Here is a 57,671-nt window from a genome sequence, read left to right on the forward strand (position 1 = left end):
ATTTTAGTAACAAACAACATCGCACCGCACACAATTGTAGATCCAGTACATTTAAACTCAAACATTATGAAAGAACATGGACGTGTAAGTGACCATGACCCAGTACTTGCTCAAATTGATTTGAAGAAAGCTTCTTAAAGTAGGGGACGCTTAGGTCACTAAGCGTTCTTTTATTTTATAAAAAGAGATAAGGATAGTGTATAAGCGATTTTTTAGAATGATATAGATTAGTCTTCTGTAGTTTTACGGTAAAATTAATTGAATGTTTAGTTTTCTGAAGGAGGTCAATGATGCAAGCACGACCAAATGGAAGATTAATGAATCAGCTTGCGATTTTTTTCAGTACGATCGTCATGCTACAATTTTTAGCTGATGTAACAGGACTTACTCAAAACTTGGACATTACGTATAACTTAATCAATACAGCAGCTTCTTATATAACGTTTAGTTTGGCAGTCATTTTTACTTTAATAGGTGCAAGAAGAGAACTAAGTAAATATGCAATTATTTTATTATGTTCAGTTGTAGGTATTAAAGCGATTTATTTTGCGGTGTTCGTTATTTTATGGGGGTTGGCAGGTACGCCGTAAAGAGGAGGGGGATTATATGAGCAATGAGAATAAGAGCGTAATTCCCTAAGCTGACTTAGGGAATTACGCTCTTATTCGTTCAATGATTTAGTCTGAAATTGCTTGAAATGCTTTTCTGCACCGATCTCTTTTTTGCAGTCTTCTTCTATATTTTTTTCTATCCCGCTTTACTCCTTGTATATACATAAATAAGCTAACGAGAAGGAAGAAAGCACATTGCATCGTTAAAATGTACGGTGACATGCCTTGCAATGGTTGTTTCGGATCATATAAATGAATAGGTGCTCCGCCTATTGAAGGAAATATTGTATTTAGCAGGACGTAAGGAATGGAGGCAACTGCAAATGGAAAGAGAATTGCCATATAGTCCTTTTGTGACCATACAGATGCAGCAAGTCCTAAAAGAGCCATTAGACCTGCAAATAAAAAATTAATTCCGATATATACAGTAATGTAAGTGAGAGGCGCATCGAAATATAGGTTTGCGAACATTCCATCAGCATTTATGATGCTTGAACCAATCGTAGGTGTTCCGTCTGGAATGGTTAATTTGCAAAATAATAACGATAAGATGAATGGAAGCGTATAAAGAAATCCTCCGCAAAAAAATGTAACGATATATTTCGTTACTGAATAAGGAAATATAGAAATCCCCTTACTCACGAACGGTTTAAAACCATCTGACTTATCCGAATTGTAACTTGTACTAAAGGGGAAACTCGCAATAACTGGCATTAATAATAAATAAACATCCATTTCATTGTCGCGAAATCCGATCCATTTTATATCTGTTGATATAGGTCCGCTCGCAGCGTCTCCTAAATAACGAATTACATAATAATAATGATAAATACAAATAAGAACGAATCCACTAAACATAATAATTAAAGAAACACGATTACAAAAAGCTTGCTTTATATTTAAACGAAGCGCACGCATCATGACTGAAAAAGCCTCCACTATTTTGATAAACTTGTCTATTTTCTATATTACTATTAAATGTAAAGATTTTCTTGTTTTTTTATTTGATTATTTGAAAAAAGGAAAATTTGTTGTTGTGAAGTAAGGTTTAATCGTATATCTTAAGAACGCCTTTTCCTTTTCTCTTTTCTTCTGATAAACTATGGACAGTATGGTATACACTGACTGGAATTTTTTATGTTGGAAATAATAAAAAAGAGAACTTGTATAGAATGTAAGCGTGTGGTAATATCAAAGATGTACTGATTGACTATATTATCCAATTGGTCATTTTTGGAGGTGATGATGTGGCGATAGATCGAAAACGTTCTATTATTGAAGCTGCAACAAAGTCTTTTTCAGCGTTCGGTTATAAAGCAACAACGATGGATCAAGTAGCGAAGTTAGCGAATGTAGGAAAAGGAACGATTTATACTTTTTTCAAGAATAAAGAAGAGCTATTTGGTGAAATTATTTCTAATTTAATTACAGAAATGAAGCAAGTTGCAGAAAATGCAATTCGTTCAGATGTTTCATTTTTTGAAAATGTACATAGAGCATTATATAGCATATTAGAATTCAGAAAAGAACATCAGCTCATGATTAAATTAATTCAAGAAGAGCGCGATATGGGAACGAAAGAAGTACAAGAAGTGATGCAACAAGTAGATGTGGAAATCGTTTCTGTTATTCAATCGTATTTGAAGATTGCGATTGATAAAGGTGAAATTAGCAAATGTGATCCAGAAATTACAGCATTTATTATGCTTCGCTTATACGTATCGCTTATTTTTGATTGGGAAAAAAATCATGAACCGCTAGAAAAAGAAAAAATTGCAGAATTATTTGAACTTTATTTATTAAAAGGATTGTCAAACTAAGATAATCCTTTTATTATTATAAAAAATGACCAATTGAACAAAGTGGTCATATGTTAATTTTAGGAGGGATAATAGAAAGATTCACTTCATAGTAAGGAACAGTTGCATAGTATAAATTCGGGGATAAGGCATATGTATGAATAAGTATAGCCTTTTTGTTTGGGAAAAAATGACCAAATGAACATTTTGGTCATTTTAATAAAGGGGGAGAAATGATGAAATGGAATCAGTTACTTCGTAAAGAGTTTACTGAAATTATAAAAAGTAAAAAAATATTAATTCCAATTATCGCGGTTTTATTCGTACCAATTTTATATGCAGGTATGTTTTTATGGGCCTTTTGGGATCCGTATAAACAGTTAGATGATTTACCCGTTGCGGTAGTCAATTTAGATAAAGGTGCAGTATTTGATGGGAAACCAATTGAGGTCGGAAAAGGGCTCGTTGACAACTTAAAAGATAATACAAGTTTTAAATGGGAATTTGTAAGTGAAAAAGAAGCGAAAAAAGGAATGGAAGGTAGAAAGTATTACATGTTAGTACGCATTCCAGATGACTTCTCAAGTAACGCTACAACGTTATTAAAAGATGATCCAAAACCATTAAACTTAGAATACATTCCAAACGAAAGCTTGAACTTCTTATCTTCACAAATTGGCGGAACAGCCATTGAAAAAATTAAAGGTGAAGTATCAAGTACGTTAACGAAAACATATGCAGAGAAAATGTTTGATTCCATTCAAGACGTCTCAAAAGGATTAGCAGATGGGGCGGAAGGAGCAAATAAACTCCACGACGGATCAAGTGAGCTGCATGATGGTTCAAGTAAAGTGACGGACGGCCTTCATACACTTCAAGGGAAGTCTGGAGAGATGAAGGATGGAGTTGGGAAATTGGCAGATGGATCTAATAAATTAGTAGATGGGTCAGGGAAAGTGACAGTAGGTTTAAATACGCTAAATAACAAAACCGGTGAAATGCAGGTAGGTATCGGGAAATTAGTAGATGGGTCAGGCAAAGTAACAGACGGTTTAAATACGTTAAATAGTAAAGCGGGTGAATTGCGTGATGGATCTGAGAAAGTGACCGGTGGCTTGAACCAATTAGTAAGTAAATCCGGGGAATTAAAAACAGGAACAACTGACCTATCAAATGGTATGGGAAAACTTGTTGAAGGGAAAAGTCAATTAGAGAAAGGTTCTCAAGCGATTCAAAAGGGATTGCAAGATTTAAATAGTAACGTACAAAATTCAGCTGCAGGCTTAGAGGAAATGCAGTCGAAAGTTCCTTCTATATTGAATACAGTAAATGAGAAAGTAGATAGAGCTGGGGCGAATGTAAATCAGTTAAATGAACTTACGCAATCAACAGCAGGAGATGCAAAAAATGCAGCACAAGAGGTAGCGAATTTACAAAAGCAAATTGAAAGTTTACCAAAAGAATATCAAGAGCAGTTACAACCATTCATAACAAGTGCTGTAAAAAGTACAGCGACAGTTCAGCAAAAAGCTGCCGGAGTAGCAGGTGGAACAAATAAATTAAATGAAGAAGTAAAACAAGTAAAAGGCGAAATACATCAAACAACAAATGGATTGCAAAACAAATTACCAAATCCAGCAGGGATAAAAACCCTGGCAGGTGGTATTGAGAAACTAACGAACGCACAAAATGAATTTGTTAGTAAGTTTCATGGATTTGGTGAGGGATTAGATAATGCAAAAATAGGTGCCGATAAATTAAAAGATGGATCAGTTCAATTAATTGATGGAGTAACGCAATTACAAAGTGGCTCTGGAAAAGTGACAGCAGGATTAGGTCAATTATCTGTAGGAGTAAATCAATTAGCAGATGGGTCTGGTCAAGTAACAGGTGGTTTAGGAACATTATCTGCAGGAGCAAACCAAATGGCAGGTGGAGTAAATCAATTAGCAGATGGATCTAATCAAGTAACAAATGGCTTAGGTACTCTAAATGGTGATCTAAATAAAATGTCAACAGGCTCAACCCAGCTAATCGACGGCATAAATAAACTAGCAGACGGATCTGGAAAAGTAACAGATGGTCTTGTAAAAGTAAACGATGGTTCAGGTGAACTTGCTGAGAAACTTGGCGAAGGGGCTGAGAAAACTGGTGAAGTAAAAGGGACGGATAAAACGTATGATATGTTTGCAAGTCCTGTAAAAGTGAAGACAGAGAAAATGGCGGAAGTTCCAAACTACGGAACTGGATTTACACCGTATTTCTTATCACTCGGGTTATTTGTTGGGGCATTACTATTATCTATCGTATATCCATTACGTGACACAGTTGGTGTTCCGAAATCAGGATTTAGTTGGTTTATTAGTAAGTTCGGCGTGTTACTATCAGTCGGTATTATTCAAGCGATAGTAGCAGATATCATATTACTATTCGGATTAGGTGTAGAAGTACAAAGCATTCCGTACTTCATACTATTTAGCATTGTTACAAGTTTAGCGTTTATCGCATTAATTCAATGTTTAGTAACAGCATTCGGTGATGCAGGGCGTTTCATCGCCATCATCACATTAATTATTCAGCTTACAACAAGTGCTGGAACATTCCCACTAGAATTGATTCCGAAGTTTTTACAACCATTCAATGCTTGGTTACCGATGACGTACTCTGTATCAGGATTGAAAGCAGTCGTATCAAGTGGAGACTTTAATTTCATGTGGAAAAATGTAGGAATACTCATGATTTTCATCGTGGTATTATCACTTGGAACAATTGCATCATTAACTTGGATGCACAAACGACAATTTAGAAATATTGCGGAAAATCAATCGATTGAAGCATAGAAAAAAGCACCTTTTTGGTGCTTTTTTTATTGTAATCCAGGGTATCTGTTCTGTAGTTCGGATATGAATCTTTCAGGATCTTTCGGTGAGATTTTTACACTTCCTAAAGTTCCTGACGTATAAAAGATTTCATAACAATCTTTTGAAGAGAGAATCCGGTATCCAATTAAAATGTTATCTGTTTTCGAGATATTCGTTATATGGCCGTACGGAATCTTACTTCGAAATGGGCCACCTTTCACGAACAAGTAATCTTCATAGAATGTATATGTAATAGAAAAGGAGCACCATAATAGGAAGCCAGAAGATATAAAGAAAATAGATAGTAGAATGTATGCATCTGTCATAGTAGCTTCATCATCAAATATGAGAGGAAGTATTGTTACAGCACCAGTGGTGAAAATAGCGAAACTGATGATAGATAAGAAGAATGTATCCATTTTAGAGTGGAATGTCATTTGTAGTCCTCCTTTTTCTTGATTTTACCATATTCCATGTGTAGCCTAAATAAAAGAACAGGGATTGCAACAATTTGAATAGAAGTATATTACATGGGAGCTGATATGATGAAAGGAAATCTTACTTACTATTTTATCTTGTATCCGCTAATCTTCTTTCTTATTTTCACCCTTTCACCTATCTTGTTTCATAAAGAGGAATATACAAGTATAAAAGATACACTAGGGATACTTTTATTCTACTATGTGTTAATTAGTGGATATTACGTTATGGACGTTATAAGTGAAAGAATGAAGAAGAATAGTAAGGGCAAACAATAAAAATGTATAATATAAAAACTGATGGGGGCAATAAAATGACTGAAAGTGAAATGAAATTCAGGGATACGACGATTCGTAACTTTTTCGATAAAGAAGACCGCCTAAAATCGATTCCAGGTCAAAAGAAGAAAAAGCTAGTATTGTTAGAGCATTTAATTAGCAAATTAAACGCTGAAAATCAATATACGGAAAAAGCAATGAATACATTCATAAAACAATATCACGATGACTTTTGTACAATTAGACGGGAGTTTATTGTGCATGGGTTTATGGATCGCGAGGATAATATGTACCATATAAATGGGAGAGAAGTTTGGGTGAAGTGGGAGGAGTTATAAATGTAATGAGGAAGGGGAATTTTCTTGCAAGCTAGTAGTCTTATACATGAAGAGATTTCGGGTAAACCATCAATTTTTGGGATATTCATTTCGCCAACACTACAATTCAAAAGGATGAAGAATCAACGGAATATACTTTTACCACTCGCTCTTTTAATAGTATTCATTATAATTTCAAGTGCGTTAATGTCTTGGAATACTTTAAACAATCCTGCGTTTAGTATGTTTCATGATAAAACGGGATTTACTGTACCAAAATACATAACTTTCTTTACCACATTTGGGGTTTCTACAGTCAGTGGAATCGTAGCCTTATTTTTTGCGCCTATATTCTATAAAAATATTATGATTTTTTTCGGGGTGGATATTACCTATAAAGAAACCTTTCCTATCATTATTTATGCTTCGTTTGTATTACGAATAGGGATGATGTTAAATGGATTCATTGCATTGTCTCTAAATGGATATGAGATATCCTATACAAGTTTAGGGGCAATAGCAACGGATAATATGGTTTTACATACAATCGCTCAAAGAATAGATATATTTAATATTTGGTATTACATTTTATTAGGTATAGGTTTAAAAACGATTACGAATTTAAATAAAGATAAACTTATTCCTCTTATTATTGTACTTTTCGTTTTCACTAGTTTATTAGCGAGTATGGCTGGATTTATGCAGGAAATATCAAAGCCGTAAAAATATATGAGAAGCAGAACTATAAAGGGGGGATTGGATATAGACCAATCCCCTTTTATAATTTTTTACACTAAAACTTTTGTCTCCAATCTTTCTTTCTGACGAAGATGATGTGCAAAATGCATAGAAATAAGTTGAAACCATTCTGCTGCATGTAAGTAACCAAACCCAGGATGTTCTACTTTACAATCACCTGGAATAGAAGAAAGTGTTGGCTCAATGTCTTTAACAACTGTAATTAATTCCACAATACGCTTTTGTATTTCTTCTTTATTAGAGGGATTTTTAGGTGTATATCCAGGATGATTTGGTACTTTGATTTGTATATCCAGGAAAGCACCAAGCTTATATACTTTTTCCCCCATATCCGTTTTTTTGTTAGTTGCAGAAGGCACTACAGTTCTACATTTCGCGATTGCATCTAACTGCATATATGTCGAGGCAATTAAATGATTATACATTTGACCGAGAGACCATTCCTCACTAGAAGGCTTCATCTTAAATTGCTCTATTGAGTACTTTTCTAATTCCTCCATGTAATACGTTGCTAACTCCTCAAATTTCTTCATATTGTTAACTCCTTTTTATGAAAATGTATTTGTTAATACCTACTATAAAGGAGGGATGCTGACAACATTATGTCAGTAGTGAAATGAAAAAATTAAAGATGTAACATTTTTTTTGCTTCATCACGGATTTTCTCAGAAAGAATTTGTGGCTCAAGTACTTGCACTTGGCTTCCCCAGCTCAATACCCATTGAAATACTTCGTCTATGTTTCTTGATTTCAAAAAGACGTGAAAACCGTTATCTCTATGTTCATATGAATCTATAAAAAAATATCGTGATTCAATAATTTTATGTGCAATATGAGATAGAAACAATAAATGGATTGTAACAGTACGATTGCTTTCAGGCTTGTAGTTTTGTAAAGAAAAGTCTTTCGGTTTCGTAAAGAATTCTTGCTCTTGTTGTAATTTCTCCATACGATCTAAACGAAAATTACGTATTTGTTTTCGAAGTAAACAATGGGCAACGATGTACCAAATTCCTGAAATATTGACTAAACCGTAAGGCTGAACGATTCGCTTTATTTTTGTAGTTTCTCTCGGTTTACGATAAGAAAAAGAGATAGCTTGTTCTTTTTGAATAGATTCTTGCAATAGGAGAAGTTGATTTTCTAGTTTTTCTTGTTCAGATTGCTGATGCGAAAATATGGGAGAAAGGAAACGAAAAGTTCCTCGTAATTCCCGGGCTTTCTTTTGTTGATCAGCAGGGAGGACAACCTCAAGTTTCTCTTTTGCTGATTGCGCATGTAAAGAAAAAGAGGAAGTGAAAGTTTTCTCGATATAATCACCGCCTAGTAAAAGAGTCACAGCCTCTTCAGGCGTAAGTTGAATGGGGGGCAAGAAATAACCATCCATTAATGAATAACCGTGACCAGGCATTGAATAAATAGGAACACCCGATTCGTTAAGTGCATCCATATCTCGATAAATAGTCCTTATACTTGTTTCGAATTTTTCAGCTAAGCTTTTTGCTGTTACAGTTTGTCTTCTTTGTAATTCAATTAATATAGCTAATAAACGATCTGTCCGATTCATGAAATATCACCTTCAAATTTTTATAAATATGCCTACTATAAACTTCTAAAAGCAGTATGTTTTCCCCTCCCATTAACAGACTTTTCCCTATGTATAATATTAATATAGTAAAATCATAACAACCCATATTGCAGTTTCCAATAATATACTATATAATCAATTTAAGAAAACGTTTTCATGCAAAGGGGGAAAATTTCGTGTCGACTATAGAGGACGTGGCGAAATTAGCGGGGTTATCAAGGACAACGGTTTCTAGGGTGATCAATAATCATCCATATGTTTCAGATGAGAAGAAGAAAAGGGTTCAATTAGCAATGAAGCATTTAGGCTTCGTTCCTAATTCTGCGGCGAGAAGGCTTCGTAAACAAAAAACAGAAACAATTGCGGTGCTAGTTCCAAGGATTACAAATCCTTTCTTCAGTAGATTTATTGAAGCAATCGAGATTGCTGCTTCTGAACATAAATATAAACTGATTATTTGTCAAACAAGATATTTACCGGAAAAAGAGATGGAGTATTTACAATTATTATCTACGAAGCAAGTAGATGGGATTATTCTATGTTCACTAGAAAATCCGTGGGAAGAAGTAGAGCCATACTTACAGCACGGTCCAATCGTGTTATGTAATGAATATATTGAGGAAGCAAATGTTCCAACAGTGAAGTTCGACCATGCGCAAGGAGCATACATAGCTGCTAAGCATGTGTTAGAACAAGGATATCGTAATCTTATTTTTTGTCGTGGTAACGAAACCAAAGTGGTTAGCCAACAGCGAAAAATGGGCTTTTTACGTGCCATAACGGAGAAGAGCCGCCAAGTAGAAGCGATCGATTTTCTTGAAAACGCTTTCTCCTGGGACGATGGAAAGAGAATATTCCATGAAGTATTAAAGGACAAAAAAAATCCTACCGCGATTTTGGCAGGAGGCGATGAGGTAGCAGCTGGAATCATTTCAGAGGCAAAACGCCATGACTGGAGCATTCCAGATGATCTCGCTGTTATCGGTTTTGATAATCAAATATTATCACAGATTACAGAGCCAGGTATTACGACAATTGAACAGCCAATCGATGAGATGGCCCGAAAAGTTGTCGACCTGATGATGGATAAAATCCATACGAAAAATTATCGACAAAAAGAATTGTATGAGTTTGAACTGGAGCTCTTGGTGAAAGGTTCAACGATGAAGAAGGATACGATGTTATTAGCCTAGTAGACTATGTCTGCTAGGTTTTTTTCTGTTCATAAACTACTATTCTTCGTGAACGCAGTCATCACATTTGTTATGGTATGCTTCATGCTGCTCATCAATTTCTTTCCCACAGTGCGCACAAGTTTTCGTCGGTAAATTTCTGAAAAACTCCATTGGTTGATCGATCATGTCAATCCCTCCATTTCCATTTCTTACTATCATTGTATTAGTACAAAAAATAAAAGTCAACAACTGTTTTATAACAAAGTTGAAAAATAATGAAAAAGTTTAGGAAATGGATTATAGTTAACAATGTAGAATGTAAGTGAAACATGCATTGCTACTCGGTTTTAGAAAGGATGGATACATATGAAAATGACTGTTGTCGGCTTTTGGGGCGGCTTTCCAGAAGCGGGAGAAGCAACGTCGGGGTATTTGTTTGAACACGATGGTTTTCGTTTACTTGTAGACTGTGGTAGTGGTGTACTAGCACAGCTTCAAAAATATATAACACCGTCTGATATAGATGCAGTTGTACTTTCGCATTATCATCACGATCATGTTGCAGACATTGGGGTATTGCAATATGCGAGATTAATTACGAGTGCGACAACAAGGCAACTACCGGAACTACCAATATACGGTCATACGTTTGACGAGAATGGATTCAACTCTTTAACGCATGAACCGCATACGAAAGGAATCGCGTACAATCCAGAAGAAACACTTCAAATTGGACCGTTTTCAATTTCATTCTTAAAAACTGTTCATCCTGTTACATGTTTTGCAATGCGCATTACAGCTGGTAGTGACGCTGTAGTATATAGCGCTGATTCCAGTTATATTCCTGAATTTATTCCGTTCACGAAAGATGCTGATCTTTTCATTTGTGAGTGTAATATGTATGCACATCAAGAAGCTGCAAAAGCAGGGCATATGAATAGTACAGAAGTAGCAAGTATTGCGAAAGATGCGAATGTAAAAGAACTTTTATTAACGCATTTACCGCATACAGGTAACCCATCTGATTTAGTAACAGAAGCAAAACAAATTTTCAGTGGCCATATTACGTTAGCGCATAGTGGCTACGTATGGAACTCATGAGGTGATATGATGTTATTTATTGATAATAAAGGGATTACAGACCCTAGAATAAACTTAGCAATTGAAGAATATTGTGTGAAAAATTTAGATATTAACGAAACTTATTTACTGTTCTACATTAACGAACCTTCCATTATCATTGGTAAAAACCAAAACACAGTAGAAGAAATTAATGCTGATTACGTAAAAGAAAAAGGTATTCATGTCGTTCGTCGTCTATCAGGCGGAGGCGCAGTGTATCACGATTTAGGAAACTTAAACTTCAGCTTTATTACGAAAGATGATGGAGACAGTTTCAGCAACTTCAAAAAATTCACAGAGCCTGTAACGAAAGCACTTGGTAAATTAGGCGTAAATGCAGAACTAAGTGGTCGTAACGACATTTTAGCTGAAGGCAGAAAAATTTCAGGTAACGCGCAGTTCTCAACGAAAGGTCGTATGTTCAGTCACGGTACGCTACTATTTGACTCTGAAATCGATCACGTCGTATCAGCACTGAAAGTAAAAATGGATAAAATTCAATCAAAAGGAATTAAATCAATCCGTAGCCGCGTTGCGAACATTACAGAATTCCTAAATGAAAAAATGACGACAGAAGAGTTTAGACAACTTCTTCTAGAAACAATTTTTGAAGGGGAAACAGAAATTCCAACGTACGAACTAACAGAAGAAGATTGGAAAGAAATCCACAAACTTTCTGAAGAACGTTACCAAAATTGGGACTGGAACTACGGAAAATCACCGAAATTCAACTTACAACATTCACACCGCTTCCCAGTTGGACAAGTTGACGTTCGCCTTGAAGTGAAAAAAGGAACAGTAACAGAATGTAAAATTTACGGTGACTTCTTCGGATCACTAGATGTGCATGACATTGAAGAGCGTCTAACAGGCGTACAATTCGATAAAGATGCATTCACTGTAGCTTTAGAAGGCGTAGATATCGCACGTTACTTCGGTAATATTACAACAGAAGATTTCTTACATTTATTCTTCTAAAAATGAGGGAGGCTGCCGTAACAGGCAGCCTCTTTCTTTTTGCGTAGATTGTCACGTTTTGTCGGTAAGTCGATATAATTTCACTTACCATAAAATCACTGGACATCTGCCTCTTATAAAGGAATATATATATTCAAAAGGAGGCGGTTCGAAATGAAAAGGGTAATGTACGTTGTATTATTACTCAGCTTCGTCATCGGAATGACAGCCTGTAACGATGAAACGCCCTCAAGTCGCACACTTTTATCCCACTTTAATGGGCAGTAAGACCCCCACCTCAAAATTTAGCAAAAGCAAAGAAGTTAGGTGGGATCAACTGCCCATAAAAGTCCGATTGGTTCAACTAATAATCAGTGGGGGATGAAGAAAACCCCCACTGATTAAAGTTTCGCTTTATCTATTGGAAAGCCAGCGAAAGATAATGTTATATATTTTACGCATACAGATAACAGACGAAAGATACAGGAAATACAAGACATGTTTCAAGATAAGAAGTGGAAAAGAAATGAAACATTCAGCACTGTTAATAAAACACCAGATGTCGTCTTTTCGATAGATGAAGACAATACAGGGTTACCGACATTATATGTGACGTTGTATTTTCATGAAGATGGAGCGGACGCGATTAACTTGTTTGGAGAGCATACGACGTTAAATAAAGAGGAACTTACTAAAATTAGAGAAAAGATGAGTGCATATTATCCTAAAATGATTTTTGGTCTAGTTTCATAAATTACTTGCAAACAAAATCCCCTTATCCTTCCAAAGTAAACTAAGAGGAGGGGATCTGTGTATATGCAATTAATAGAATATCACTTGCTACTTTAATTTTCTTTTAATATAATTAATTTAGAATTTTTAAATATTCTAAATTTTATAAAGGTGGGGTTTGTGTGAATCTCGTTCAATCTTTGGCTGAAACGGCGAAAAAGAAGGGGGATAAACCGGCTTATATATTTATGGATCAGTCGGTCTCGTATGACCAATTAAACAAAATGGTCACAAGGTTTTCTGGCAATTTAGCAGCAATGGGCATTGGAAAAGGGGACAATGTCGCATTAGTTGTTGGAAACTCACCACATTTTTTGGTCGGTTTATATGGAACAATGAAAGCTGGAGCAACTGTCATTCCAGTTAATCCAATTTATACAGCAGACGAAATGCATTACATTTTACAAAATGGAGATGTAAAAACAATCATCGTACTCGACGTCCTTCTACCTGTTATACAATCTCTTACAACAAGACTTCCTTCATTAGAAAACATCATCATATGCGAAACCTCATCAGATTTTAACCATACAGAAACCGAAAAAATGAAAACGTTTACTAGTTTTGTAGGAACTGGAGATACAACTTACGAAGGTCCTGAACTAGATGAAGAAGATGTAGCCGTTATCCTATACACTTCAGGGACAACTGGAAAACCGAAAGGCGCTATGTTAACACATAAAAATTTATATAGTAATGCGAGCGATGTGGCGTCGTACTTACAATATACTGCCGATGATCGCGTCGTTGCGGCACTGCCAATGTTCCATGTATTTTGCTTAACGGTGGCGGTAAATGCGCCGATTGTGAACGGGGCAACGATTTTAATGTTACCAAAATTTAGTCCGAAAGAAGTATTCCGTATTTGTCGTACGTACGAACCAACGATTTTTGCTGGTGTACCGACGATGTACAATTACTTATATTTATTTGAAGAAGCGAGCGCCGAAGATGTGAAGACACTTCGCCTTTGTATTTCAGGTGGTGCGTCGATGCCTGTTGCGCTTCTGCAAAACTTTGAAAAACGTTTTGACGTTATCGTTTCAGAAGGATACGGTTTATCAGAAGCATCACCAGTTACTTGTTTCAATCCGTTAGATCGTCCTCGTAAACCAGGATCAATTGGTACAAATATTTGGCATGTAGAAAATAAAATTGTGAACGAACTTGGGGAAGAAGTACCTGTTGGCGCAGTCGGAGAATTAATTGTTCGCGGGCCTAACGTTATGAAAGGATACTATAACGCGCCAGAAGATACAGCAGCGACATTAAAGGACGGCTGGTTGTATACAGGAGACTTAGCGAAGATGGATGAAGAAGGTTACTTCTATATCGTTGATCGTAAAAAGGATATCGTCCTAGTTGGCGGTTATAACGTATACCCTCGTGAAGTAGAGGAAGTGTTATATACACACGAATCCGTAGCAGAAGTTGTCGTAATTGGTGTTCCTGATGAAAACTTAGGAGAAGCAGTGCGAGCTTACGTCGTTCTGAAACAAGCTAACGTAACAGAAGAAGAACTTATGCATTACTGCACGTTACATTTAGCAAAATATAAAGTGCCAATGAGTATTGAGTTTTTAACAGAATTGCCGAAGAATACGACAGGCAAGTTGCTGAGAAGAGCTTTGAGAGAAAAAGCGATGCAAGTTTAAAAATAGGGGCAACCATCTTTGTGAAGATGGTTGCCTTTGTATTTTTTAGCATTGGTTAAGCTATGGTGCCATATATTTAAACCGTAATATGACTAATAAGGAGGAGATATACGTGGAGCAGAAGGAATTACGTTTGCGGCGAGTACAATATCTTATTTGTGACATTATGGATGAAATGAATGCTGAAAATGAGAAGAAAAACTTAGAGATTTTGCAGCAAGTCATTGATCACCTTTCAGGAGCGATAGGTGATTTAGTTGATCCATCAAGCTCGTATTCTATCGATTATTTAGAACGGAAAGTTCATACAGCACATTATTTACTATTTAAAAATGAGCGAAAGGCGTATTTGTGTAGGAAATGATATTTTTTATTTGACATTGATAATCATTATCAATATGATGGTTATGTTAGGTATATTCATATAAAAGGAGATGTCATGTTGATAATGATTAAGAAAAAATATGTTAATGCATTCGTTATAGCAGCAACTTTAGCAGTTCCATTTAGTGGTATTATGGCACCGATTGCGAAAGCAGAAGCGGCAGTAGAAATGAAAGCAAATAGCAAACTAGCAGATGGCACATATGACGTTATTTTAAAGACTTATAAAGATCAAACGAATGATACATCGGTTGCGTCTACATATTTAAAAAATCCAAAAGTAACCATTCAAGGTGATAAAAAAATCGTTACATTAACAGTTCAAGATAGTAGCTATTTTCAGTATCTTAGAGTAGAAGATCCAAATAAAGTAGGAACATTTCATGATGTAAAAGTAATCTCCGAAGATAAAGCGAATAACGGTACGAAAGTTGTTCAATTTGAAATAGGTGAGTTCTCAAAAAAATATAATATGCAAATGCATATATTAATTCCAGCAATTAAATATGATCATAAATATCAACTGCAGTTTGAAATCGATGCAAGTGCAATTGAACAGAAGCCTAAATTCTCTGACGTACCAACTTGGGCACAAGAGTCTGTTCAATATTTAGTAGATAAAGAAGCAGTGCACGGTAAGCCAGATGGTACGTTTGCACCAGCTGAAAATATTGATCGTAGTTCCGCTGCAAAAATATTAGCAACTGTTTTAGGATTAGAAATTAATAAAGATGCGAAGCCATCATTCCCTGATGCACAAAACCACTGGGCAACTCCATATATTGCTGCTGTTGAAAAAGCAGGTATTGTAAAAGGTGATGAGAAGGGTAACTTTAATCCAAACGGAATCATTAACCGTGCATCAATGGCTACGATGTTAGTAAATGCATATAAATTAGAAAGAAATGAAAATATGAAACTACCAAAAGAATTTGCTGACTTAAACAATCATTGGGGGGCGAAGTATGCCAATATTTTAATCCAAGAAAACATTTCAGTTGGAACAGATAATGGTTGGGCTCCAGATAAAGCGGTAAGCCGTGCGGAAGCAGCACAATTTATTGCGAAGACGGATAAGTTGAAGAAATAAATTGAAACTGTAATCAGTGAGGGACTATCCTCACTGATTTTTATTTAGGAAAAAAAATAAATTCCAAGTTGACACATGTGAATTGCAGAATTAAAATGAAAAGAAATCGAATAGAATACATTAGAAGCTAATCAGATAAACTGAAGGCGCACAATGTTCACGTTTGTGAATATATTGTGTGCCTTTTTCTATTGTATAACTAAGGGGGCTTAACGATGAAAAAGTGGGGTAAGACAGCGTTTATGAAAAGTACAGGTGTTTTATTATCAGCGGTTGTGCTTTTATCAGGGTGTGGTTCGGCAACGTCCACTAATAATTCTGAAGGAAGTGGAGATACAAAAACAGTTGAGCTTTTAAATGTTTCCTACGATCCAACACGTGAGTTATATCAAGATTTTAATAAAGATTTTGCGAAGTACTGGAAAGAGAAGCATGGGCAAACAGTAAATGTAAAACAATCACACGGGGGATCTGGAAGTCAGGCGCGCTCTGTAATTGACGGCTTAGAAGCAGACGTTGTTACGTTAGCGCTCGCTTATGATATTGATGCGATCAGTAAGAAAAAACAACTAGCGGAAGATTGGCAGAAGCGACTTGCGGATAATTCTACTCCGTACACATCAACAATTGTATTTCTTGTGCGAAAAGGAAACCCGAAAGGAATTAAAGACTGGGATGATTTAACGAAAAAAGGTGTATCTGTCATTACGCCCAATCCGAAAACATCCGGGGGAGCACGTTGGAACTATTTAGGGGCATGGGGATATGCACTGAAGAAGTATAACAATAGTGAAGATAAAGCGAAAGAGTTTGTCGGCCAAATTTATAAAAATGTAGAAGTACTAGATTCAGGGGCACGCGGAGCAACGACAACTTTCGTTGAAAAAGGAATTGGTGACGTATTAATCGCGTGGGAAAATGAAGCATTACTATCACAAAAAGAGCTCGGAAAAGATAAATTTGAAATTGTAACACCCCCAATTAGTATACTAGCAGAACCACCAGTAGCTGTTGTAGATAAAGTCGTTGATAAAAAAGGAACGAGGAAAGTAGCAGAAGGGTATCTTGAATATTTGTATTCAGAAAAAGGGCAAGAAATTGCGGCGAAAAATTTTTATCGCCCGCGTAACGAAAAAGTAGCAGAAAAATATGCATCTCAATTTCCGAAAGTTCAATTATTTACAGTGGATGAACTATTTGGCGGATGGAAAAAAGCACAAGAGAAACATTTTAATGACGGCGGCGTATTCGATAAAATTTATCAAAAATAATACGCGCTGCTAAAGGGGGATGAGGTGAAAGAGGATGAGGAAGAAACGTGTTTTACCAGGGTTTGGATTATCGCTTGGATTTACAATGCTGTACATGAGTTTATTCGTACTTATACCACTTTCTATCGTATTTATTCAAACTTCACAGTTAGGTTGGAAGAAGTTTGCTGAGGTTGTAACGAGCGAGCGTGTACTGCATTCTTATCAAGTGAGTTTAACGACTTCACTTGCAGCAGCAGTTGTAAATGCCATTTTTGGCTTATTAATTGCTTGGGTACTCGTTCGTTATACATTTCCAGGGAAACGATTATTAGATGGACTCATTGATTTACCGTTTGCCCTTCCGACAGCTGTAGCTGGTATTACACTTACAACGCTTTATGCGGAAAATGGATGGATTGGGAAAATATTTAGTCTGTTTCATATAAAAGTAGCTTTTACGCCGCTCGGAATAATCGTTGCGCTTACTTTTATCGGTTTACCGTTTGTCGTTCGAATGGTGCAACCGGTACTTCAAAATATTGATAAAGAAGTAGAAGAGGCGGCTTCTAGCTTAGGGGCGTCACGCTTCCAAATATTTGTGAAAATCATTTTGCCAGAAATATTCCCGGCTTTACTTGCTGGCTTTTCACTCGCATTTGCGCGGGCATTAGGAGAATACGGATCTGTCGTTTTTATCGCAGGTAATATGCCGATGAAAACAGAAATCGCACCGCTTATGATTATGACGAAACTAGAACAATATGATTATGCAGGAGCAACAGCTGTAGCGACCGTGATGCTTATTATTTCACTTCTTTTCCTTCTTCTTATTAATATGATTCAAAGCTGGAGTAGAAGGCATGAATTAAAAAGTGAATAGGAGGAGAGAAAGTGGAACCAACATTATTAGAAAAGAAGATAGTAAAAAGTGTGTCAGCTACAAAAGAATCTAAACTTGTACCGAGTATATTAATTACAATTACAGTTTTATTTTTATCTCTCTTTCTATTACTCCCGCTTGTAACAATTTTTTTGAAAGCTTTTGAAAAAGGATTTGATGTATACCTTGCCGCTATCACAGATCAAGAAGCATTTTCGGCAATCAGGTTAACACTTCTCGTTGCGTTAATCGTTGTGCCGCTTAATACGATATTCGGAGTAGCGGCTGCGTGGCTTATTACAAAGTTTCAGTTTAAAGGAAAACAAGTATTACTTTCTCTTATTGAACTGCCGTTTGCTGTGTCACCAGTGATCGCGGGATTAGTGTTCGTTTTACTTTTCACACCGCGGGGGGCTCTTGGCGAATGGTTACTCGAACATGGAGTGAAACTCATTTTCTCTGTTCCAGGCATTATTATCGCAACAATCTTTGTAACTTTCCCGTTCGTTGCCCGTGAATTAATTCCGATTATGCAGGCACAAGGGAAAAGTGAAGAAGAAGCAGCTTTATCACTTGGCGCAAGTGGCTGGAAAATGTTTTGGCGCGTTACGCTCCCAAACATAAAATGGGGTCTTTTATATGGCATGATTCTATGTAATGCCCGTGCTATCGGTGAGTTTGGAGCAGTTTCTGTCGTATCAGGTCACGTGCGCGGCGTTACGAATACGATGCCGCTGCATATTGAAATTTTGTACAATGAGTATCAATTTTCAGCAGCGTTCGCTGTGGCGACTTTAATGTCACTCATCGCTGTTCTTACGCTCGTTATAAAAAACTGGATTGAATGGAGAATGGAAAAACGACAATAAGGAGGGATTATGGTGAGTATTCAAATTCAAAATGTATCAAAGCAGTATGGTACATTTCAGGCGCTAACAGACATTCATTTGGATATTCCAAAAGGCGAACTTGTCGCCTTATTAGGCCCGTCAGGTTCTGGGAAAACGACGTTATTACGAATTATTGCAGGATTAGAAGAAGCGGATGACGGCTCTATATCATTTGATGGGGAAGACTTAACAAGCATTCATGTGAAAAATCGGCAAGTCGGTTTCGTCTTCCAGCATTATGCGCTCTTTAAACATATGAATGTATTTGAAAATGTCGCTTTCGGCTTAAAGGTAAGAAAGAAAAGCTTAAGACCGTCAGCAGAAGTGATAGAAGAAAAAGTAATAGAATTATTAAAGCTTGTAAAAATGGATGGTTTCGCCAAACGTTACCCAGCGCAATTATCTGGCGGACAACGACAGCGTATCGCACTAGCCCGGGCACTTGCAGTCGAACCGAAAATTTTATTACTTGATGAACCGTTCGGTGCACTTGATGCAAAAGTGAGAAAAGAATTACGAAGATGGCTCCGGAAACTACATGACGAATTTCAAATTACGAGCGTATTTGTAACACATGACCAAGAAGAAGCGTTAGACGTTGCGGACCGCATCGTTGTAATGAATGAAGGTCGCATTGAACAAATGGGAACGCCGGAAGAAGTATATGAAAACCCAGCAAGCCCGTTCGTGTATGACTTTTTAGGAAATGTAAATTTATTTCACGGCCGCGTCCATAAAGGTAAGCTAAATGTAGGATCAGTGGAACTAGAAGCACCAGAGCATAAGCACGTTTCAAACGTAGCCGGAGTAGCTTACGTAAGGCCGCATCACTTATCAATCTCTCGTACGAAACAAAGTGTAGATGTAATCCCTGCAAAAGTATCATACTCTCACGCAGTTGGACCTGTCGTATATGTAGAATTAAAGCGAGACGGAACAGAGGAGTATTTAGAAGCAGAAATTAGTAAAGAACAGTTTAGACAGCTCAGCATTCAAGCGGGTGACTTTGTATATGTACAGCCAAAAGAAGTGAAGGTGTTTATTCCGGAGGATTTTGTTATTTAATAATTAGGTGCGGTTCCTATATGAGTATGTATAGGGACCGTATTTTTTTGTTTTTGAGGTACGGATTGATGTCATTGGCTGAGAATCTAGGGAGAGTGGGTAAGAAATACAAGGAATTGAATGGGTTTAATCCGTACTTCTCAGCTTTATATTCATTTGGAAACTATTTGAGTTCATTCCACTGCACTGTTTGTATTACCGAATGATTCTATAGGTACAGAGATGTAAGGGTGCAGTATATAATTGTTTCTCCATATACCTCCTAAGGTGTTTGTAACAAGGTGATGGGTTATTTTTCATTGTGATATTCTTCTAACGTGATACCTTTCTCATGTATCTCTGTTGCAATGTCACCTACGTATCGAATATGCCATGGTTCATATGAATAGCCTGTAATGTGCTCTTTTCCTTTTAAATAACGTATAATAAAGCCAGCACGATGAGCATTGTTTTTCAGCCATTTTCCTTCAATCGTATTCGCGAATTGTGTTTCTAGTGTATTATTGACGTTACTTGCAGATACATCCATCGTTAACCCTGTTTGATGTTCACTATGACCTGGCTTTGCAGAAACTTTATCAGCTTGGGTTTGACCTTGTTTCTCTACATTTCGTCTATAAACAGTTTGTTGATATTCTTCAGAACGAAATCCAGATATAGCATGTAATACGATTCCATCTTGTTTCGCTAAGGTAAATAATTTTTCCAAAGCGATAGCAGCTTCACTTCGTAAATGACTTTTTTCTTGAATCCCATCGAATGCAAATGTCACCTTAGGTACAACTAAATCGTCAGGTCTATAATTACTTGGAAGTTTCCTATTTTTATTAACTACTACATCCACAGTATCGGGTGATGCAATCGTTACAGATCCATCATTATTTTGTATATCGTCTTTACTTTTAGCAGTGTCAGTGATGTTAGGTAAAAAAATATATATGCATAGGAAGAGAAAAACAGCTCCTCCTACTAAGCGACCTATTAATTTTCTAATCATTATATTTACTCCTTATAGCCCATCTATTTTAAAAGTTTCATCATTTGTGATGAAGCTAACTAGTGAATTGCTTTTACATATCTATATAATTCGTATTAGTTATTTATTATAATTTAAAGATTAGAGCTACCAATTCAAAAAAGTCGAGCTAATTTTATGAAATCCATATGAAAATATTTTTTTGTTTCTATAAATCTCTTAGTATCTTCGTTAGTTCCCATAACAACAGAAATCAGCCTATTTTCACCTTGTTTTGCTGTGCCTGTAAAACAGTATCCTGCTTCATCTGTAAATCCAGTTTTCAAACCATCAATTCCTTGAAAATACAATTCATCATTAGATGTATCGAGCATCTTATTTGTAGTCATTATAGTTGCACCATTATACGATAATGTATAGTTTGTTAGCTTGGTTATATCTAAAACTTCGGGATATGTTTTTAACAAATGTTGCGCGAGCGTTGCGACATCAAAAGCAGTCATTTTTGATTCTTGCTGTTGAGCATTTGGGAGTCCTGTAGCATTAACAAAATGAGCTTCATTAGATAAATTTAATTGCTTTGCTTTCGCATTCATAAGTTTTGTAAAATTTTCTTCACTTTTAGAAGAACCAGATTTTTATTATTACATTGCAATAGTAAATAAACTATCTAATAACCTTACGGAAAGGTGACAATCTTGTAAGGTTTCATAAGTAGAAAATGAATGTAACAAAAGGATTTTATTAATTTTGTCCTCTACTTGTTAGATGAAAATCTAACAAGTAGAGGTTTTTACTGTGATGAACGAGGTGCTTAATATTTACGTTAAACGTGCATAACAAGTTATAATAGAAGAAATCAATAAGGAGGCTTGCTGTGAAAAATCGTCGTTATTTCAATATATTTACTATGTTACTTGTATACACACTACTTATGTTTTACATCGGCTGGAACGGATGGGTTTGGCTTAGTACGGTATTTGGTTGGGAGTCTTGGGGATATTACGCTTTCTTAGTCGGATTTATTTCGTATGCGTACATTCTCGTGCAAGTGTTTAAGTTCCTTCCATTCCTGCGGACGATTGGTTCGATCTGGTTTGCGGTCATACAATATGCGCTTATGTTGTTGCCACTTGCTAATATTACAGTTTTTCTTTTTCAATTTGGGGTGGAGAAAGAAACAGCAATTATTTGGACAGGGGCGGCTGTGTTAGCTGCGTTTATCTTTATTTTTGCGTATGGAGTATTCAACGCATATAGCCCGGTAGTAAGAAAATACGAGGTACACATACCGAAGAAAGTAGAAGGACGCAAAAGTTTACGCATTGCGATGGCTTCTGATATGCATTTCGGTAAATTATCTGGCGTTTCGCATTTAAAAAGACTTGTCCGTCATGTAAATGAGATGGAACCTGATATTATTTTACTGCCAGGTGATATTATTGATGATCATCCAGGTGTGTTCATTCAAAAAAATATGGGACCAATTATGAAACAAATGAAAGCTCCACTAGGTGTATATGGCGTGTTAGGAAACCATGAATATTACGGACGAGCGGTTCCAGAATTTTTACAAGAGATGGATAAGATTGATATTCGTATTCTGTTAGATGAAGTGATCACAATTGAAGATGACTTCTATCTCGTTGGAAGAAGAGATAAAACAGAACGAGATCGCCAAAGTTTTGAAAATCTAATGAGTACGGTAGATAAATCCATGCCAGTTATCGCAATGGATCATCAACCATTTGAATTAAAACAAGCAGCAGCGGCAGGTGTAGACTTATTATTATCTGGTCACACGCATCGCGGACAAATGGCACCGAATCATATTGTAACGAGAAGAATGTACGAACTAGACTGGGGATATGCACAAAAAGGTGAATTCCACGCGATTGTTTCTTCTGGTTTCGGATTTTGGGGACCACCACTTAGACTTGGAAGTAGATCTGAGATTGTGCAGGTGGAGGTTACGTTTGAATAATGGGATAAAGAGAAAAGGGCCAACTCATAAAAGTTGGTCCTTTTCTCTTTCGTTTTTTCTAAAATCATACGTGTCCGTCTCTACATTTAATGTATGTTTATTAATCATCACTGTATGATCATTTAACCATTTGACGGTTGCAGTTTCTTCACGATAATTCCAGTATATATTTTTCGTGGTCATAGATTTTTTATGATTTGCTACAAGTTCTCCTCTTATAGCGTAGCTAGTCGTTGCACCGCCATTATGCCTGTATATATGTAAAGTATACGTTTTATCTGGTGAGTGTATGGATTGAATCTTTTCACCGCCTGAAAGCCCAGATAAAGTAAAGAATTTCCAATATCCTAAACTAATCAATACAATAATGATGAATAGAATGGTGAAGAAAATCTTTTTCATGTTCCCCCTCTTTCCTTTAATGGCTATACCTGTATTAAATCAAAAAGGAATAAAACTGGCAATGTTATCCTTTTTCTTGCCAGAATATGTCCGTTTCTATTTCTAGCGTTCTGTTTACGATTTGGAATGAAAGTCCTCATATTTTTCAATAAAAAAAGGCTCCACATAAGGAGCGCTCAATAAAAACAAATGAATTAAAACAAATAACAGACATGTATAATATACAATATTGATAATTCGATATCAATATATTTAGATTTATAACAGGAGATGGTGTCGATTTCATAAAAGAGGTACGATTATAAGAGATGGCAGAGATAAAGGGGGATTATAAGTGATTATATCAGATGTACTATATGGAGAATTTGAAGTGGATCAAGTAGTAGAAGAATTGATTTTAAGTAAGTCTGTGCAAAGGTTAAAAGGTATTCATCAAGCTGGCGCAAGCTACTTAATAAATGAGAAATGGAATGTAACGCGCTTTGATCATTCAGTTGGCGTTATGTTGTTAATTAAGAAACTTGGTGGTTCAGTAGAGGAACAAATTGCAGGTTTACTGCATGACGTATCACATACTGCTTTTTCTCACGTGATTGATTACGTTTTTGATAACGAAAATGAAAGTTATCATGAAGAGATATTTAGTTCTGTCGTGAAAAACTCAGAAATTCCAGCAATTCTTGCGAAATATGGTTATAACTATGAGGACATTTTGTTAGATGATTCGAATTGGACGTTACTCGAAAGGTCAGCGCCAGAGTTATGCGCAGACCGAGTGGATTATACGTTACGGGATATGTATACATATGAGTATATTTCTTTAGAAGAGGTTCATCGTTTTTTAGAGGATGTTGTCGCAGTAGATGGCAAAATGGTTCTTCAAAGTATCGAAGTAACAGAGTGGTTTACAGAAACGTATTACAAAGAAGTAATCGATTTCTTTATGAAGCCGTTGAATATTTACGGAAATGATATGTTAGCTAAGACGTTAAAGTTAGCTCTTCATAAGAGGGTTATTCATGCAGATGATTTTCTTCTTGAAGATTACGAGCTTATAGTGAAATTACAGCAATGTAATGATCCGGAAGTGCATGCTTTATTAAGCAAAGTTCATCCGAATGTAAAAGTAAAAGAAGATAAAAACGACTATGATTTGTATCAGAAAAATAAAGTCCGCCTTATTGATCCTCCATTACTTCGTGAAGGTGAAGTTGTTCGATCGTCTATTGTATCGGAAAAAATAAAACAGGTGAGCGAGATCGCTTATGAAAAAGCAGTGAGAGGGATGTATGTGAAAGTGATTTCTAATTAGTTTATTTAGAATAGGAAAAGGTGTCATCAATTATGATGACACCTTTTCACTTTAAAGGGTTGTTCGTATGGAAATGTGTTACATTTTTACGATACACCTTTATTTTACCAAAAAAACCCCTTTTATGGTAAAAAAATAAAAATGTAAAGTTTTCCATTAAAAATAATTTGTGAAAAAAGTACTAATTTTTAATGTGACAAAAATAATAATTTTTTCAATAATTCATTTGTAATCTTTCGTTCTTTATATATAGATTTTACTATTTTATAAGATAATTTAAAGATTTTTGTCGTTTTTTGTTGTAATTTTTATATTAAGATAAATATAATGTTCGGAATTAGCTATTGTAACAGAAAATTTTTAAAAAACTAGAATTGAATCATATTGCTTATTTTAATATAATTTATTTGTTAATTAATAACATATTTAGGGTATGATTCTTTATTGCGGCGAGAATTCTTTTTACATAGGGGGATTTACAGAATGGTTAAAACAGCGAAACATGAAATGCTATATGAATTAAGAGAAACAGTTTACAAATTCTTTCCAAAAAATGTTATGAAAGAAGAAGAGTTGTACGAGGAATCTAAAGAGTATAAAAAGTTTGTAGACTTAAAAGAGCGCTTTATAAAAAACGGAAGCTCACAAAAGGAAATTTTGTCTGTAATCGAGTCAACATTTGGTGATTATCACGTGTCAGACTGTACAGATTTAAACTTATATAATTGTTTAGAATATAACGTGTTGTTAAATGGAAAAGAACTGATGTTAAATGATGATATTGATTGGATACGGAAATCAAGAGGTGAGCGTCTTGATTTAGGGATTTTTGTGAGCTTGCTTGATAAATATTATTATTACTACGTATTAAAAACAACATATGATGAAGAGCTAAGGGAATGGATTTTTGAGACGATTGATGTAGAAATGGATAACATTTGTAAATTTGAAAAACTAATGAATACAAAAGGGTTTATAAGAATAGAACGCGAGGTTGCTAGAACGGCAATTCCTGATATAGAAACGGAATGTTTACGTATGGGGGAAGTTAACGTATTTCATGCTTTATTCACGGATTCTGTTAGTGAGATATAGGGTTTAGATTATTAAAAAGGTTGTGTAGCTATTTGCTACACAACCTTTTTTGATTAATAATCAAACCAATTCCAAACCTCAATATCTCCAAGAGTCGCATAACGAACGTGCGGTGAGTTTTGTAGTTTTAATAATTCTTTTGACGGGCCAGTAATGACAATGCCGTATACTTTTACACCGTTATCTTTTACATACTGATAGCGCTTATCTAAGTTCAGATCTTTTTCATGAGTTCGAGTAGTTTTACTTACAGTTTCTTTATGCTCAGAAAGAATACGCATCATTTCGATTACTTCATCTTCTTTTGTCTTTGGTCGTTTCGCCTCATTATCAGGGAGATTTATATGCTCTCGAAATCCGATAACCTCTCTGCCATGTAAGATGAAATCTTCCTCATCTATTCTTTCTTGTCCTGTGTCTAAAGCATACCATACAGGAGTTGGCGGCATTTCTTGTGCTTCAAATGCGCTATATAGAATTGATTCTATTTCTTGTAAAGTATAAGCTTTGTCAAAGGATATCGCTACTTCTGCAACAGTTCCCTCATGTACTTTTGCAAGTGTATCCCACACTTTTTTAGATGGTTCTTTCAAATAATCACCTTGCTTAATTTTTGGGTGAACAAAGGAAAGTTTGTTTGAATAAGATCTGTTTTCCCAGGATGGATTTGAGACAGTTACAGATGATAAGAAACTACGCGTTGTTACTGTACCGATTGGAAATTCTTTTTTGCCGACTGTTTTATATAAATCGATTTCATTTTCTGTACGGAAAAAGGGTTTAATCTTTGTGCTGCCTCCAGCGGAACGACTATTTGGCATTGTTGCTTCTAGTGCGAGTGATGGAATCTCATCTACTTCGACTAACTTTTTCATATTATAGAAGTAAAAATAAGATGAAAAATGACCAATAAAATAGATTGCTATACCAACAGCAAGGACAAAACTAACGGTTTGCCAACGTTGTTTCCACTTTATTTTCCAAAATGGGACAGTAAGATTTTGTGGTGGTAGTCTTTTCTTGATCGGCTCACTCTTCGTAAGCAATTCATCCAAATATACTTCACATTCCTCACAAGTTTCTATATGACTTTCTAATTCTTCTTGTTCATCACGTGTGAGTGTTCCTTTTTCGTATTTTTCCCATAGTTTATTAAATGCTGCACACCCCATCTGTATCACTCCTCTATGTTTCTCGCTTCTTTCCGTCCGCGGTGTAATTCAATTTTCACTTTTGCTAGTGTGAGACCAGTCATTTCTGCTATTTCTTTATACGAGAATCCGTAGTAATCTCGTAGTAGCAGGACATTTCGTCTTTCAAGGGGGAGAGAAGATAAACTATCTAACCAACTAGCAATCTCATGTTTTATGAAATAAGAGTGCTCTGTACTGGGTACGTTTGGTAAATGGAATTCTTCCACTTGTGTTGTTTTATATTTTTTCTCTTTTCGATACCAATCGATAAAGGCGTTGTAGGCAATTGTAAATAACCACGGTCTAATTTCTTCGCCTTTGTAATAATCAATATGGACGAGCATTCGGTAAAATGTTTCTTGCATGAGATCTTCCGCGTAGTGGGAGTCCCCGGTTAGGGAGAGAAGATAGCGAAATAAATCTTGCATATGCTCGGAGTAAATGTCTTCTAATGATTGTTTATGTTTCACTACATTTCCCTCCCTTCATACATAACAACGAAATACATATAAAAAAGTTACATTTGTTTTTAAAATTATAGTAAAAAACGTCAAGAATTGGATAGGATTCTCTTTTATCATAATACATATAAGGCGGGTGAACAGAGATGGAAAGCTATGAAACACAAATTCAAAGGTCCATTGATTATATTGAGGAAGATGTAATGGAAAAACAGACACTGCGTAATTTAGCTCGCATTGCAGGTTTTTCTGAGTCGCATTTTCATCGTGTATTTCAGGCGTTAGTAGGTGATACAGTAATGGAGTATGTTCGAAAGAGGAGGTTAGCCCGGGCAGCTTATCAACTTTCTCATACGGATGAAAAAGTTATTGATATCGCATTTGAGCATGGCTTTCAATCTCATGAAACGTTCACGAGAGCCTTTAAAAAATTATTTCAAATGACACCAAGTGAATATCGAAAGCAAGAAATAGAAACACCGATGTATTACAGCGTGAATGTAAAGCAAAGAAAATTAAATCCGTATTTAGGGGGCATACAAATGGAATATCGTATTGTAAATAAACCAGAATTTTTAGTGGCGGGTTATGAACTGAAGACGACAAGTAAAGAAGGGAAGAACCATCAAGACATTCCAGTATTTTGGCAAGAATATTTACAAAAAGATCTTGGAACAACGATTCCGAATCGTAAAGATACGAGCCAATGGGTAGAGCTTGGATTATGTACTGATTTTAATTTAGAGAAAGGGGACTTCACTTATATTATCGGAATGGAAGTTACAGGCTTTGAAAATGTACCAAATGAAGTTGCAAAGCGTACTTTCCCAGCAGCGACATATGCCGTATTTACAACGCCGAAAGTTCCTCATGAAGAAATGGTATCGTCTATTCACCAAACGTGGAATGCTGTATTCTCAGAATGGTTCCCGCATTCAGGATACGAACATTGCGGTGTTACAGAGTTTGAACTATACGATGAGCGCTGCCATGAAGATAAGAGTGAGTTCGCTCAAGTAGAGCTTTGGATACCGGTGAAGAAGAAATAATAGAGCAAGGGCGAATCACTGTGGGTGGTTCGCTTTTTTATTTCGTAAAATTACAATTGGTGCAGCTCAGGGATAGGAAACAATTCTGTTTATAAGATGGGGTGCTATAGTTGTTAGTTTGTGTCGGTAAATCGATATATTTCAGAAATCGCCAATATAATTTCATTTACCGCTAAACTCCCCGATAAAAAAAGAAAAGGCACCACAAAGCACCTTTTCTACGAACGGAACGGAAACACAAGAATAATCGTCGTTCCTTTTCCTAGTTCGCTATCGATAGAAATCGTTCCGTTATGAGCATGAACGAGCTGTTTCGTAATAGCGAGGCCAAGTCCAGTTCCGATGTTACTTTCTTCTGTATTCGTTCCTCTGTAATACCGTTCAAATAGAAGTTCTTTCGTTTTATCATCCATTCCTTTTCCGTTATCTGAAATAGATAGTGTAAATGAATTTATATCTTGCGAAAGCTTTACGATTACATTAGTCGTTTCATTATTATGTTTTACAGCGTTTACTAGTAAATTTTCGATAATACGCTGGAACCATTTTTCTTCAATGAAATATTGAATTTTGTTTGAGCTCGGCACGAATTCAATATTTTGATTTTGAAGTGTCGGGTTATTAATGAATTGTAATAATACTTTTTGAACGAATTGATTCATTTCGATGTTTACGTGCTGAGCAGGAAGACTGTTATTTTTTAATTGATACGTTAAGCTTAAGTCGTCAATTAATGTAGTCATATATTGAGACTTTTCTTTCATAACGCTGCCGAATTGTTGAATGTCACGATCGGTCCAGTTGTACTGTTTTGATTCTAGTAATAATGCATAGCCGTATATAGAACTAAGTGGCGTTTTTAAATCGTGCGTTAGACCGGTAATCCATTCTTCACGTGTTTGCTGCAGTACTTGCCTCATCGCATCATTTTTTTTAAGTGTAATAGAAAGATGCTCTAGTGAATTTGTCACATCACTAAATAAGCGGAATGACCATTTTTCTTTACCGGATCGCCGGAACCTGACAGGTTTCCCTTTTTTACTAACAGGTTCTTCGTACTTTCCACCAGCGATGTTTTTAAGCCAGCGCATCGCATGGAGTAACGGTTTTCCAAATTTATTACCGTACCAAATAGAAAGAATGACTAAATAAACAAATACGATAAGAAGGATTAATCCGCATCCGATTAGAAACTTTTTAGTAAATACATCGTCTATTTCATCATCTGGGTAGTAGTACTCATTTTTGGCAGTTACAACAAGAAGATGATTGCTATTTGTGTCGTAAAAGCTAGACGTGTTTTCTTTATGATTCCACGGTTCCTTTTCGCTAAGAGCAGCTTGTATGACAGAAAACGTTCTTTTCTTTCCATCTGGATAGGAGAATACTTCTTTGCCATCACTATTAAAGATTTGAAGTGCTGCTTTTTCTTTAGAAAGTAACTGTTTTTCTTCTTCTGTTAATATGAACGAATCCGTAGATACAGACGGGTGCTCTTTCTGTATTGTTTTTAGTAATACATTGCTTTTTAACATACCGCCGTATATAACAAGTACGTTCTTTTCTTCTAGTTCAATTTCCCAATATGTAAATGTATAAGGGCTTTCTATATGATTCTGTATATACGAGAATAAAGATGTTTTCGTATAAGATGTCGGTACGTCACTCGGCGTATTAAAGTGATAGAGAACTTTTCCATTTTCCTCTACAACTTGAATCCAATCATTTTTTTCTTTAATTAAGTCTTTTACTTCAGCTTTTAACGAAATATCGCCATCTTCTGAAGAGATATATCTTGCAATCATAAAATTATCAGCATCTGGAATATTCGGTTCGTATGAAGTACTAGTAACAAGGAAAATTAAATAAGTGAAAGCAGCTACTACAGCAAGCAGTAATGTAACTAAAACAAATACGTGTTGCAGGATAAACTGTATAATAAGTCGTTTATTAAAGTTCATATCGTCACCCTACTTTGTAATGAACTTATAGCCAAGTCCGCGAACAGTTTTTATATATTCTGGTTTACTTGGGTCTTGTTCAATTTTTTCACGTAGTTTTCGAATGTGGACCATAACGGTATTGTCATCGCCATTGTAGGCAGGTGCTCCCCAAACTTTTTCGTATATTTCTTCTTTCGAAAATACATAGTTCGGATTCTCGCAAAAGAAGAGTAATAGCTGAAATAGCTGGGCGGAACATTCGACAATACGTCCATTTACTGTAAGTTCTGCGGAATGTTGATCAATTGCAAATCTGCCAAATGAACTGGAGTGTGCTTTTTGTTCGTGCGGCATTGTTTGTTTCATATGTCTTCGGAGTTGTGCTTTCATACGAGCGACTACTTCAAGTGGATTAAATGGCTTCGTAATATAATCATCTGCACCGTGTGAAAATCCAGATATTTTATCTAAATCAGATGTTTTAGCTGTGAGGAAGAAGATAGGGCAATCAGTTTTTTTGCGAATGATTGGACAAATATCAAAACCAGACTGACCAGGAAGCATGACATCTAAAATAATTAAATCGTAATCGTTTTGTTCAGTGAGAGATAAAGCTATTTCAGCCGATGTTGCAGTTGTAATATGAGAAAAACCTTCTTTTTCAAGAATGGTAGTTAGTAATTGTAAAATTGCTGTTTCATCATCAACGAGCAAAATATTTGCTTGATACATAAAGAATCCCTCCTAATTTCCTCGAATATCATATCATCTTTCTGTAACTTATGGAATTTTTAAGGAAATTTTAAGGTTTTCTTTCTCAAAAAATTAAGAATCAAATGATATGATAAAAGTAACATAGGGGAGGAGATGAGTGTGAACCCGTTTCAAACGATGCGAGCTAGATATTTTTTAATTGTATTTGCACTATTAACTTTAGTAGTTAGAGGCAGTAATGAATTGATAGAAAATACATTTCATATGCAAAATTCTTCTTTTATAAATATCCTTATATTCTATATTCTTCCGATTGCGTGGATCTTTTATGAGTATAGAAAACACCGTGTTTCCTTTTCAGTATTTATTAATAAAAATGAAACATTTAACCTGGTGCAAGTTTTATACATTACGATTATGTTATGCGTGTTTAGTTATGGGTATCTTATTTTGTACATGTATAGCTTTGCATGGATTACACCGGAATTTATTATGAACGCGTTACGTGAACCGATTATAGATAGTACAGGGGGATATGTATATCAAGTTATTATGGTCGTATTCATCGCACCGATTATTGGTGAATTTGTTTTTCGGGGATTTTTACTGCAACGCTTTGCAGCAAAATGGGGAACGAGTATAGCGATCATTGTTGTAGCGCTATTGTTTGCGTTGTTACACGTTGATTTCCTAGGTGCAGTTGTATTTAGCGTTGTACTATCAATCGTATATATTCGTACGAATAGCTTACTCATGCCAATTGCTATTCACATGTTAAACAATGCATTTGTAATCGGCGTTTCTTTTCTAATAAATAAAGAAGAGATAATGAGTTTTGCAGATTTCTCAAATTATACGACCTTCTTTCCAGGACTTATTATTTTTATAGCAGGATTAAACTTAGTACTCATCTTTTTACTTGTTAACCGCAAATATTGGAATAAAGAAATGCCAGCTATATATGTAGAGCAGGAAACGAGTTTTTCAGATGTAGTGGGGGATAAGTAAGATGAAGAAGACGATTGAGAAAATATTGAAAGACATTATAGATTCTACGTCTATTACAGATATATGTGATAGAAACGTTTGCCATTGGCTTCAACCTGTAGTAGATACGATTGTGTTTCCAGAGTATTACTTATTTTCTAGTACTCATTTAAAAGAAAATATTATTTCTCTTCTTATTGTGTTAGGGGTTTTACTAATATTTGGTCTAGTTGTAGAAGAAATGATGAAGCGCATCTTCAGAAAAAATGAAGAGAAGTATATGTGGGTTCATAAAATATTCGAGAAAGTAATAGTAGCTTTCCTATTGTTTTATAGTATGAAAACAATCATTTACTTTATAGCTTTGAAACATCATTAATTCTAAATTTGAAAGGGATGTATAAAATTATATGAATGAAACAATATCATCAAATAAGTTTTTTTATTTGATTTTGCTTAGTATTGTGCTGATAACGACAGTCAATGTTATTCTTCGCTGGGAGGAAGCTTATTTCTTCATGTATTTAGCACTTCATTTGCTAGGAATATTATGTATAAGCGGCGGAGTAGTTGCTGAAAAAAAGAGTGAAGAAAGCGTTAATTATATGTGTGTGACCGGTCTTATTTTACTTTTAGCTGTACAAGGTATTATGAAATATAGTTCTTTTTCTTTACAAGATTTTAGTTTATTAATGGATGTACTTCCTTAAGGGGACCCGTTATGTTATCTAAGAAGCAAATAGGATACGTACTAGTTTTAATTGGATTTTTTACGCTTATTGTAACGACTTTATTTTTTCAAGACTATGAATATATACGCTATATAAAAGGCGCTGGTTTAATATGTTGGGTTATAAGTACGTTTCTTATCCCAGAGTATGAACCGAAGAAAGTGTCTAAAGGTAGGTAAAACTCTTCTTTATGTAGAAGAGTTTTTTTTATATAACTAGAAGGATCTCGAGCAATTCGCTTAATAAGCTTGTTCTAATTTAGCATGTACGAACTTACAATAATAATAGACAGGCAGCATAGAGGAGGGAATAGCGTGAGGAAGGTTATTGGGTGGTCGCTTTTTTTGTACGTTGGGTTTGCGTTGCTTATATATTGGTATTTATTTGGATGGAATCATGAACTGATTCCGGACATGTATAAAGGAACGAGTGCAGATCCAGAAACGTTTATGAATGCAAGAGAGCTTACGCTAAGCCAAGAGTATTCGCGCGTGAAAAATTTGCTATACTTTTTAGCGACGCCTCTTGAATGGATTATTTTATTATTTGTACTTGTGCTCGGTGTTTCAAGAAAGTTTGAGAAATGGTCGAAGGAAACGACGAAAATAAGCGTCCTGCAAGTTGCGATTTATTTCTTTTATTTATCGCTACTCACAACAGTTCTTGCCCTGCCGATGCAATGGATTAGCCGAAAAGTGTCCGTTGATTACGGCATTTCAACGCAAAGTACACAAAGCTGGATAAAAGATCACGTTATTGGTTTTTGGGAGAGTTATGCGACTATGCTAATCGTAGTTACCGTTCTGTTATGGCTTATCCGTAAATTCCCGAAGAGATGGTGGCTAGCAGGGTGGGCACTCTCTGTTCCCTTTACAATCTTTTTAACATTCATACAGCCTGTAGTTATTGATCCACTGTATAACGACTTCTCGACGCTGAAAAATAAAGAATTAGAAACGAAAATTTTAGCGATAGCAGACAAAGCCGAAATTCCAGCTAAACATGTATATGAAGTAAATATGTCGGAAAAAACGAATGCGTTAAATGCTTACGTAACAGGAATTGGCCCTAACGCCCGTATTGTAATGTGGGATACAACGCTTAAGCAATTAAAAGATAAAGAGATTTTATTTATAATGGCCCATGAAATGGGGCATTACGTTATGAAACATATATATTGGGGCGTTGCGAGTTATGTACTGCTATCGTTTATAGGGATGTATCTCATTAGTCGTATTATCAATATGTGTATTCGAAAATGGGGAGATACGCTGCAAATTTCAAAAGCAGCATGTTTCTCAATTTTACCTTTATTTTTCTTAATTTCTTCTCTACTCTCTTTTGCATCACAGCCAGCAACAAACTATGTTTCTCGTATAGAAGAACGAGCGGCAGATCAATATGCTTTAGATATGACGAAAGACGGGAAATCTGGTGTAAAAACGTTTCAATATTTATCAAAAACGAGTTTAAGTCAAGTAAATCCGCCTGCGTTAGTGAAGTTTTTCTTATACACACATCCACCAATTTTCGAAAGAATTCATACGTTTGAACAATATGAGAAACAAAGCAAAAAGAAGTAGCGATTATGCTACTTCTTTTTTTATAGAGATATAAGTTCGATATTGGGAATATTTATCATTGCTTTTTATTGTGATTTTGTAAATAATAAGCTATAAAATTCTAAAAATCTATATATAAAGGAATAAAGGTGGAAATATGTATTTTTTACAAAATTTAAAAGTGAAACATAAATTATTCTTACTTATCTCATTAGCAGTTTTGGGCATGACAATTATGAGCTGTGTAGCAATTAATTCTATTAATAAAATTAAGCACGATACAGAGATTGTAGTAGATGATTATCAAAATTCTGCAGTTATATTAGAAGGAATGCTTCGTACACAAAATTCACTAGAATATAACTTACTAGAATTAATTACAACGTCACAAAATGAGGGGACAAATAAAGAGGGGATTATTAGTAATGTTGAAAAGGATCTTAAAAAATATGATTCTTTATTAAAAGAATATGATGATGGCGTTAATTTAAGTAAGCAAGAGGATGAGCTGTTTCAGAAGATGAAGAAATCTTTGCCAAGTTATATGGAGACATATAAGAAGTTGTTTGAAAAGGCGAAGGTAACAAATGAATCTCAAATGGTAAACGAATTTCAAAAGGACTTAAAACCGAAGGGAGTAGAGTTAGCTGGCTATGCGGTGGATCTAGAATCGTATGTTTCAAACTTAGCTGATCAAGTATTTAAGGATTCTCAAAAAATGATAGATAGGTCCGTTATTACTTTTATCATTCTTGTAGTAGTTACTACAATTGTTATATGTATAGTAAGTTATATTATTAGCAGGCTTATAGTTGCTCCTTTACAAACGGTTAGTCGTATGATGGAAAGAGCAAAAGAAGGAGATTTAACTGTACATGGTGAGTATAATGCTAAGGATGAATTAGGTGTATTAGTAAGTGATTTTAACGAAATGATTACAGGGCTAAGAACAAATATGCAAGAAGTAGAGAATAATATTCAGCTTTTATTCCAACATGCAGACGGAGTAGTATCTGCATCGGAAGTATCTAGTGGTGCAGCGAAGAAAATCACTATAGATATTGCAGAAGTTGCAAATGGCGCAGAGAGTCAAATGCAAGCAATGGAGCAAACTGCGGGTGCGATGGAAGAGTTGACACAAGGAATGCAGAGTATAGTGAATACATCATCCTCTGTAAATGAATTGTCTGCTCAATCAGCATTAGATGCAGAGAGTGGTAACAAATTAATGAAACAAATGATTCAACAGATGGATACAATCCAAAACTCAGTACATAACGGTGTGAAACAAGTAGAGACTATGAAAGAACAATCAGAAGAAATTGTTAAAATCATTGATGTTATGCAAGGTATTACCTCTCAAATTAACTTATTAGCATTAAACGCCGCAATTGAGGCTGCACGTGCTGGGGAAAGTGGCAGAGGATTTGCAATTGTGGCAGATGAAGTAAGAAAATTAGCAGAACAATCTAGTGATTCTGCAAAACAAATTGAGAAGCTTATTACTCAAGTTATGGGAACAACGAACCATACGGTACATATGATGGGGAAAGTAGATAATGAGGTACAGGCAGGTACACAAGTAGTAATGCATACAGAAAAAGTATTTGGAAAAATTACAGAAAAAGTACAGCAAGTATCTGAGCAAATTCAAACGGTATCTATGTCTACAGATGAAATTGCAGCGAGTAGTGAAGAGATTTCGGCTTCTACAGAAGACATGGCTCAAATTTCCCAAAGATCATCTGATCGAACTGATAGGGTAAAAGAGTCTATTCAACAGCAAGAAAAATCTGTTCAAGAGATCTCGGTTTCAATTGAACATATGCATAACGCAGCAGGAGAATTAAAACAAATAGTTGCTCAATTTACTCTTCAAAAGTAGTAGTATATTTCAGTTTTAATATAGAGAAATTCCTCTTAATAGATAAAAAAATCATCCTATGTAAAAAAGGATGATTTTTTTATGGGAATTTTGTGCGGCTATCACTTATTATATTCTAATTTTTTACAATTTTCCGATTGTAATATATAATAATACGTAATGTTTTGGAGATGTTTCGTTTGTAAAAAATAGATTATAGGAGGAGAGAAAGGGTGTTCAATAAAAAATCAATGCCAGCTATAAAAATGATCCTTTCGATGTCTATTTTCGGATCAATTGGATTTTTTTCTGTTCAAACAGGTTTACCGTCTTTTGAATTAGTATTCGTTCGTTGCATTTGTGCGACTATATTTTTAGCATTATGTTGGCTCGTAACAGGACAGTATAAAAGTGAGAAATGGAATAAAAAAGAAGTAATGCAAATATTAGCATGCGGTGTATTTCTCGTTTTTAACTGGGTATTTCTATTTAAAGCGTTTGAAGTTATGTCGATTACAATTGCGATTTCAGTTTACCATCTTGCCCCCATTATCGTATTAATGATTGGTAGTATTGTATTTAAAGAGAGACTTACAGTATTTGCGGTTATGTCCATTGTCATTTGTTTTATCGGTACAGTTTTAGTCGCTGGAGTAGATGGAAGTTTATCGCTTGAAAAACTAATGTCATCTGGAATGGTATGGGCACTTCTTGCAGCTGTATTTTATGCTTTTACCACTTTATTGGGAAAAGGAATTCAGCATACGAGCGCATATGCAATGACATTTTTACAAACGTTTTTAGGTATATTTTTATTGCTACCATTCATAGATTTTGGCAAGTTCCAAGGATTAACAGAGATGAACTGGATGATGATCACAGCGACGGGACTTATACATACGGGATTTGTATATTACTTATTTTTTGACAGTTTAAGAGGTTTATCGACGAGATTAATTTCTGTATTAGTGTTTTTAGATCCTGCTGTTGCGATCCTATTAGATACAGTCTTTACCGGATTTAGACCGACTAGTATGCAAGTAGTAGGAATTGTTCTTATATTTGTAGGGATGGCATTTACTTTTCGAAAAACGAAGGATGAAGAAATAGCAGTAAAAGAAAAATTGTATTCATAATTGTAAAAAAAATAATTATATTCTATTGATAATTTTCTTATTTTTTGTACAATATAATTTGTAGGAAAATAAAGGAAAAAGGTAGATGAGAGAGATGAAAAAGCTAGTAAAGATCGCGACAACCTTAACTTTAATGGGGGGAATATTTGTAAATGCAAATGGTGTGTCTGCAAATACAGCTGTTATCCAAAAATCTGGTCCGATGATAGAGTTTGACGATGTAACAACAGATCATTGGGCGTGTGATGATATTAAATATGTAGTATATCATCGAATTATGTTTGGATATGGAAATGGTAAGTTTGGTGTAGAAGATCATATAACACGTGAACAAGCGGCGGCAGTATTATATCGTGCACTTCATGTAAAAGGAACTGTAATTAATGAGAATCCATATAGAGATATAAGTGTGAAATCAACCATGTTCCCTTACGAAATTTTACGCTTAACACAGCTTGGTATTTTTAAAGGAGACGAAAATGGAAATTTCCGTCCGAAAGCAACACTGACTCGTGCAGAGTTATCACAAATTTTAACGAAAGCATATGAGTTGAAAACAAAGCGCTCGCATACATTTACAGATATACCAGAAAACTATTGGGCAAGAGATGCAATTAGCGCATTACAGTCTAATAATGTAGTGGTAGGAACCGGGGATGGTAAGTTTGAGCCTGAAATGCTCGTAACACGCGGACAATTCGCGAAATTTTTAAAACGATCTATTGATAATTCTCCAGGGAAAATGGAATAGAGAAAGAGAAAGCTCATAATTTGTAGAGGAGATATCTCCCGCTTATTATGAGCTTTCATTAATAGATAGGTTATTATTTTCGTATGTTGTAGTTCAGTTGATATCCTTTGTCGAAACGTCGATATATACGGAGTAACAACATATATTTGCGGTTTTTGTCTAGAAAATGAACTTTTAAAATGTGAAGGATTTCTTTTTAAGAAAGTAGAATATTTAATGTATAGAAACACCTTTAAATGACCATAGGAAAGGGAAATGATTTGCGTACAATTCGGTATAAAAATTGAAATTGAGAGCGAATTGGCTCTCCTTTAGTAGTGATTTTCACAATAATAGATTTTTTAAATGTAATATATTGCATAATGGGTGCGAAGGCAACATATGTAATATTGGAAAGGATTTCAGTCTATTATTTTCCGTTTTTTCAAATGGAGATAAAGGGGAGAGGGCAATGAAGAAGAACATGTTACGTATAATGGCAACGGTAACTATTATGGGCGGCTTGTTTGTAAGTACCAATGTTCCAAACATAAAAGCAGAAGAATATCCAGAAATGATTGTGTTTGATGATGTTCCAGTAAATTACTGGGCATATGACGATATAATGGACGTAGTATACAATAAAGTAATGCTAGGTTATGGAAATGGTAAGTTTGGTGTAGGAGATAATGTAACACGAGAACAAGTAGCAGCAGTACTTTATCGTACATTGAATTTGAAAAAAGAAGGACCCTTAAAAAATCCATACAAAGATATTTCTGAGAGAGCAACAATGTTTTTAGATGAAATTTTAGTATTAACAGAGCATGGTATTTTTAAAGGCGATGAAAAAGGAAACTTTAGACCAGCTGCACCAGTAACACGTGCAGAAATGGCGCAAATTCTTACGAAGGCATTTACATTTGAGGTGAAGAAAAACCATACATTTAAAGATGTACCAAATAATCATTGGGCAAAAAATGCGATTAGTGCACTGCAGTCTAATAAGGTCATAGTAGGAACAGGAAATGGGAAATTTGAACCGAATAAAGTTGTAACACGTGAGCAATATGCAACGTTTTTAAATAAAGCTGTTATTAATTTTAATTTGAAAGATGAAGATTATTAAAATGTAAAAATTGTTTAATTTAATAATAGGTTATAAATAATATTTTAATATAAGGAATAAAGAGGGGGAATGTGATCTTTCACATTCCTCTTAGTTATTTTTAATCTATATTATGTGTTTTTATACGTATATGTAGTAGATTAATTATTTGAAATACTGGATTTTTACGGGTGATAGATTTTCAAACTATCTGCGTATTCTCCGGATTTTTTATTGAGGATTTTATTGCCATCAAGTAGCAGGAGAAAGAAAAATAAGCATGAACAGTGATTGGTTATATACCTGTTTTATACGAAAAAAAACATATTGTATCACCTTGATTATCAACGAAGTGTAAAGGGAAGTAAGTGAATTATGATTCACAATTTGGACAAGAATTATATGAATAAACGTATTGTTACTCTTTCGTTAATTCTTTATATTAGAAAAAAATAAGCTTTGATTAGGGAGAGAGTACTTTGAAGAAAAAATTTTTAAAAGTAGCAACAGCTTTAACAATTATGGGTGGAGTAGCATTTAGTGCTGAGGGGACTACAGCAAAAGCTGAATTAGCTGCGAAATCGCAACAAGCAAGTCCAGCTATCTTTAAAGATGTACCAGCAGGACATTGGTCTTATGAAGCAATTCAAACTTTAGCAGAACACGAAATTATGCTTGGTTACGGAAATGGTGTGTTCGGTTTTGGGCATAACGTAACTCGTGAACAAGTAGCAGCTTTAATTTATCGTACTATCGATTTCAGTGAAGTATTCGAGGAAGGCGATATCCTTGAGAATCCGTACAAAGATATTAATGAAAAATCAACAATGTTCTTAGAAGAAATTTTAGTATTAACAGAGGTAGGCATCTTTAATGGTGATGGAACTGGAAACTTTAGACCGAAAGATACACTAACACGTGCAGAAATGGCGCAAGTACTTACTGAAGCATATGAGTTAGAAGTAAAAGGAACACAAGGATTTAAAGATGTACCAAAAGGGCATTGGGCATACAATGCGGTTAATGCAGTAGCTTCAAATGGTATTTCAGTAGGGGATGGGAAGGGTAACTTCGCTCCAAACATGAAAGTAACACGTGAACAATATGCGCAGTTCTTATTTAAATCAATTTTTGAATAAACAATAAAAAAGAAGCCGGTGTTGTATAACACCGGCTTCTTTTTTATGTGTAATGACTGTGGAAGAATACAGTTTTATAAAAAAATCAGTTAAATTTCCGAAAAAAACTTCCTTTTCTGAAAATTTGTTATATAATATAAAACATAAAATCAAATCTGTTATAAAACAGTTTAAGAAGGGGATGCTAATATGTCGACGCAAACTTCACGGGTTACACTCGTGGGAGAAATGTTACCAGCGTACAACGAAATATTGACACCTGAGGCGCTTAGTTTTTTAAAGGAACTACATGAAAATTTTAATGAGCGCCGCATAGAACTTTTACAAAAGCGTGCGGAGAAACAAAAGCGAATTGATGCAGGAGAGTTTCCGAAGTTTTTAGAAGAAACAAAACGCATACGTGAGGCAGATTGGACAATTGCTAAATTGCCAAAAGATTTAGAGGATCGCCGCGTAGAGATTACTGGACCAGTAGATAGAAAGATGGTTATTAATGCTTTAAATTCAGGAGCACATCTTTTTATGGCAGATTTTGAAGATTCGAATTCACCAACTTGGGAAAATGCGATTGAAGGTCAAATAAACTTACGAGATGCAGTACAGGGAACGATTTCACATAAGAATGAAAACGGAAAAGAATATCATTTAAATAGTAAAACAGCTGTATTAATTGTGCGTCCAAGAGGATGGCATTTAGAAGAAAAACATATGCAAGTTGAAGGGAAGAATATGTCTGGTAGCTTAGTAGATTTCGGACTTTATTTTTTCCATAATGCGAAAGCTCTTCTAGCGAAAGGAAGCGGTCCATACTTTTACTTACCGAAAATGGAAAGCCATTTAGAAGCAAGGTTATGGAATGATATTTTCGAATTTGCTCAAAAATATATCGGTATTCCAAACGGAACGATCAAAGCAACGGTGTTACTGGAAACGATTCACGCTTCGTTTGAAATGGATGAAATTTTGTATGAGCTTAAAGATCATTCTGCTGGGTTAAATTGCGGAAGGTGGGACTATATTTTCAGCTTTCTAAAGAGTTTCCGTAATCATAATAAATTTTTACTTCCAGATAGAGCGCAAGTCACGATGACGGCGCCGTTTATGCGCGCGTATTCTTTGAAAGTCATTCAAACATGTCATCGCCGTAATGCACCGGCGATTGGAGGAATGGCAGCACAAATTCCGATTAAAAACAATCCAGAAGCGAATGAAGCAGCTTTTGAAAAAGTGCGTGCAGATAAGGAGCGCGAAGCTTTAGACGGTCATGACGGGACTTGGGTTGCCCACCCGGGACTTGTACCAGTCGCGATGGAAGTATTTAATCACATTATGAAAACACCAAATCAAATTTTTAGAAAACGTGAAGAGATACATGTTACAGAAAAGGATTTATTAGAAGTACCAGTGGGAACGATTACAGAAGAAGGGCTTCGCCTGAATATTAGTGTAGGTATTCAATATATCGCATCTTGGTTAAGCGGACGGGGAGCAGCACCAATTTATAACTTAATGGAAGATGCGGCAACAGCAGAAATTTCTAGAGCACAAGTATGGCAATGGATTCGTCATGAAGGTGGAAAGCTAAATGATGGCCGTAATATTACGCTTGAACTGATGGAAGAGCTAAAAGAAGAAGAGCTAGCAAAAATAGAAAGAGAGATTGGTAAAGAAGCCTTTAAGAAAGGGAGATTCCAAGAGGCGACAACGTTGTTTACAAATCTCGTTCGGAATGATGAATTCGTACCATTTTTAACATTACCGGGTTATGAAATTTTATAAAAAATGAAAAGGGGATGGAACAAATGCAAAACGAAAGAATCGAGAAATTACAAGAGAGCTGGGAACTAGATACGCGCTGGAAAGGGATCACACGTCCATATTCGGCAGAAGATGTAATTCGCTTGCGCGGATCAATTGATATTGAACATACGTTAGCGCGCCGCGGTGCAGAAAAGCTTTGGTCATCGCTTCATACAGAAGATTACATTAACGCACTTGGCGCATTAACAGGGAACCAAGCGATGCAGCAAGTGAAAGCTGGGCTAAAAGCAATTTACTTAAGTGGATGGCAAGTAGCTGCGGACGCGAACCTTTCTGGACATATGTATCCAGACCAAAGTTTATATCCAGCGAACAGCGTACCTGCTGTCGTAAAACGAATTAATCAAACGCTGCAACGTGCGGATCAAATTCAGCATATGGAAGGAAGCGATGATACAGATTATTTCGTGCCGATTGTAGCAGATGCAGAAGCCGGATTTGGCGGACAATTAAACGTATTCGAGCTGATGAAAGGTATGATTGAAGCAGGTGCATCAGGTGTGCACTTTGAAGATCAATTATCTTCAGAGAAAAAATGCGGTCATTTAGGCGGAAAAGTATTGTTGCCAACGCAAACAGCGGTACGTAATTTAATCTCGGCACGCCTTGCTGCTGATGTAATGGGAGTGCCGACAATTATCGTTGCAAGAACGGATGCGGATGCAGCAGATTTAATTACGAGCGATATCGATCCAGTTGATAAAGCGTTTATTACAGGTGAAAGAACTCCAGAAGGATTTTACCGTACGAAAGCAGGTCTTGATCAAGCAATTGCACGTGGTTTAGCATACGCTCCTTATGCAGATCTCGTTTGGTGCGAAACGTCTGAACCAAATTTAGAAGATGCAAAACGATTTGCAGATGCAATTCATAAAGAGCATCCAGGAAAATTGCTTGCATACAACTGTTCACCTTCATTCAACTGGAAACAAAAACTAGATGAGAAAACAATTGCAAGCTTCCAAAAAGAAATCGCATCTTACGGTTATAAGTTCCAGTTCGTAACACTAGCTGGCTTCCACTCATTAAACTACGGCATGTTTGAATTAGCGCGTGGCTATAAAGAGCGCGGCATGGCAGCGTACTCTGAACTACAACAAGCAGAATTCGCAGCAGAAAAACACGGCTACTCTGCAACTCGTCATCAACGCGAAGTAGGAACAGGTTACTTTGATGAAGTAGCGCAAGTTATTACAGGTGGTACTTCATCAACGACAGCATTAAAAGGATCTACGGAAGAAGCACAGTTTACGAAATAAAAGGAAGGGGCACCTTTTGGAATGGTGCCCCTTGTTATTTTCTGAACGATGCGAGAGTAAACGAAAATATATCAACGATTTTTTAATATATCGACTTACCGACAAAAAAAGACGATATGATTAAATCCACTCTGCTCGATGATTACGAATAAACTCAATATCTTTTTCATAATGTTCTAAATGTCCTTCATCAATCATTCTTTGGAAATTCACATCGCCTTCTTGTGCTTTTCTTTTCATATATGTACATAATGCTTCTAATCGTAGTAACACCATTCCTAAGTAATCTTCATCCATACGTTTACCGTAGGACTGGACAAACAATTTCACTCTTTCTTTCATACGGCCAGCATGTTGTGATGAGTCATAATGAACTGCCTCACCCGATTCTGTATAATATACTCTACTTAAAGGCACACAAGTATAAAGCGTATAAGCGATATCCCAAATTCTTGGACCAGGAGCAGCAACATCGAAATCAATAATGCCTACTGGTTTTTCTTGATTAAAAATAATGTTATATATAGCAAAATCATTGTGGCATAAAACCTCAATGTCATTAGGAGTACAATCCATCGGTTGCCATTCATCTGATAAGGGGAAATCACTTACCGCATCATGATAAAGGTGGAGCATCTTTGCTATTTCTTTTAAAACAGCATTAGACCACATATATTTTTTTAACGGATAATTCCCAGCTTCGCCTTCAATAAAGGATAAAATCTCTCTATCTTTTTCATCTACGCCTAAAAACTTTGGAGCATGATGAAACCCTTTGTTTTCTAAGTGTTGTAATAATGTATGAATTTTTGCACTACCTGGCTTTAATTCTCGCCGAACAGTATTTTCAGAACGATACACATTTGATACATTTCCCCCTGTAAGCTTTTCTTCGTTGGTGTAGTTTGACATATAAGCCCCTCCAATATAACGACTGTACGATTATATTGTAACACTTCAGAACAAGGGATGTAATCGTATTCAAATGATGTTTGTGTCTACTTCATAGTGAAATTCGCACATACTAAAATCAATTATTTACGAATGTATAATCAATTTAATTTGTCAGTTATTTTCAAAAAAGATTGTACATTTTATTTTAATGTGCTATGATAGTCCCAGTTGAATAGTTAAATTAAGCAATCCATATGTTATCAAGTGCTGAAAACGAACGAGAAAAAGTATGTGAGAACTAGTTGATGTTTCGTATTTGATAATGTGTGGATTCTTTTTTTAGACAGGAAGACTAAAAATTTAAAAATTTGTATTTTCTTAGGAGGAAATAATCATGGCAGTAACAGGACAAGTAAAATGGTTTAACAACGAAAAAGGCTTCGGTTTCATCGAAGTTCCAGGCGAAAACGATGTATTCGTACATTTCTCTGCAATCGAAACTGAAGGTTTCAAATCTTTAGAAGAAGGTCAAAAAGTTAGCTTCGAAATCGAAGAAGGTAACCGTGGACCTCAAGCTAAAAACGTAATCAAACTATAATTTTATAGTTTATTATGGAAAAAAGGATGGCTGCTGCCATCCTTTTTTTTGTTGTAATATACGAGCATAATGATTATATTAGGGGAAAGCGGGGGATGTATATGATGGAAAAGTATACAAATGAAGTAATACTCGATGTTCGTAGGGGAAATGAAGAAGACTTACACAATACGATTGAAGAGATAAAAGCGTATGCGAAAACTTATGAACATGATAAAGTGACGTTAATTGATTTGAAGAAATCACATTCTCTTGTTTTAGATGAGGAGCGATATATAGTTCTATTACAAGTTGAAAGAGATACAGAGAATCTTGGAAGAAAATATGAATATGAAGAAGAAAAAATAGTCGGTTTTTTTGAGGACGAAGAAGAATAAAAGGCCTTCCAAAAATGGAAGGTCTTTTATTCTTCTTTTTCAACTTTTTTCTTCTCACGTTTTTTACATTCAGAGCATTTTGATTTACGAAAAGGTTTTGCAAAAAATAGTAGTATGAAAAATAAGCCGAATATAATACTAGTTGAATTTTTCACGATCACAATGCTACTATTTTTCATTTGAATGGTTGGTTGCATTTCTTTTTCTTCCATAGTAGGACCTCCATATATTGGATTTTCCTTTTAATTATAGCAAAGTTAATTGTCGTAATGATGCGAAATGAGGAAGCAATTGTAAATATTTATTGATAGTATAAATACATTTTATGCAGATTTTATCCCTAAATCACTATATCGTCGTTTTATAATTTGAAAGATATTTGACAAATGATAAAGTATTGTAAAAAAGCGGAATCTGTAAGCCATTTCCTTTTCATAGATGCTAAAATTATATATGCAGCTGCTAATATAAATGGAAAAAAGGAGACAGTAGAATATGGAAAGTAAAGTAGAGCGTTATGTTGAAAACTATGTTGTAAATAAAAAAACAATGGCCTTACTTCCTGTTATTCTAAGTGAAAAGAAAATTGTTACACGAGTTGTTGAGATGGAAGATTCTTTTTTCGTATTTCAAAAGCCACTAGATATTATAGAAAGAAGTTGCCGCAAGCATGGCTCTAGTTTCTTAGGCAGAAAAGAAGGAACGAAAGAGTTAACTCATATTACACATAAAGCACCAATTGCGATTAGTCCAACAGATCAACTTTATTTTTTCCCTACTTATTCTTACTCTAGAAAAGAGTGCGCTTGGTTGTCGCATTTTTATATTGAAAGCAATAAAGAGTTAAAAGATGGAAATGTCATTGTTAGATTTATAAATGGCTTTGCTGTGAAATTAGAAATATCAAAAAGTAGTTTTGAAAATCAACAAAATCGTACAGCGAAATTGCGTACTGAATATGAAGATCGTAGAAAAAAACAAGGAAATCCTTCCTTCAAATTAATTGATAAAAATGAGGAATCTAGATTAACACCAGCATATGAGAAAGTGTATGTTGTGAAAGAAGGCGAAGTTTGAAAGGATGGGGGAACCCCCCATCCTTTTCCTTTTCAGTTTTGTCGGTAAGTCTATGTAATTTCATTTACCGAGAAAAACGCCCGAGTAACGACACGTCTTGTCGAATATTGAAAGATTATCATAGCTAAATAATGAAGGAATTCTAATGAGAGGTATGGAAACTTAATAATTACATCTCCATATGTCGTATCTACCATTTCCTCTTTCATATAAGCGATGATACAGTAGAGGTAGTACTTAGAGTAAAGGGGTAAAGTGTAGAATGGATTTTCAGACAATCAAAGAGTATTTTTCACCGGAAAATATGGATCATATTGTTGAGAGTTATAAAGCGTTCGGACCACTTCTTGGTATTGGTTTACCGATGATAGAAGCGTTGATTCCGGCATTGCCACTCATCGTATTTGTACTGGCAAATGCTGTTGCATTTGGATTTTGGCTCGGTTTTCTTTATTCTTGGCTTGGATCAGTAATGGGTGCCTTACTTGTTTTTTTCATTATCCGCCATTTTGGTCGAAGTCGTTTCTTTTCTTTTGTAAATAAGCATGAGAGAGTACGAAAGGCCATGGGATGGATTGAAAGAAAAGGGTTCGCACCGATTTTCGTCATCTTTTGTTTTCCGTTTACACCGTCTGCGCTTATAAATGTTGTCGCTGGTCTATCTCGCATTAGTGTAAAACAGTTTGGCCTTGCGCTCGCGTTCGGAAAACTTGTGATGATTTTTATTTTAACGTATATCGGTCATGATTTAATGTCATTTATTCATAATCCGGTGAAATCAGTCATTGTAGCGATTGGCATTTTTATTTTATGGTATGTTGGTAAAAAAATCGAAGTAAAGTTAGAACTACAGTAAGAATAGTCTTCTTTATAATTGCAGGCTTCATTATTAAAGGATAAGGGGAGAAGCGGATGAAGAAAACTTTGAAAAAAGAAGGCATAGAGTGGATACGAACAATTTTAATTGGTGTATTATTAGCTGTATTTTTTCGAACGTTTTTCTTTTCAACGTACGTTGTAGAGGGGAAGTCAATGATGCCGACATTGCAAGATGGCAATATGCTCGTTGTAAATAAGGTGAGTTATCAAGTAGGGGATTTGAACAGGTTTGATGTTGTTGTGTTTCATGCGAATAAAAAAGAGGATTATGTAAAACGAATTATCGGTTTACCTGGGGATCAAATTGAATATAAGCATGATAAACTATATATAAACGGACAATTTGTGGATGAACCTTATTTAGAGGCGTATAAGAAAGAGACAAATGGGAGGCAACTAACAGGTGATTTTACATTAGAAGAATTAACGAAAGAGAAGTTTGTACCACCTGGATACATTTTTGTAGTAGGTGATAACCGCCTTGGGAGCTGGGATAGTAGACACTTTGGATTTGTAAAAGCTGATACAGTTGTCGGTAAAGTTGATTTACGATATTGGCCAATTCAAGAGGTGCAGACAAATTTTTCAAAAGGTTGATATAATAGATAGAAGTATAGAAAAAGGCAAACTACTCCGTTTGTCTTTTTTCGTGTCCTATAATACAATTATAGTAGCAAACTAACGTTCGTTATGTAAGTGAAAGGTGGGGTTACATGTCACTTCGATTTGTGATTGGTAGAGCGGGAAGTGGAAAAAGTACACTTTGTTTACACGAAGTGCAAGAAGAGTTAAAACAACGCCCGAGAGGGGAAACAATATTATATCTTGTGCCAGAACAGATGACATTCCAAACGCAGCAGGCGTTAATTGGTAGTGAGGATGTTAGAGGTTCTATTCGGGCACAAGTTTTTAGTTTTTCACGATTAGCATGGAAGGTACTGCAAGAAGTTGGCGGAGCGAGTCGTCTTCACATTGATGAAGCGGGCGTACATATGTTACTTCGTAAAATTGTAGAGTCTCGCAAAGACGGATTATCGGTGTTCCAAAAAGCAGCGGAGCAAAATGGTTTCTTTGAACATCTTGGTAGTATGATTGCAGAGTTTAAACGTTACAACGTGACGCCATCTAACGTATATGAAATGTGGCAACAATTAGATGCGCATAGTAGCAGTGCCGAACAAAAGCTATTAGCGAATAAAGTGTATGATTTACAACTATTATATGATGATTTCGAACGTGCTTTAATCGGAAAATATTTAGATTCAGAAGACTACCTACAATTGCTAGTGGAAAAGCTTCCACAGTCTGAATATGTAAATCGGGCTGAAATTTATATAGATGGATTTCATTCATTCTCCCCACAAGAGCTAGAAATTGTAAGACAGCTTATGATTTGTGGAGCGAGAGTTACGATCACGTTAACGATAGATGAAAAAACGTTAGCACAGCCAGTAAATGAGCTAGATTTATTTTATGAAACGACGTTAACGTATGAAAAAATAAAACAAATAGCACGTGAAGAGAAAATAGAAATTGAAAAAACAATTCCACTTATGGAACAACCGCGTTTTCATTCGCAAGCATTAGCACATTTAGAAACGCATTACGAAGCACGTCCAAATGAAAAGTTTCACGGAGAAGCAAGTGTCACAATTAGTACAGCAGCTAATTTACGAGCTGAAGTAGAAGGTGTCGCTCGTGAAATTCGTAGACTTGTGGCAGATGAAGACTATCGTTACCGAGATATTGCAGTTCTTCTTCGTAACGGAGAAAGTTATTACGATGTGATGCGAACGCTATTTACAGATTATAATATCCCACACTTCATCGATGAAAAACGCCCGATGTCACACCATCCGCTAGTAGAATGTATTCGTTCTACACTCGAGATTATTAGCGGGAATTGGCGTTATGATGCAGTGTTCCGCTGCGTGAAAACAGAGCTTTTATATCCGCTAGACGTAAGAAAAGAAACGATGCGCGAAGAGATGGATGAGTTTGAAAACTACTGTTTAGCGTACGGTGTACAAGGGAAGAGATGGACTTCTGAGGATCCGTGGATGTATCGTCGCTATCGTTCTCTTGACGATACAGACGGGATGATTACAGACAGTGAACGTGAAATGGAAGAGAAAATAAACAGGCTACGCGACGTTGTAAGAACGCCTGTTATTCGTATGCAAAAAAGACTGAAGCGTGCGGGAACAGTTAGGCAAATGTGCGAAGCAGTTTACTTATTTTTAGAAGAGCTTGACGTTCCGAAAAAATTAGAAGCATTACGTATTCGTGCAGAAGAGAGCGGAGATTTCTTATTTGCGACAGACCATGAGCAAGTATGGGAAGAAGTAATGAGTCTTCTTGATACGTTCGTTGAGATGCTTGGCGAAGAGAAAATGTCACTTTCTATGTTTACAGATGTTATGTCTACAGGTCTTGAGGCGCTTCAATTCGCAAACATTCCGCCGTCATTAGACCAAGTGTTAATTGCTAATATTGATCGTTCTAGATTATCAAATGTGAAAGCAACATTCGTCATTGGAGTGAATGAAGGTGTGATTCCGGCAGCACCTATGGATGAAGGGATGCTTTCTGATGAGGAAAGAGATGTTCTTAGCGTTGCAGGTATTGAACTTGCGCCAACGACGAGACAAACTTTATTAGAAGAACAGTTCGTTATGTACCAAATGGTAACGAGAGCAACTGAGAAATTATATATTTCATGCCCGCTCGCAGATGAGGAAGGGAAGACGTTACTAGCGTCTAGCTTTATTAAGAAAATAAAAAGGATGTTCCCTGATGTGAAAGATACATTTATTACGAATGACGTAAATGATTTATCACGTTCGGAACAAATTTCATACGTAGCAACGCCAGAAGTAACGTTGTCATATGTTATGCAGCAACTACAAACGTGGAAGCGATATGGATTTGAAGGGAATTTAGACTTTTGGTGGGATGTCTATAATTTCTACGTAACTTCAGATGAATGGAAACAAAAAAGCAGCCGCGTATTATCAAGCTTATTCTACCGAAATCGTGCGCAAAAGCTAAGTACAGTTGTAAGTAGAGATTTATACGGAGACACAATAAAAGGAAGCGTCTCTCGTATGGAACTATTTAACCGTTGCGCATATGCTCATTTCGCGCAGCACGGTTTATCCTTAAGAGAGCGTGATATTTTCAAACTGGATGCGCCAGATATCGGGGAACTATTCCATGCAGCGCTGAAGAGAATTGCAGACAGGCTATTACGTGAAAACCGTACTTGGGCGGATTTATCAATAAAAGAGTGTGAGCATCTTTCTGCTGTAGTAATAGAAGAAATTGCACCGTTATTACAAAGACAAATTTTATTAAGTTCAAATCGTCATTTCTACTTAAAACAAAAATTACAACAAATTATTTTCCGAACGTCAATCATTCTACGGGAACATGCGAAGTCGAGTGGTTTCGTACCAGTTGATTTAGAAGTGCCATTCGGTATGGGAGGTACAGGATCACTTCCACCGATGGAATTCTCATTACCAAATGGTGTAAAGATGGAAGTTGTCGGGCGTATTGACCGTGTTGATAAGGCAGAAGATGAAAGCGGAACGTTCCTACGAATTATTGACTATAAATCAAGCTCAAAAGCGTTAGATTTAACGGAAGTGTATTACGGATTAGCACTTCAAATGTTAACGTATTTAGATGTTGTTACTTCAAATGCACATACGTGGATGAAAAAAGGCCACGCAGCATCACCAGCGGGTGTATTGTACTTCCATATTCATAACCCGATCGTTGAGGTGAAAGGTGACGCATCTGAAGCAGAAATTGAAAAGGAAATTTTGAAGAAATTTAAAATGAAAGGTCTCGTACTAGGAGACGCTGACGTTGTTCGCTTAATGGATAACAAACTTTCAACAGGAAGCTCAGATATTATTTCTGCTGGTCTGAAAAAAGACGGTAGCTTTAGTGCGCGTTCGAGTATTGCCAGTGAGCAAGAGTTTAACGTACTGCAAAAATATGTACACCATACGTTTGAAAATATCGGAAAAGATATTACAGAAGGTGTGATCGATATTGCCCCTTACAAAAAGGGGAATAAAGCGGCGTGTACGTTCTGTAACTTCAAATCTGTTTGTCAGTTCGATGAATCACTTGAAGATAACCAGTTCCGTACGTTAAAAGAGATGAAAGATAGCGAAGCGATGGAGAAAATTAGAGAGGAGGTTGGCGGAGAATGATTGAAAATTGGCCTAAAAAACCAGAAGGTAGTCAGTGGACAGATGACCAGTGGAAAGCCGTTGTAGCGAACGGACGTGATATTTTAGTTGCAGCAGCAGCTGGATCAGGGAAAACAGCAGTATTAGTTGAACGTATTATTAAAAAGATTATAAATGAAGAAGATCCAGTCGATGTCGACCGCCTGCTCGTTGTAACATTTACAAATGCAGCGGCGCAAGAGATGAAAAACAGAGTTGGGGAAGCGTTAGAAAAAGTATTGATTGATGAGCCAGGATCGCAGCACATCAGAAAGCAGCTGAGCCTATTAAATAAAGCTTCTATTTCGACAATCCATTCATTTTGTTTACAAGTCATTAGAGGATACTACTACATGCTTGATGTTGATCCTCGTTTCCGCATTGCGAATCAAACGGAAAATGAATTGTTAAAAGAAGAAGTATTAGATGACATATTAGAAGCAGAGTATGGAATTGAAGATAATACGATATTCTTTGAACTCGTTGATCGTTATACGAGTGATCGTAGTGATGATGACTTACAGCGTATGATTTTAGCGCTTCATACAGAATCAAGAGCGCATCCAAATCCGGAAAAATGGCTCGATAAATTAGTAAAAGCATACGACGTAGAAGGAAAGACAATTGAAGATTTAGTGTATGCTTCTTATCTATTAGAAGATGTGAAATTTCAGCTTGAAACAGCAGAGGCGCATATTCGTAAAGCGACTGAACTCGCAATGCTTCCTGACGGTCCGGCGCCCCGTGTTGAAACCTTGCAAGCAGATGCAACTTTACTTAGAACGTTATCGTCAGCTGCTTGTGAGTCATGGACAAGTGTGTATGAAGCGATGCAAAATGTATCGTGGCAAACGTTAAAGCGCATTAAGAAAAGTGATTACAACGAGGATGTTGTAAAACAAGTAGACTCTCTTCGTAATAAAGCGAAAGATGAAGTGAAAAAATTACAAGAAGAGTTATTTAGCCGCAAACCTGAAAGTTTCTTACGAGATTTTCAAGATATGCACCCTGTATTGGAAAAGCTTGTTCAACTTGTAAAAGTATTTACAGAGCGTTTCCAAGCGATGAAGCGGGATAAAGGAATGGTCGATTTCACAGATTTAGAGCATTTCTGTTTACAAATTTTAAGTGAACAAAGTGAAAGTGGTGAAATGAAGCCATCAGCAGTAGCGCTTCAATATCGTAATAAATTTGCTGAAGTATTAGTCGATGAATATCAGGATACGAACTTTGTGCAGGAATCCATTATTAAATTCGTAACGAAAGATTCTGAGAGTGAAGGGAACTTGTTCATGGTTGGCGACGTAAAACAGTCGATTTATCGTTTCCGACTAGCAGAACCAGGCTTATTCCTAGGAAAGTATAAACGCTTTACGCAAGAAGGATTAGCCGGCGGAATGAAGATTGACTTAGCGAAAAATTTCCGTAGTCGTCATGAAGTGTTAGCAGGAACGAACTTCATCTTCAAACAAATTATGGGTGAAGAAGTTGGGGAAATCGATTACGATGCTGACGCTGAATTAAAGCTAGGTGCTAGCTATCCAATAGGTGAAGATGTAGCAGCTGAACTATTATGCATTCAGCAAACTGAAGAAGAAGTGCAAGACGGAGAAGAAGGTACCGAAGTAGAAAAAGCGCAGCTTGAAGCTCGTCTTATGGCGCAGCGCATCAAAGCGATGGTCGATTCAGGTTATGAAGTGTATGACCGTAAAAATGATAGTATGCGCCCTGTACAATACCGCGACTTCGTTATTTTACTTCGTTCGATGCCGTGGGCGCCGCAAATTATGGAAGAGTTAAAGCTGCAAGGAATTCCAGTATACGCTGATCTTGCGACTGGTTACTTTGAAGCAACAGAAGTAAATATTATGATGAATGTATTTCGCGTGATTGATAATCCAATGCAAGATATTCCGCTTGCCGCCGTACTTCGTTCGCCAATCGTTGGACTAAATGATGAAGAACTTGCGACGCTTCGTGCTCACGGAAAGAAAGGTTCGTTTTATGAAGTAATGAGCTCATTCTTAAAAGGGGCACCGCTTGAAGAAGAACAAGAATTACATGATAAATTAGAGTGGTTCTATAACTTACTGCAAGGATGGCGTGAATTTGCGCGCCAACAGTCTCTTTCTGATTTGATTTGGAAAGTGTACGGTGAGACAGGTTATTACGACTTTGTCGGCGGTTTACCAGCTGGAAAGCAAAGGCAGGCAAACTTACGCGTACTATATGACCGCGCAAGGCAATATGAAGCAACATCGTTTAGAGGGTTATTCCGCTTCTTACGCTTTATTGAGCGTATTTTAGAACGCGGTGATGATATGGGTACGGCGAGAGCTTTAGGTGAACAAGAAGATGTCGTTCGTACTATGACGATTCATAAAAGTAAAGGACTTGAGTTCCCAGTCGTGTTTGTTGCGGGACTAGGTCGCCGTTTTAATACACAAGACTTAATGAAACGTTTCTTACTGCATAAAGACTTCGGTTTCGGTTCACAGTTTATCGACCCGCGTAAACGAATTAAATATACGACATTATCGCAACTAGCAATTAAGCGTAAAATGAAAATGGAATTAATCGCGGAAGAAATGCGCGTATTATACGTAGCGTTAACGCGTGCAAAAGAAAAGCTAATTTTAATCGGAACAGTTAAGGATGCAAATAAAGAAATGGAAAAATGGCTCGATGCAAGGGAGCATAGTGACTGGTTATTACCTGATCACATTCGTGCCGGAGCGTCTTGTTATTTAGATTGGATTGCACCTTCATTATATAGACATCGTGATAGTGAAATGCTTCTTGAATTAGGACAAGGAAGCATTCCAGGTGAAATTTATGACTATGATATGAGCTGGAAAGTAGAAGTTGTTGACGGCAAAACGTTACTCGCACCAGAACCGGTTCAAGAAGAGAAACAAGAATTACTAGAAGCACTTCGTGAGAAAAAAGCGGTTCCGCTACAAAGTGAACGAAAAGATGAAGTATACGACAGATTAATGTGGAAGTACGGATATGAGGAAGCAACATCTCACCGTGCGAAACAGTCTGTTACAGAAATAAAGAGAAATTATCAATCTGAAGAAGGCAGCGATAATGCCTTTATTAAAAAACTACGTGCGCCAATTAGAACACGTCCTCGTTTCATGGAGAAAAAAGGATTAACGTACGCTGAAAGAGGTACGGCAGTTCACGCTGTTATGCAGCATGTTGATTTGAAGAAGCCGATTACAGAAGAAGTGATTCGAGAGCAAATTGCCGGAATGGTAAATAAGGAATTATTAACATTCGAACAAGCTGAAGAAATAGCAATTGAAAAAGTGATTTCATTCTTTGACAGTGACCTAGGTAAGAGGGTATTAGCGGCGAAAAGTGTTGAGCGTGAAGTACCATTTACGATGATGCTTGCAGCAGAAGAGGCGTATCAAGATTGGCAAGGTAAGAGTGACGAAACGATACTTGTCCAAGGGGTTATCGACTGCATGATTGAAGAGGAAGATGGTATCACTTTAATCGATTTTAAAACGGATACGATTGAAGGGAAGTTCCCAGGTGGATTTGATCAAGCGAAAACGATTTTAGAAGATCGATATAAAGTGCAGCTTTCGTTATATGCAAAGGCACTTGAGAAAAGCTTGCAACATCCTGTGAAAGAGAAATGCTTATACTTCTTTGATGGCAATCATGTTGTAAAAGTTGAGGAATAGAGGGACTTGAAGATGGCAACGGAAAAAACGTTAAGAACGTGTGAAAAAGGACATGAATACTATAAAAGTAGCAATTGTCCAACTTGCCCAGCTTGTGAGAAAGAAAAGAAACCAACAACAGGATTTCTTTCACTTCTTTCATCACCAGCACGAAATGCGTTGCAACATCATGGAATTCACACTATAGAAGAACTCTCAAAGTATAGTGAAAAAGAAATTTTAAAACTACATGGCATGGGACCAGCATCTTTGCCGAAGCTTAGAAAAGCTTTGGAGGAGAGCGGATTATCATTTAAATAAAATGAAACAGTAAACAGTGGTTTTTTTGATAATCTTGAATGAGATAAAAGAAAAAAGTAGGAGAATATCTCCTACTTTTTTTTACGCTGTTCCAATCTGATCTTGATCGGCCACATCAGAATCAAACGTATTTGTTGCACTAACGCCGCTAAAAGTGTTTACGACAAATCCAACATTGGAAGCTCCGGATCCATTATAAGCTTTCGTATTTTCTTTCGGAGATACGTTATAAAAATCCCCTAAATTAAAAGAACCGTTACTGTTTTGAACGACGAGATTTCCAACAACGGAAGGCATACCATCCACCTACCTTACTAAGCTTTTTAATTACTATATGAATTATTGAGCGGAAGGTTCATCCGTAATATATTGGCGAATTTGCATAATACGAGAGTTATTAAAAACATAATCAACATTTCCAATTTGAAAGCAACCAGAATTTAAAAGTGTTCGTAATTCAACGTCATTCACTTCAATAAAAGGACATTCATTTACAATATTTAATTTTACATCTGTCGTTCGTTTTGGGATTGTGACATGTTCATCTGTAAAAATTGCAAATGCATCTAAGCGACCTTCGCCTTTTATATAACAAGGAATTTCCCTGTGGACGGCAAGAGCCCTACTTTTTAACTCCATTTGATTCGCGTCTCCAACTTGAAACACGGCAGTAATTCCTAAAGAAATAATAGAAACATTTTGAACAACGGACACATGATGTAACATAATTTCTCAGTCTCCTTAACCTGGAGTAGGAGGGACATCCGTGACTAATGGTACAAACGGCCCCTCTGTAACAGTTTCAAATGGTGTATCAAGAATAGAAGATAGAATGAGGAGATTCGCATCCCCAATTAAAAAGAGTGCGGATGACGATACACCGTTCATTTTAATCTGGCCGACTTTTAATTCACGATTTACAACGTTAAGATTCATACATACTTACTCCTTTCGGAAATTGCCCGGTATGTGTTGAATAAAAGAGAGGAAGGCTTTGTCGATATCATGTTTCATCGCTTGAATAATGATATCTCGTAAATAATCTGGATCTGTTGAAATCCCTTCATATGATTGCGCTTGTGTTAAATAATAAGGAAGTCTATGCTCCATCTGTTTTTTTATGTCATCAACCATCATTTGTCGATACATTTCATCGAGCGGCGTTCTCTCTTCTTGTTCAAAATGGAGAATTCGATTATATGCTTCTTCATCTAAGTAACGATGCATTTCTTGAAGAACCCCTTGGTAAAAGTCTGGATTTGTGTCAGTCTCAGGATTGACCTTCAAAGTTTCTGTATCCACTTGGAAATCTTCAATTTGCTGTCCTTTTGCTGAAAATGGGTTTAAACCAATATTTAAAGTGCCATTTAAGTTTTCTACTTTTAATTGATCGAATTTGTATTCCACTTTTCCTACAGAAGAGGAGGGGCGATTTTTTAATTCGTTAAGCTCTTCTTGTAATAGACGCACTTGATCTTCTAGGTTCAGGATGGCTGCTTGTTGTGTTTGGAGAGCTTGTTGAAGTTGGTGTAAGTAAGTATATATATCTTGATTCATTTGTGAAACCTCCTTTTCGATAGGGAGGGTAAATATATTCCTGCTATATATTTATGACAAGGATGTCTTAAGAAGAACTAGTTGATGGTTTGATAGAAATAATTTGTCCTTTTGCCTGTAATGGGCGAAGGGGTTCTGTAAATCCACCACTATTTGAGAATTTAGATAGAGCTTTAATACTTCCAGCAGTACCGATTTGGAATACAGAAGAGGTTGTAATGCTATCAATTTTAATGCTGTTAATGATGATGCTTTGGTTTACGTAAAAATTCAATGCAATCGCCTCCTCTAAGTTGAACCAATTATCGCTTGATCAATTACATCGGAATCATTGACAGTCGTTGCGCTTTGATAATTGTAGACAGAAACGTTATCTCCCACATTAAAAGAGCCGGCCCCGGCGAAAGCACGTGAATAACTAATAGGCCTAATCGCAAATACATCTCCAATATGAAAAATACCACTTGATCCAATATTGACGATACGAATATGTCCGACCATGGCTGGCATACAAAACACCTTTCGTTTTTAAAATTTTCTTTTCTACTATTGTATGGGCGTTTTCAATAAAATGTGTGTTTTTTTTATAAAAGAAACACACGCGTTATTGCGTGTG

General features: G+C 36.1%; 63 protein-coding genes and 1 pseudogene (2 of these 64 running past the window's edge). 43 read left to right on the plus strand and 21 right to left on the minus strand.

Going from position 1 to position 57,671, the window contains the following annotated elements; all coding sequences use genetic code 11:
- A protein-coding gene (locus tag KZZ19_RS05420) for a DUF6359 domain-containing protein (protein WP_237979762.1) crosses the window boundary here: on the plus strand, positions 1-138 show its final stretch. Its footprint begins 2,229 nt before the window's first position; only the last 138 of its 2,367 coding nucleotides appear in the window; the start codon falls outside the window, past its left edge; the stop codon is at positions 136-138.
- 152 nt (positions 139-290) lie between these two features.
- Entirely contained in the window at positions 291-590 is a 300-nt protein-coding gene (locus tag KZZ19_RS05425; RefSeq protein WP_237979763.1) for a hypothetical protein, read from the plus strand.
- An 87-nt stretch (positions 591-677) separates the two neighbouring features.
- Here the strand turns inward: KZZ19_RS05425 and KZZ19_RS05430 are convergent, their stop codons facing one another.
- Positions 678-1,532, minus strand: a complete 855-nt coding sequence (locus KZZ19_RS05430; RefSeq protein ID WP_088095443.1) for a hypothetical protein — start codon at positions 1,530-1,532, stop codon at positions 678-680.
- Between the two features lie 326 nt (positions 1,533-1,858).
- Between KZZ19_RS05430 and KZZ19_RS05435 the strand changes: the two genes are divergently transcribed.
- Together KZZ19_RS05435 and KZZ19_RS05440 are read left to right on the plus strand one after the other, a co-directional pair.
- On the plus strand, positions 1,859-2,431 hold the full coding sequence (locus tag KZZ19_RS05435; protein WP_000963375.1) for a TetR/AcrR family transcriptional regulator: 573 nt from the start codon (positions 1,859-1,861) through the stop codon (positions 2,429-2,431).
- 215 nt (positions 2,432-2,646) lie between these two features.
- The gene (locus tag KZZ19_RS05440) at positions 2,647-5,250 is read left to right on the plus strand and encodes a YhgE/Pip domain-containing protein (RefSeq protein ID WP_237979764.1); all 2,604 of its coding nucleotides are present in this window, start codon (positions 2,647-2,649) and stop codon (positions 5,248-5,250) included.
- A gap of 26 nt (positions 5,251-5,276) precedes the next feature.
- On the opposite strand, the gene KZZ19_RS05445 is transcribed toward KZZ19_RS05440, so the two are convergent.
- Complete coding sequence (locus KZZ19_RS05445; protein WP_237979765.1) at positions 5,277-5,708, minus strand: PH domain-containing protein; 432 nt, start codon at positions 5,706-5,708, stop codon at positions 5,277-5,279.
- Positions 5,709-5,813: 105 nt separating this feature from the next.
- Between KZZ19_RS05445 and KZZ19_RS05450 the strand changes: the two genes are divergently transcribed.
- The 3 genes from KZZ19_RS05450 to KZZ19_RS05460 are packed head-to-tail and all read left to right on the plus strand — an operon-like array spanning position 5,814 to position 7,069.
- A complete protein-coding gene (locus KZZ19_RS05450) occupies positions 5,814-6,029 on the plus strand; it encodes a hypothetical protein (protein WP_226545719.1) in 216 nt (71 codons plus the stop codon).
- Between the two features lie 35 nt (positions 6,030-6,064).
- Positions 6,065-6,367, plus strand: a complete 303-nt coding sequence (locus KZZ19_RS05455; RefSeq protein ID WP_140392376.1) for a DUF2087 domain-containing protein — start codon at positions 6,065-6,067, stop codon at positions 6,365-6,367.
- 24 nt (positions 6,368-6,391) lie between these two features.
- The gene (locus KZZ19_RS05460; RefSeq protein WP_088095447.1) at positions 6,392-7,069 is read left to right on the plus strand and encodes a Yip1 family protein; all 678 of its coding nucleotides are present in this window, start codon (positions 6,392-6,394) and stop codon (positions 7,067-7,069) included.
- Positions 7,070-7,134: 65 nt separating this feature from the next.
- Here the strand turns inward: KZZ19_RS05460 and KZZ19_RS05465 are convergent, their stop codons facing one another.
- Together KZZ19_RS05465 and KZZ19_RS05470 are read right to left on the minus strand one after the other, a co-directional pair.
- Positions 7,135-7,638, minus strand: coding sequence for a DinB family protein (locus KZZ19_RS05465; protein ID WP_237979767.1), 504 nt, complete (start codon positions 7,636-7,638; stop codon positions 7,135-7,137).
- A 92-nt stretch (positions 7,639-7,730) separates the two neighbouring features.
- Positions 7,731-8,672, minus strand: coding sequence for a helix-turn-helix transcriptional regulator (locus KZZ19_RS05470; RefSeq protein ID WP_237979768.1), 942 nt, complete (start codon positions 8,670-8,672; stop codon positions 7,731-7,733).
- Positions 8,673-8,869: 197 nt separating this feature from the next.
- Here KZZ19_RS05470 and KZZ19_RS05475 point away from each other — a divergent pair, with 197 nt between their 5' ends.
- Positions 8,870-9,886, plus strand: coding sequence for a LacI family DNA-binding transcriptional regulator (locus KZZ19_RS05475; protein WP_088095450.1), 1,017 nt, complete (start codon positions 8,870-8,872; stop codon positions 9,884-9,886).
- Between the two features lie 39 nt (positions 9,887-9,925).
- On the opposite strand, the gene yhfH is transcribed toward KZZ19_RS05475, so the two are convergent.
- Positions 9,926-10,054: a protein YhfH gene (gene yhfH / locus KZZ19_RS05480; protein ID WP_000567010.1), complete on the minus strand. Its 129-nt coding sequence runs from the start codon at positions 10,052-10,054 to the stop codon at positions 9,926-9,928.
- Between the two features lie 180 nt (positions 10,055-10,234).
- On the opposite strand from yhfH, the gene KZZ19_RS05485 reads away from it, so the two are divergent.
- From KZZ19_RS05485 to KZZ19_RS05530, 10 genes are all read left to right on the plus strand, one after another.
- The gene (locus tag KZZ19_RS05485) at positions 10,235-10,969 is read left to right on the plus strand and encodes an MBL fold metallo-hydrolase (RefSeq protein ID WP_098343138.1); all 735 of its coding nucleotides are present in this window, start codon (positions 10,235-10,237) and stop codon (positions 10,967-10,969) included.
- Between the two features lie 9 nt (positions 10,970-10,978).
- A complete protein-coding gene (locus KZZ19_RS05490; RefSeq protein WP_226545645.1) occupies positions 10,979-11,968 on the plus strand; it encodes a lipoate--protein ligase in 990 nt (329 codons plus the stop codon).
- Positions 11,969-12,367: 399 nt separating this feature from the next.
- Positions 12,368-12,700, plus strand: coding sequence for a hypothetical protein (locus KZZ19_RS05495; RefSeq protein WP_237979981.1), 333 nt, complete (start codon positions 12,368-12,370; stop codon positions 12,698-12,700).
- 161 nt (positions 12,701-12,861) lie between these two features.
- Positions 12,862-14,394: a fatty acid--CoA ligase family protein gene (locus KZZ19_RS05500; protein WP_237979770.1), complete on the plus strand. Its 1,533-nt coding sequence runs from the start codon at positions 12,862-12,864 to the stop codon at positions 14,392-14,394.
- Between the two features lie 112 nt (positions 14,395-14,506).
- A complete protein-coding gene (locus tag KZZ19_RS05505) occupies positions 14,507-14,758 on the plus strand; it encodes a hypothetical protein (RefSeq protein WP_088095455.1) in 252 nt (83 codons plus the stop codon).
- An 84-nt stretch (positions 14,759-14,842) separates the two neighbouring features.
- Entirely contained in the window at positions 14,843-15,868 is a 1,026-nt protein-coding gene (locus KZZ19_RS05510) for an S-layer homology domain-containing protein (protein WP_237979982.1), read from the plus strand.
- Positions 15,869-16,083: 215 nt separating this feature from the next.
- On the plus strand, positions 16,084-17,139 hold the full coding sequence (locus KZZ19_RS05515; RefSeq protein ID WP_237979771.1) for a sulfate ABC transporter substrate-binding protein: 1,056 nt from the start codon (positions 16,084-16,086) through the stop codon (positions 17,137-17,139).
- Positions 17,140-17,173: 34 nt separating this feature from the next.
- On the plus strand, positions 17,174-18,001 hold the full coding sequence (cysT, locus tag KZZ19_RS05520) for a sulfate ABC transporter permease subunit CysT (RefSeq protein ID WP_237979772.1): 828 nt from the start codon (positions 17,174-17,176) through the stop codon (positions 17,999-18,001).
- Between the two features lie 11 nt (positions 18,002-18,012).
- Positions 18,013-18,870 carry a sulfate ABC transporter permease subunit CysW gene (cysW, locus tag KZZ19_RS05525; RefSeq protein ID WP_098343144.1) on the plus strand — a complete coding sequence of 286 codons (858 nt, stop codon included), beginning with the start codon at positions 18,013-18,015 and terminating at the stop codon, positions 18,868-18,870.
- Positions 18,871-18,882: 12 nt separating this feature from the next.
- Entirely contained in the window at positions 18,883-19,956 is a 1,074-nt protein-coding gene (locus tag KZZ19_RS05530; RefSeq protein ID WP_237979773.1) for a sulfate/molybdate ABC transporter ATP-binding protein, read from the plus strand.
- A 289-nt stretch (positions 19,957-20,245) separates the two neighbouring features.
- On the opposite strand, the gene KZZ19_RS05535 is transcribed toward KZZ19_RS05530, so the two are convergent.
- Positions 20,246-20,953, minus strand: coding sequence for a M15 family metallopeptidase (locus KZZ19_RS05535; protein ID WP_237979774.1), 708 nt, complete (start codon positions 20,951-20,953; stop codon positions 20,246-20,248).
- A 134-nt stretch (positions 20,954-21,087) separates the two neighbouring features.
- A complete protein-coding gene (locus KZZ19_RS05540; RefSeq protein WP_237979775.1) occupies positions 21,088-21,528 on the minus strand; it encodes a D-alanyl-D-alanine carboxypeptidase family protein in 441 nt (146 codons plus the stop codon).
- A 281-nt stretch (positions 21,529-21,809) separates the two neighbouring features.
- Here KZZ19_RS05540 and KZZ19_RS05545 point away from each other — a divergent pair, with 281 nt between their 5' ends.
- Entirely contained in the window at positions 21,810-22,916 is a 1,107-nt protein-coding gene (locus KZZ19_RS05545) for a metallophosphoesterase (protein ID WP_237979776.1), read from the plus strand.
- Between the two features lie 24 nt (positions 22,917-22,940).
- Here KZZ19_RS05545 and KZZ19_RS05550 read toward each other — a convergent pair whose 3' ends face one another.
- Complete coding sequence (locus tag KZZ19_RS05550; protein WP_237979777.1) at positions 22,941-23,318, minus strand: DUF5412 family protein; 378 nt, start codon at positions 23,316-23,318, stop codon at positions 22,941-22,943.
- A 334-nt stretch (positions 23,319-23,652) separates the two neighbouring features.
- Here KZZ19_RS05550 and KZZ19_RS05555 point away from each other — a divergent pair, with 334 nt between their 5' ends.
- Positions 23,653-24,630 carry an HD domain-containing protein gene (locus tag KZZ19_RS05555; RefSeq protein ID WP_237979779.1) on the plus strand — a complete coding sequence of 326 codons (978 nt, stop codon included), beginning with the start codon at positions 23,653-23,655 and terminating at the stop codon, positions 24,628-24,630.
- 483 nt (positions 24,631-25,113) lie between these two features.
- Positions 25,114-25,725 carry a hypothetical protein gene (locus tag KZZ19_RS05560; RefSeq protein WP_237979780.1) on the plus strand — a complete coding sequence of 204 codons (612 nt, stop codon included), beginning with the start codon at positions 25,114-25,116 and terminating at the stop codon, positions 25,723-25,725.
- A 53-nt stretch (positions 25,726-25,778) separates the two neighbouring features.
- Here the strand turns inward: KZZ19_RS05560 and KZZ19_RS05565 are convergent, their stop codons facing one another.
- Together KZZ19_RS05565 and KZZ19_RS05570 are read right to left on the minus strand one after the other, a co-directional pair.
- Positions 25,779-26,897: an anti-sigma factor gene (locus KZZ19_RS05565; protein ID WP_237979782.1), complete on the minus strand. Its 1,119-nt coding sequence runs from the start codon at positions 26,895-26,897 to the stop codon at positions 25,779-25,781.
- A 5-nt stretch (positions 26,898-26,902) separates the two neighbouring features.
- Complete coding sequence (locus KZZ19_RS05570) at positions 26,903-27,388, minus strand: RNA polymerase sigma factor (protein WP_237979785.1); 486 nt, start codon at positions 27,386-27,388, stop codon at positions 26,903-26,905.
- A gap of 137 nt (positions 27,389-27,525) precedes the next feature.
- On the opposite strand from KZZ19_RS05570, the gene KZZ19_RS05575 reads away from it, so the two are divergent.
- Complete coding sequence (locus tag KZZ19_RS05575) at positions 27,526-28,428, plus strand: AraC family transcriptional regulator (protein ID WP_237979787.1); 903 nt, start codon at positions 27,526-27,528, stop codon at positions 28,426-28,428.
- Positions 28,429-28,646: 218 nt separating this feature from the next.
- Here KZZ19_RS05575 and KZZ19_RS05580 read toward each other — a convergent pair whose 3' ends face one another.
- Together KZZ19_RS05580 and KZZ19_RS05585 are read right to left on the minus strand one after the other, a co-directional pair.
- Entirely contained in the window at positions 28,647-30,389 is a 1,743-nt protein-coding gene (locus tag KZZ19_RS05580) for a sensor histidine kinase (RefSeq protein WP_237979789.1), read from the minus strand.
- Positions 30,390-30,398: 9 nt separating this feature from the next.
- Positions 30,399-31,103: a response regulator transcription factor gene (locus KZZ19_RS05585; protein WP_237979791.1), complete on the minus strand. Its 705-nt coding sequence runs from the start codon at positions 31,101-31,103 to the stop codon at positions 30,399-30,401.
- Between the two features lie 135 nt (positions 31,104-31,238).
- Between KZZ19_RS05585 and KZZ19_RS05590 the strand changes: the two genes are divergently transcribed.
- From KZZ19_RS05590 to aceA, 13 genes and pseudogenes are all read left to right on the plus strand, one after another.
- On the plus strand, positions 31,239-32,093 hold the full coding sequence (locus tag KZZ19_RS05590) for a CPBP family intramembrane glutamic endopeptidase (protein WP_237979793.1): 855 nt from the start codon (positions 31,239-31,241) through the stop codon (positions 32,091-32,093).
- 1 nt (position 32,094) lies between these two features.
- The gene (locus KZZ19_RS05595; protein ID WP_237979796.1) at positions 32,095-32,451 is read left to right on the plus strand and encodes a hypothetical protein; all 357 of its coding nucleotides are present in this window, start codon (positions 32,095-32,097) and stop codon (positions 32,449-32,451) included.
- Between the two features lie 31 nt (positions 32,452-32,482).
- Positions 32,483-32,782, plus strand: coding sequence for a hypothetical protein (locus KZZ19_RS05600; RefSeq protein ID WP_088095484.1), 300 nt, complete (start codon positions 32,483-32,485; stop codon positions 32,780-32,782).
- An 11-nt stretch (positions 32,783-32,793) separates the two neighbouring features.
- Entirely contained in the window at positions 32,794-32,982 is a 189-nt protein-coding gene (locus tag KZZ19_RS05605; protein WP_088095485.1) for a hypothetical protein, read from the plus strand.
- 135 nt (positions 32,983-33,117) lie between these two features.
- Entirely contained in the window at positions 33,118-34,386 is a 1,269-nt protein-coding gene (locus KZZ19_RS05610) for a M48 family metallopeptidase (RefSeq protein ID WP_140392378.1), read from the plus strand.
- Between the two features lie 136 nt (positions 34,387-34,522).
- Positions 34,523-35,302 (plus strand): annotated as a pseudogene (locus tag KZZ19_RS31160) (MCP four helix bundle domain-containing protein); the annotation flags it as partial.
- Between the two features lie 156 nt (positions 35,303-35,458).
- The gene (locus KZZ19_RS31165) at positions 35,459-36,250 is read left to right on the plus strand and encodes a methyl-accepting chemotaxis protein (protein ID WP_432442725.1); all 792 of its coding nucleotides are present in this window, start codon (positions 35,459-35,461) and stop codon (positions 36,248-36,250) included.
- Positions 36,251-36,462: 212 nt separating this feature from the next.
- Positions 36,463-37,365 (plus strand): DMT family transporter, encoded by a 903-nt coding sequence (locus tag KZZ19_RS05620; RefSeq protein WP_237979798.1) that lies wholly within the window; start codon positions 36,463-36,465, stop codon positions 37,363-37,365.
- An 85-nt stretch (positions 37,366-37,450) separates the two neighbouring features.
- The gene (locus KZZ19_RS05625) at positions 37,451-38,116 is read left to right on the plus strand and encodes an S-layer homology domain-containing protein (protein WP_237979799.1); all 666 of its coding nucleotides are present in this window, start codon (positions 37,451-37,453) and stop codon (positions 38,114-38,116) included.
- A 451-nt stretch (positions 38,117-38,567) separates the two neighbouring features.
- Positions 38,568-39,224: an S-layer homology domain-containing protein gene (locus KZZ19_RS05630; RefSeq protein WP_237979800.1), complete on the plus strand. Its 657-nt coding sequence runs from the start codon at positions 38,568-38,570 to the stop codon at positions 39,222-39,224.
- 458 nt (positions 39,225-39,682) lie between these two features.
- The gene (locus KZZ19_RS05635) at positions 39,683-40,342 is read left to right on the plus strand and encodes an S-layer homology domain-containing protein (RefSeq protein ID WP_237979801.1); all 660 of its coding nucleotides are present in this window, start codon (positions 39,683-39,685) and stop codon (positions 40,340-40,342) included.
- Between the two features lie 189 nt (positions 40,343-40,531).
- Positions 40,532-42,121, plus strand: a complete 1,590-nt coding sequence (gene aceB, locus KZZ19_RS05640) for a malate synthase A (protein ID WP_237979802.1) — start codon at positions 40,532-40,534, stop codon at positions 42,119-42,121.
- A gap of 23 nt (positions 42,122-42,144) precedes the next feature.
- Positions 42,145-43,422, plus strand: a complete 1,278-nt coding sequence (gene aceA, locus KZZ19_RS05645) for an isocitrate lyase (protein ID WP_237979803.1) — start codon at positions 42,145-42,147, stop codon at positions 43,420-43,422.
- A 120-nt stretch (positions 43,423-43,542) separates the two neighbouring features.
- Here aceA and KZZ19_RS05650 read toward each other — a convergent pair whose 3' ends face one another.
- Positions 43,543-44,334: a phosphotransferase gene (locus KZZ19_RS05650; RefSeq protein ID WP_237979804.1), complete on the minus strand. Its 792-nt coding sequence runs from the start codon at positions 44,332-44,334 to the stop codon at positions 43,543-43,545.
- Positions 44,335-44,710: 376 nt separating this feature from the next.
- On the opposite strand from KZZ19_RS05650, the gene cspA reads away from it, so the two are divergent.
- Both cspA and KZZ19_RS05660 read left to right on the plus strand, forming a co-directional pair.
- The gene (gene cspA, locus KZZ19_RS05655; protein ID WP_000301522.1) at positions 44,711-44,914 is read left to right on the plus strand and encodes an RNA chaperone/antiterminator CspA; all 204 of its coding nucleotides are present in this window, start codon (positions 44,711-44,713) and stop codon (positions 44,912-44,914) included.
- Between the two features lie 101 nt (positions 44,915-45,015).
- Positions 45,016-45,291 carry a hypothetical protein gene (locus KZZ19_RS05660; RefSeq protein ID WP_088095542.1) on the plus strand — a complete coding sequence of 92 codons (276 nt, stop codon included), beginning with the start codon at positions 45,016-45,018 and terminating at the stop codon, positions 45,289-45,291.
- 26 nt (positions 45,292-45,317) lie between these two features.
- Here the strand turns inward: KZZ19_RS05660 and KZZ19_RS05665 are convergent, their stop codons facing one another.
- Positions 45,318-45,503, minus strand: coding sequence for a hypothetical protein (locus KZZ19_RS05665; protein WP_088095493.1), 186 nt, complete (start codon positions 45,501-45,503; stop codon positions 45,318-45,320).
- Positions 45,504-45,786: 283 nt separating this feature from the next.
- On the opposite strand from KZZ19_RS05665, the gene KZZ19_RS05670 reads away from it, so the two are divergent.
- The 6 genes from KZZ19_RS05670 to KZZ19_RS05695 all read left to right on the plus strand — a co-directional run bounded on the left by KZZ19_RS05670 (position 45,787) and on the right by KZZ19_RS05695 (position 55,498).
- Positions 45,787-46,368, plus strand: a complete 582-nt coding sequence (locus tag KZZ19_RS05670) for a competence protein ComK (protein WP_237979805.1) — start codon at positions 45,787-45,789, stop codon at positions 46,366-46,368.
- A 262-nt stretch (positions 46,369-46,630) separates the two neighbouring features.
- Positions 46,631-47,224, plus strand: a complete 594-nt coding sequence (locus KZZ19_RS05675; protein ID WP_043936619.1) for a TVP38/TMEM64 family protein — start codon at positions 46,631-46,633, stop codon at positions 47,222-47,224.
- Positions 47,225-47,280: 56 nt separating this feature from the next.
- Positions 47,281-47,844 (plus strand): signal peptidase I, encoded by a 564-nt coding sequence (gene lepB / locus KZZ19_RS05680; RefSeq protein WP_088095496.1) that lies wholly within the window; start codon positions 47,281-47,283, stop codon positions 47,842-47,844.
- A 116-nt stretch (positions 47,845-47,960) separates the two neighbouring features.
- Positions 47,961-51,476, plus strand: a complete 3,516-nt coding sequence (gene addB / locus KZZ19_RS05685) for a helicase-exonuclease AddAB subunit AddB (RefSeq protein WP_237979807.1) — start codon at positions 47,961-47,963, stop codon at positions 51,474-51,476.
- Positions 51,473-55,198: a helicase-exonuclease AddAB subunit AddA gene (addA, locus tag KZZ19_RS05690; RefSeq protein WP_237979809.1), complete on the plus strand. Its 3,726-nt coding sequence runs from the start codon at positions 51,473-51,475 to the stop codon at positions 55,196-55,198. Before addB ends, addA begins: the two co-directional genes overlap by 4 nt.
- A 12-nt stretch (positions 55,199-55,210) precedes the next feature.
- A complete protein-coding gene (locus KZZ19_RS05695; RefSeq protein WP_237979811.1) occupies positions 55,211-55,498 on the plus strand; it encodes an RNA polymerase alpha subunit C-terminal domain-containing protein in 288 nt (95 codons plus the stop codon).
- Positions 55,499-55,579: 81 nt separating this feature from the next.
- Here the strand turns inward: KZZ19_RS05695 and gerPF are convergent, their stop codons facing one another.
- From gerPF to KZZ19_RS05730, 7 genes are all read right to left on the minus strand, one after another.
- On the minus strand, positions 55,580-55,795 hold the full coding sequence (gene gerPF, locus KZZ19_RS05700; RefSeq protein ID WP_001141570.1) for a spore germination protein GerPF: 216 nt from the start codon (positions 55,793-55,795) through the stop codon (positions 55,580-55,582).
- Between the two features lie 42 nt (positions 55,796-55,837).
- The gene (locus tag KZZ19_RS05705) at positions 55,838-56,224 is read right to left on the minus strand and encodes a spore germination protein GerPE (RefSeq protein WP_237979813.1); all 387 of its coding nucleotides are present in this window, start codon (positions 56,222-56,224) and stop codon (positions 55,838-55,840) included.
- A gap of 15 nt (positions 56,225-56,239) precedes the next feature.
- Positions 56,240-56,434: a spore germination protein GerPD gene (gene gerPD, locus KZZ19_RS05710; RefSeq protein ID WP_001052807.1), complete on the minus strand. Its 195-nt coding sequence runs from the start codon at positions 56,432-56,434 to the stop codon at positions 56,240-56,242.
- A 6-nt stretch (positions 56,435-56,440) separates the two neighbouring features.
- A complete protein-coding gene (gerPC, locus tag KZZ19_RS05715; protein WP_088095505.1) occupies positions 56,441-57,055 on the minus strand; it encodes a spore germination protein GerPC in 615 nt (204 codons plus the stop codon).
- Between the two features lie 67 nt (positions 57,056-57,122).
- The gene (gene gerPB / locus KZZ19_RS05720) at positions 57,123-57,329 is read right to left on the minus strand and encodes a spore germination protein GerPB (RefSeq protein ID WP_001012506.1); all 207 of its coding nucleotides are present in this window, start codon (positions 57,327-57,329) and stop codon (positions 57,123-57,125) included.
- Between the two features lie 14 nt (positions 57,330-57,343).
- A complete protein-coding gene (gerPA, locus tag KZZ19_RS05725) occupies positions 57,344-57,565 on the minus strand; it encodes a spore germination protein GerPA (RefSeq protein ID WP_001111187.1) in 222 nt (73 codons plus the stop codon).
- A gap of 94 nt (positions 57,566-57,659) precedes the next feature.
- Positions 57,660-57,671 carry the final stretch of an aspartyl-phosphate phosphatase Spo0E family protein gene (locus KZZ19_RS05730; RefSeq protein ID WP_088095506.1) on the minus strand. The gene runs 168 nt beyond the window's last position, so the window shows 12 of its 180 coding nt (coding positions 169-180); its start codon lies beyond the right edge, outside the window — the gene reads right to left on this strand; its stop codon occupies positions 57,660-57,662.

The sequence above is a fragment of the Bacillus thuringiensis genome (assembly GCF_022095615.2).
Taxonomy (GTDB): Bacteria; Bacillota; Bacilli; order Bacillales; family Bacillaceae_G; genus Bacillus_A; species Bacillus_A cereus_AG.

Bases quoted from the DNA above. Each gene is read 5' to 3' on its own strand.
- KZZ19_RS05630 (WP_237979800.1), top strand. From the start codon at position 38,568: ATGAAGAAGAACATGTTACGTATAATGGCAACGGTAACTATTATGGGC.
- KZZ19_RS05585 (WP_237979791.1), bottom strand. From the start codon at position 31,103: ATGTATCAAGCAAATATTTTGCTCGTTGATGATGAAACAGCAATTTTA.
- KZZ19_RS31165 (WP_432442725.1), top strand. From the start codon at position 35,459: ATGCAAGCAATGGAGCAAACTGCGGGTGCGATGGAAGAGTTGACACAA.
- aceA (WP_237979803.1), top strand. From the start codon at position 42,145: ATGCAAAACGAAAGAATCGAGAAATTACAAGAGAGCTGGGAACTAGAT.
- KZZ19_RS05580 (WP_237979789.1), bottom strand. From the start codon at position 30,389: ATGAACTTTAATAAACGACTTATTATACAGTTTATCCTGCAACACGTA.
- KZZ19_RS05485 (WP_098343138.1), top strand. From the start codon at position 10,235: ATGAAAATGACTGTTGTCGGCTTTTGGGGCGGCTTTCCAGAAGCGGGA.
- KZZ19_RS05665 (WP_088095493.1), bottom strand. From the start codon at position 45,503: ATGGAAGAAAAAGAAATGCAACCAACCATTCAAATGAAAAATAGTAGC.
- KZZ19_RS05705 (WP_237979813.1), bottom strand. From the start codon at position 56,224: ATGTTACATCATGTGTCCGTTGTTCAAAATGTTTCTATTATTTCTTTA.
- KZZ19_RS05440 (WP_237979764.1), top strand. From the start codon at position 2,647: ATGAAATGGAATCAGTTACTTCGTAAAGAGTTTACTGAAATTATAAAA.
- gerPD (WP_001052807.1), bottom strand. From the start codon at position 56,434: ATGAATCTTAACGTTGTAAATCGTGAATTAAAAGTCGGCCAGATTAAA.
- KZZ19_RS05455 (WP_140392376.1), top strand. From the start codon at position 6,065: ATGACTGAAAGTGAAATGAAATTCAGGGATACGACGATTCGTAACTTT.
- KZZ19_RS05600 (WP_088095484.1), top strand. From the start codon at position 32,483: ATGAATGAAACAATATCATCAAATAAGTTTTTTTATTTGATTTTGCTT.
- cysT (WP_237979772.1), top strand. From the start codon at position 17,174: ATGAGGAAGAAACGTGTTTTACCAGGGTTTGGATTATCGCTTGGATTT.
- gerPF (WP_001141570.1), bottom strand. From the start codon at position 55,795: ATGCCTTCCGTTGTTGGAAATCTCGTCGTTCAAAACAGTAACGGTTCT.
- KZZ19_RS05565 (WP_237979782.1), bottom strand. From the start codon at position 26,897: ATGGGGTGTGCAGCATTTAATAAACTATGGGAAAAATACGAAAAAGGA.
- cspA (WP_000301522.1), top strand. From the start codon at position 44,711: ATGGCAGTAACAGGACAAGTAAAATGGTTTAACAACGAAAAAGGCTTC.
- gerPA (WP_001111187.1), bottom strand. From the start codon at position 57,565: ATGCCAGCCATGGTCGGACATATTCGTATCGTCAATATTGGATCAAGT.
- KZZ19_RS05560 (WP_237979780.1), top strand. From the start codon at position 25,114: ATGGTTAAAACAGCGAAACATGAAATGCTATATGAATTAAGAGAAACA.
- KZZ19_RS05675 (WP_043936619.1), top strand. From the start codon at position 46,631: ATGGATTTTCAGACAATCAAAGAGTATTTTTCACCGGAAAATATGGAT.
- KZZ19_RS05575 (WP_237979787.1), top strand. From the start codon at position 27,526: ATGGAAAGCTATGAAACACAAATTCAAAGGTCCATTGATTATATTGAG.
- KZZ19_RS05515 (WP_237979771.1), top strand. From the start codon at position 16,084: ATGAAAAAGTGGGGTAAGACAGCGTTTATGAAAAGTACAGGTGTTTTA.
- KZZ19_RS05550 (WP_237979777.1), bottom strand. From the start codon at position 23,318: ATGAAAAAGATTTTCTTCACCATTCTATTCATCATTATTGTATTGATT.
- aceB (WP_237979802.1), top strand. From the start codon at position 40,532: ATGTCGACGCAAACTTCACGGGTTACACTCGTGGGAGAAATGTTACCA.
- KZZ19_RS05670 (WP_237979805.1), top strand. From the start codon at position 45,787: ATGGAAAGTAAAGTAGAGCGTTATGTTGAAAACTATGTTGTAAATAAA.
- KZZ19_RS05535 (WP_237979774.1), bottom strand. From the start codon at position 20,953: ATGATTAGAAAATTAATAGGTCGCTTAGTAGGAGGAGCTGTTTTTCTC.
- yhfH (WP_000567010.1), bottom strand. From the start codon at position 10,054: ATGATCGATCAACCAATGGAGTTTTTCAGAAATTTACCGACGAAAACT.
- KZZ19_RS05605 (WP_088095485.1), top strand. From the start codon at position 32,794: ATGTTATCTAAGAAGCAAATAGGATACGTACTAGTTTTAATTGGATTT.
- gerPC (WP_088095505.1), bottom strand. From the start codon at position 57,055: ATGAATCAAGATATATATACTTACTTACACCAACTTCAACAAGCTCTC.
- KZZ19_RS05590 (WP_237979793.1), top strand. From the start codon at position 31,239: ATGAGTGTGAACCCGTTTCAAACGATGCGAGCTAGATATTTTTTAATT.
- lepB (WP_088095496.1), top strand. From the start codon at position 47,281: ATGAAGAAAACTTTGAAAAAAGAAGGCATAGAGTGGATACGAACAATT.
- KZZ19_RS05445 (WP_237979765.1), bottom strand. From the start codon at position 5,708: ATGACATTCCACTCTAAAATGGATACATTCTTCTTATCTATCATCAGT.
- KZZ19_RS05425 (WP_237979763.1), top strand. From the start codon at position 291: ATGCAAGCACGACCAAATGGAAGATTAATGAATCAGCTTGCGATTTTT.
- KZZ19_RS05490 (WP_226545645.1), top strand. From the start codon at position 10,979: ATGTTATTTATTGATAATAAAGGGATTACAGACCCTAGAATAAACTTA.
- KZZ19_RS05695 (WP_237979811.1), top strand. From the start codon at position 55,211: ATGGCAACGGAAAAAACGTTAAGAACGTGTGAAAAAGGACATGAATAC.
- KZZ19_RS05430 (WP_088095443.1), bottom strand. From the start codon at position 1,532: ATGATGCGTGCGCTTCGTTTAAATATAAAGCAAGCTTTTTGTAATCGT.
- addB (WP_237979807.1), top strand. From the start codon at position 47,961: ATGTCACTTCGATTTGTGATTGGTAGAGCGGGAAGTGGAAAAAGTACA.
- KZZ19_RS05595 (WP_237979796.1), top strand. From the start codon at position 32,095: ATGAAGAAGACGATTGAGAAAATATTGAAAGACATTATAGATTCTACG.
- addA (WP_237979809.1), top strand. From the start codon at position 51,473: ATGATTGAAAATTGGCCTAAAAAACCAGAAGGTAGTCAGTGGACAGAT.
- KZZ19_RS05450 (WP_226545719.1), top strand. From the start codon at position 5,814: ATGATGAAAGGAAATCTTACTTACTATTTTATCTTGTATCCGCTAATC.
- KZZ19_RS05470 (WP_237979768.1), bottom strand. From the start codon at position 8,672: ATGAATCGGACAGATCGTTTATTAGCTATATTAATTGAATTACAAAGA.
- KZZ19_RS05510 (WP_237979982.1), top strand. From the start codon at position 14,843: ATGATTAAGAAAAAATATGTTAATGCATTCGTTATAGCAGCAACTTTA.
- KZZ19_RS05625 (WP_237979799.1), top strand. From the start codon at position 37,451: ATGAGAGAGATGAAAAAGCTAGTAAAGATCGCGACAACCTTAACTTTA.
- KZZ19_RS05660 (WP_088095542.1), top strand. From the start codon at position 45,016: ATGATGGAAAAGTATACAAATGAAGTAATACTCGATGTTCGTAGGGGA.
- KZZ19_RS05540 (WP_237979775.1), bottom strand. From the start codon at position 21,528: ATGAATGCGAAAGCAAAGCAATTAAATTTATCTAATGAAGCTCATTTT.
- KZZ19_RS05650 (WP_237979804.1), bottom strand. From the start codon at position 44,334: ATGTCAAACTACACCAACGAAGAAAAGCTTACAGGGGGAAATGTATCA.
- KZZ19_RS05465 (WP_237979767.1), bottom strand. From the start codon at position 7,638: ATGAAGAAATTTGAGGAGTTAGCAACGTATTACATGGAGGAATTAGAA.